Origin of the sequence: Acidovorax sp., from assembly GCF_046294525.1 — a bacterium.
Taxonomy (GTDB): Bacteria; Pseudomonadota; Gammaproteobacteria; order Burkholderiales; family Burkholderiaceae_C; genus Acidovorax.
Genome location: NZ_JBKBKQ010000012.1, coordinates 1 through 54,804, shown reverse-complemented (window position 1 = coordinate 54,804; position 54,804 = coordinate 1). Strand labels below are relative to the sequence as shown.

General features: G+C 63.3%; 58 protein-coding genes and 2 tRNA genes. 48 read left to right on the top strand and 12 right to left on the bottom strand.

What is annotated here, in order from left to right:
• The first annotated feature begins 16 nt into the window (after positions 1 to 16).
• The 15 genes from ACK4HJ_RS12780 (at position 17) to hisD (ending at position 17,106) form a co-directional block, all read left to right on the top strand.
• Positions 17 to 727: a transposase gene (locus ACK4HJ_RS12780; RefSeq protein ID WP_409831975.1), complete on the top strand. Its 711-nt coding sequence runs from the start codon at positions 17 to 19 to the stop codon at positions 725 to 727.
• 167 nt (positions 728 to 894) lie between these two features.
• Positions 895 to 5,628 carry a glutamate synthase-related protein gene (locus tag ACK4HJ_RS12775; RefSeq protein ID WP_409831972.1) on the top strand — a complete coding sequence of 1,578 codons (4,734 nt, stop codon included), beginning with the start codon at positions 895 to 897 and terminating at the stop codon, positions 5,626 to 5,628.
• A gap of 55 nt (positions 5,629 to 5,683) precedes the next feature.
• Positions 5,684 to 7,162, top strand: a complete 1,479-nt coding sequence (locus ACK4HJ_RS12770; RefSeq protein WP_409831970.1) for a glutamate synthase subunit beta — start codon at positions 5,684 to 5,686, stop codon at positions 7,160 to 7,162.
• Between the two features lie 343 nt (positions 7,163 to 7,505).
• Positions 7,506 to 8,324 (top strand): ABC transporter ATP-binding protein, encoded by an 819-nt coding sequence (locus ACK4HJ_RS12765; protein ID WP_409831967.1) that lies wholly within the window; start codon positions 7,506 to 7,508, stop codon positions 8,322 to 8,324.
• Positions 8,321 to 9,103, top strand: coding sequence for a lipid asymmetry maintenance ABC transporter permease subunit MlaE (gene mlaE / locus ACK4HJ_RS12760; protein WP_409831964.1), 783 nt, complete (start codon positions 8,321 to 8,323; stop codon positions 9,101 to 9,103). The genes ACK4HJ_RS12765 and mlaE overlap by 4 nt, the downstream gene beginning before the upstream one ends.
• Before the next feature lie 42 nt (positions 9,104 to 9,145).
• On the top strand, positions 9,146 to 9,634 hold the full coding sequence (mlaD, locus tag ACK4HJ_RS12755) for an outer membrane lipid asymmetry maintenance protein MlaD (protein ID WP_409831961.1): 489 nt from the start codon (positions 9,146 to 9,148) through the stop codon (positions 9,632 to 9,634).
• Between the two features lie 74 nt (positions 9,635 to 9,708).
• On the top strand, positions 9,709 to 10,449 hold the full coding sequence (locus ACK4HJ_RS12750; RefSeq protein ID WP_409832179.1) for a VacJ family lipoprotein: 741 nt from the start codon (positions 9,709 to 9,711) through the stop codon (positions 10,447 to 10,449).
• A 161-nt stretch (positions 10,450 to 10,610) separates the two neighbouring features.
• Complete coding sequence (locus ACK4HJ_RS12745; RefSeq protein WP_409831958.1) at positions 10,611 to 11,252, top strand: phospholipid-binding protein MlaC; 642 nt, start codon at positions 10,611 to 10,613, stop codon at positions 11,250 to 11,252.
• Positions 11,253 to 11,299: 47 nt separating this feature from the next.
• Complete coding sequence (locus ACK4HJ_RS12740) at positions 11,300 to 11,575, top strand: STAS domain-containing protein (RefSeq protein ID WP_409832176.1); 276 nt, start codon at positions 11,300 to 11,302, stop codon at positions 11,573 to 11,575.
• A gap of 66 nt (positions 11,576 to 11,641) precedes the next feature.
• Positions 11,642 to 12,667, top strand: coding sequence for an ABC transporter ATP-binding protein (locus ACK4HJ_RS12735; RefSeq protein ID WP_409831955.1), 1,026 nt, complete (start codon positions 11,642 to 11,644; stop codon positions 12,665 to 12,667).
• Positions 12,664 to 13,419, top strand: a complete 756-nt coding sequence (locus tag ACK4HJ_RS12730; protein ID WP_409831953.1) for an ABC transporter permease — start codon at positions 12,664 to 12,666, stop codon at positions 13,417 to 13,419. The genes ACK4HJ_RS12735 and ACK4HJ_RS12730 overlap by 4 nt, the downstream gene beginning before the upstream one ends.
• 16 nt (positions 13,420 to 13,435) lie before the next feature.
• Positions 13,436 to 13,684 carry a BolA family protein gene (locus ACK4HJ_RS12725; protein ID WP_409831950.1) on the top strand — a complete coding sequence of 83 codons (249 nt, stop codon included), beginning with the start codon at positions 13,436 to 13,438 and terminating at the stop codon, positions 13,682 to 13,684.
• Between the two features lie 83 nt (positions 13,685 to 13,767).
• Positions 13,768 to 15,042 carry a UDP-N-acetylglucosamine 1-carboxyvinyltransferase gene (murA, locus tag ACK4HJ_RS12720; RefSeq protein WP_409831947.1) on the top strand — a complete coding sequence of 425 codons (1,275 nt, stop codon included), beginning with the start codon at positions 13,768 to 13,770 and terminating at the stop codon, positions 15,040 to 15,042.
• An 11-nt stretch (positions 15,043 to 15,053) separates the two neighbouring features.
• Positions 15,054 to 15,701, top strand: coding sequence for an ATP phosphoribosyltransferase (hisG, locus tag ACK4HJ_RS12715; RefSeq protein WP_409832173.1), 648 nt, complete (start codon positions 15,054 to 15,056; stop codon positions 15,699 to 15,701).
• 22 nt (positions 15,702 to 15,723) lie between these two features.
• Entirely contained in the window at positions 15,724 to 17,106 is a 1,383-nt protein-coding gene (hisD, locus tag ACK4HJ_RS12710) for a histidinol dehydrogenase (RefSeq protein ID WP_409831944.1), read from the top strand.
• On the opposite strand, the gene ACK4HJ_RS12705 is transcribed toward hisD, so the two are convergent.
• Positions 17,093 to 17,515 (bottom strand): DUF2917 domain-containing protein, encoded by a 423-nt coding sequence (locus tag ACK4HJ_RS12705; protein WP_409831942.1) that lies wholly within the window; start codon positions 17,513 to 17,515, stop codon positions 17,093 to 17,095. The two genes, hisD and ACK4HJ_RS12705, sit on opposite strands and share 14 nt — an antisense overlap.
• A 151-nt stretch (positions 17,516 to 17,666) precedes the next feature.
• Here ACK4HJ_RS12705 and ACK4HJ_RS12700 point away from each other — a divergent pair, with 151 nt between their 5' ends.
• The 16 genes from ACK4HJ_RS12700 to tatC all read left to right on the top strand — a co-directional run bounded on the left by ACK4HJ_RS12700 (position 17,667) and on the right by tatC (position 28,834).
• Complete coding sequence (locus tag ACK4HJ_RS12700) at positions 17,667 to 19,115, top strand: PLP-dependent aminotransferase family protein (RefSeq protein ID WP_409831939.1); 1,449 nt, start codon at positions 17,667 to 17,669, stop codon at positions 19,113 to 19,115.
• 59 nt (positions 19,116 to 19,174) lie between these two features.
• Complete coding sequence (locus ACK4HJ_RS12695; protein WP_409831936.1) at positions 19,175 to 19,399, top strand: CopG family transcriptional regulator; 225 nt, start codon at positions 19,175 to 19,177, stop codon at positions 19,397 to 19,399.
• A 14-nt stretch (positions 19,400 to 19,413) separates the two neighbouring features.
• On the top strand, positions 19,414 to 19,869 hold the full coding sequence (locus tag ACK4HJ_RS12690; protein ID WP_060984268.1) for a PIN domain-containing protein: 456 nt from the start codon (positions 19,414 to 19,416) through the stop codon (positions 19,867 to 19,869).
• Positions 19,870 to 20,130: 261 nt separating this feature from the next.
• Positions 20,131 to 21,252 carry a histidinol-phosphate transaminase gene (hisC, locus tag ACK4HJ_RS12685; protein WP_409831933.1) on the top strand — a complete coding sequence of 374 codons (1,122 nt, stop codon included), beginning with the start codon at positions 20,131 to 20,133 and terminating at the stop codon, positions 21,250 to 21,252.
• Entirely contained in the window at positions 21,249 to 21,887 is a 639-nt protein-coding gene (hisB, locus tag ACK4HJ_RS12680) for an imidazoleglycerol-phosphate dehydratase HisB (protein WP_094286521.1), read from the top strand. Before hisC ends, hisB begins: the two co-directional genes overlap by 4 nt.
• 51 nt (positions 21,888 to 21,938) lie before the next feature.
• A complete protein-coding gene (hisH, locus tag ACK4HJ_RS12675) occupies positions 21,939 to 22,616 on the top strand; it encodes an imidazole glycerol phosphate synthase subunit HisH (protein WP_409831931.1) in 678 nt (225 codons plus the stop codon).
• 76 nt (positions 22,617 to 22,692) lie between these two features.
• Positions 22,693 to 23,433: a 1-(5-phosphoribosyl)-5-[(5-phosphoribosylamino)methylideneamino]imidazole-4-carboxamide isomerase gene (gene hisA / locus ACK4HJ_RS12670; protein WP_409831930.1), complete on the top strand. Its 741-nt coding sequence runs from the start codon at positions 22,693 to 22,695 to the stop codon at positions 23,431 to 23,433.
• Positions 23,434 to 23,559: 126 nt separating this feature from the next.
• Positions 23,560 to 24,339, top strand: coding sequence for an imidazole glycerol phosphate synthase subunit HisF (gene hisF / locus ACK4HJ_RS12665; RefSeq protein ID WP_409831927.1), 780 nt, complete (start codon positions 23,560 to 23,562; stop codon positions 24,337 to 24,339).
• A 148-nt stretch (positions 24,340 to 24,487) separates the two neighbouring features.
• Positions 24,488 to 24,886: a phosphoribosyl-AMP cyclohydrolase gene (gene hisI, locus ACK4HJ_RS12660; RefSeq protein WP_409832170.1), complete on the top strand. Its 399-nt coding sequence runs from the start codon at positions 24,488 to 24,490 to the stop codon at positions 24,884 to 24,886.
• 5 nt (positions 24,887 to 24,891) lie between these two features.
• Positions 24,892 to 25,266: a phosphoribosyl-ATP diphosphatase gene (locus ACK4HJ_RS12655; protein WP_409831925.1), complete on the top strand. Its 375-nt coding sequence runs from the start codon at positions 24,892 to 24,894 to the stop codon at positions 25,264 to 25,266.
• Entirely contained in the window at positions 25,263 to 25,649 is a 387-nt protein-coding gene (locus ACK4HJ_RS12650; RefSeq protein WP_409831922.1) for a DUF4870 family protein, read from the top strand. The genes ACK4HJ_RS12655 and ACK4HJ_RS12650 overlap by 4 nt, the downstream gene beginning before the upstream one ends.
• Entirely contained in the window at positions 25,642 to 26,703 is a 1,062-nt protein-coding gene (locus ACK4HJ_RS12645) for a patatin-like phospholipase family protein (protein ID WP_409831919.1), read from the top strand. The genes ACK4HJ_RS12650 and ACK4HJ_RS12645 overlap by 8 nt, the downstream gene beginning before the upstream one ends.
• 55 nt (positions 26,704 to 26,758) lie before the next feature.
• Complete coding sequence (locus tag ACK4HJ_RS12640; RefSeq protein WP_409831915.1) at positions 26,759 to 27,115, top strand: histidine triad nucleotide-binding protein; 357 nt, start codon at positions 26,759 to 26,761, stop codon at positions 27,113 to 27,115.
• Positions 27,116 to 27,222: 107 nt separating this feature from the next.
• Entirely contained in the window at positions 27,223 to 27,462 is a 240-nt protein-coding gene (tatA, locus tag ACK4HJ_RS12635) for a Sec-independent protein translocase subunit TatA (RefSeq protein WP_409831912.1), read from the top strand.
• Between the two features lie 44 nt (positions 27,463 to 27,506).
• Positions 27,507 to 27,974 carry a Sec-independent protein translocase protein TatB gene (gene tatB, locus ACK4HJ_RS12630; RefSeq protein ID WP_409831911.1) on the top strand — a complete coding sequence of 156 codons (468 nt, stop codon included), beginning with the start codon at positions 27,507 to 27,509 and terminating at the stop codon, positions 27,972 to 27,974.
• 65 nt (positions 27,975 to 28,039) lie between these two features.
• Positions 28,040 to 28,834, top strand: a complete 795-nt coding sequence (gene tatC / locus ACK4HJ_RS12625) for a twin-arginine translocase subunit TatC (RefSeq protein WP_409831908.1) — start codon at positions 28,040 to 28,042, stop codon at positions 28,832 to 28,834.
• Positions 28,835 to 29,000: 166 nt separating this feature from the next.
• Here tatC and ACK4HJ_RS12620 read toward each other — a convergent pair whose 3' ends face one another.
• Positions 29,001 to 30,149, bottom strand: coding sequence for a trypsin-like peptidase domain-containing protein (locus tag ACK4HJ_RS12620; protein ID WP_409831905.1), 1,149 nt, complete (start codon positions 30,147 to 30,149; stop codon positions 29,001 to 29,003).
• Positions 30,150 to 30,390: 241 nt separating this feature from the next.
• On the opposite strand from ACK4HJ_RS12620, the gene ACK4HJ_RS12615 reads away from it, so the two are divergent.
• The gene (locus ACK4HJ_RS12615) at positions 30,391 to 31,140 is read left to right on the top strand and encodes a Nif3-like dinuclear metal center hexameric protein (protein ID WP_409831902.1); all 750 of its coding nucleotides are present in this window, start codon (positions 30,391 to 30,393) and stop codon (positions 31,138 to 31,140) included.
• A 112-nt stretch (positions 31,141 to 31,252) separates the two neighbouring features.
• On the top strand, positions 31,253 to 32,299 hold the full coding sequence (gene pdxA, locus ACK4HJ_RS12610; RefSeq protein WP_409831899.1) for a 4-hydroxythreonine-4-phosphate dehydrogenase PdxA: 1,047 nt from the start codon (positions 31,253 to 31,255) through the stop codon (positions 32,297 to 32,299).
• Between the two features lie 152 nt (positions 32,300 to 32,451).
• Here the strand turns inward: pdxA and mscL are convergent, their stop codons facing one another.
• Positions 32,452 to 32,883, bottom strand: a complete 432-nt coding sequence (gene mscL / locus ACK4HJ_RS12605) for a large conductance mechanosensitive channel protein MscL (RefSeq protein WP_409831897.1) — start codon at positions 32,881 to 32,883, stop codon at positions 32,452 to 32,454.
• A gap of 146 nt (positions 32,884 to 33,029) precedes the next feature.
• Between mscL and petA the strand changes: the two genes are divergently transcribed.
• The 6 genes from petA (at position 33,030) to ACK4HJ_RS12575 (ending at position 37,294) form a co-directional block, all read left to right on the top strand.
• Positions 33,030 to 33,626 carry a ubiquinol-cytochrome c reductase iron-sulfur subunit gene (gene petA, locus ACK4HJ_RS12600; RefSeq protein WP_409831894.1) on the top strand — a complete coding sequence of 199 codons (597 nt, stop codon included), beginning with the start codon at positions 33,030 to 33,032 and terminating at the stop codon, positions 33,624 to 33,626.
• Between the two features lie 11 nt (positions 33,627 to 33,637).
• Positions 33,638 to 35,050 (top strand): cytochrome b, encoded by a 1,413-nt coding sequence (locus ACK4HJ_RS12595; RefSeq protein WP_409831892.1) that lies wholly within the window; start codon positions 33,638 to 33,640, stop codon positions 35,048 to 35,050.
• An 18-nt stretch (positions 35,051 to 35,068) separates the two neighbouring features.
• On the top strand, positions 35,069 to 35,827 hold the full coding sequence (locus tag ACK4HJ_RS12590) for a cytochrome c1 (protein WP_409831889.1): 759 nt from the start codon (positions 35,069 to 35,071) through the stop codon (positions 35,825 to 35,827).
• A 101-nt stretch (positions 35,828 to 35,928) separates the two neighbouring features.
• Positions 35,929 to 36,540 carry a glutathione S-transferase N-terminal domain-containing protein gene (locus tag ACK4HJ_RS12585; protein WP_007854512.1) on the top strand — a complete coding sequence of 204 codons (612 nt, stop codon included), beginning with the start codon at positions 35,929 to 35,931 and terminating at the stop codon, positions 36,538 to 36,540.
• 61 nt (positions 36,541 to 36,601) lie between these two features.
• A complete protein-coding gene (locus tag ACK4HJ_RS12580; RefSeq protein WP_409831885.1) occupies positions 36,602 to 37,168 on the top strand; it encodes a ClpXP protease specificity-enhancing factor in 567 nt (188 codons plus the stop codon).
• Positions 37,169 to 37,218: 50 nt separating this feature from the next.
• Positions 37,219 to 37,294 (top strand) — tRNA-Thr (locus ACK4HJ_RS12575).
• Between the two features lie 44 nt (positions 37,295 to 37,338).
• On the opposite strand, the gene ACK4HJ_RS12570 is transcribed toward ACK4HJ_RS12575, so the two are convergent.
• Positions 37,339 to 37,638, bottom strand: coding sequence for a hypothetical protein (locus tag ACK4HJ_RS12570; protein WP_409831883.1), 300 nt, complete (start codon positions 37,636 to 37,638; stop codon positions 37,339 to 37,341).
• Between the two features lie 32 nt (positions 37,639 to 37,670).
• Between ACK4HJ_RS12570 and ACK4HJ_RS12565 the strand changes: the two genes are divergently transcribed.
• The 5 genes from ACK4HJ_RS12565 to ACK4HJ_RS12545 all read left to right on the top strand — a co-directional run bounded on the left by ACK4HJ_RS12565 (position 37,671) and on the right by ACK4HJ_RS12545 (position 44,326).
• Positions 37,671 to 38,654 (top strand): M23 family metallopeptidase, encoded by a 984-nt coding sequence (locus tag ACK4HJ_RS12565; RefSeq protein ID WP_409831881.1) that lies wholly within the window; start codon positions 37,671 to 37,673, stop codon positions 38,652 to 38,654.
• A 140-nt stretch (positions 38,655 to 38,794) separates the two neighbouring features.
• Entirely contained in the window at positions 38,795 to 41,548 is a 2,754-nt protein-coding gene (secA, locus tag ACK4HJ_RS12560) for a preprotein translocase subunit SecA (protein ID WP_409831879.1), read from the top strand.
• A gap of 126 nt (positions 41,549 to 41,674) precedes the next feature.
• Positions 41,675 to 42,904 carry a bifunctional glutamate N-acetyltransferase/amino-acid acetyltransferase ArgJ gene (gene argJ / locus ACK4HJ_RS12555; RefSeq protein ID WP_409831876.1) on the top strand — a complete coding sequence of 410 codons (1,230 nt, stop codon included), beginning with the start codon at positions 41,675 to 41,677 and terminating at the stop codon, positions 42,902 to 42,904.
• A 54-nt stretch (positions 42,905 to 42,958) separates the two neighbouring features.
• Positions 42,959 to 43,825 (top strand): ATP-binding protein, encoded by an 867-nt coding sequence (locus ACK4HJ_RS12550; protein ID WP_409831874.1) that lies wholly within the window; start codon positions 42,959 to 42,961, stop codon positions 43,823 to 43,825.
• Positions 43,826 to 43,885: 60 nt separating this feature from the next.
• Positions 43,886 to 44,326, top strand: a complete 441-nt coding sequence (locus tag ACK4HJ_RS12545; RefSeq protein WP_409831871.1) for an NUDIX domain-containing protein — start codon at positions 43,886 to 43,888, stop codon at positions 44,324 to 44,326.
• Between the two features lie 114 nt (positions 44,327 to 44,440).
• On the opposite strand, the gene ACK4HJ_RS12540 is transcribed toward ACK4HJ_RS12545, so the two are convergent.
• The 8 genes from ACK4HJ_RS12540 to ACK4HJ_RS12505 all read right to left on the bottom strand — a co-directional run bounded on the left by ACK4HJ_RS12540 (position 44,441) and on the right by ACK4HJ_RS12505 (position 51,264).
• Positions 44,441 to 44,686: a DNA gyrase inhibitor YacG gene (locus ACK4HJ_RS12540; RefSeq protein ID WP_409831870.1), complete on the bottom strand. Its 246-nt coding sequence runs from the start codon at positions 44,684 to 44,686 to the stop codon at positions 44,441 to 44,443.
• A 97-nt stretch (positions 44,687 to 44,783) separates the two neighbouring features.
• A complete protein-coding gene (gene zapD / locus ACK4HJ_RS12535) occupies positions 44,784 to 45,539 on the bottom strand; it encodes a cell division protein ZapD (RefSeq protein ID WP_409831868.1) in 756 nt (251 codons plus the stop codon).
• Positions 45,540 to 45,623: 84 nt separating this feature from the next.
• Positions 45,624 to 46,217, bottom strand: coding sequence for a dephospho-CoA kinase (gene coaE, locus ACK4HJ_RS12530; RefSeq protein WP_409832167.1), 594 nt, complete (start codon positions 46,215 to 46,217; stop codon positions 45,624 to 45,626).
• A gap of 47 nt (positions 46,218 to 46,264) precedes the next feature.
• The gene (locus tag ACK4HJ_RS12525) at positions 46,265 to 47,134 is read right to left on the bottom strand and encodes a prepilin peptidase (protein ID WP_409831866.1); all 870 of its coding nucleotides are present in this window, start codon (positions 47,132 to 47,134) and stop codon (positions 46,265 to 46,267) included.
• Positions 47,134 to 48,351, bottom strand: coding sequence for a type II secretion system F family protein (locus tag ACK4HJ_RS12520; protein WP_409831863.1), 1,218 nt, complete (start codon positions 48,349 to 48,351; stop codon positions 47,134 to 47,136). Before ACK4HJ_RS12520 ends, ACK4HJ_RS12525 begins: the two co-directional genes overlap by 1 nt.
• Before the next feature lie 18 nt (positions 48,352 to 48,369).
• Positions 48,370 to 50,109: a type IV-A pilus assembly ATPase PilB gene (gene pilB, locus ACK4HJ_RS12515; protein ID WP_409831861.1), complete on the bottom strand. Its 1,740-nt coding sequence runs from the start codon at positions 50,107 to 50,109 to the stop codon at positions 48,370 to 48,372.
• Positions 50,110 to 50,241: 132 nt separating this feature from the next.
• Positions 50,242 to 50,318: transfer RNA gene (locus ACK4HJ_RS12510), tRNA-Pro, on the bottom strand.
• 16 nt (positions 50,319 to 50,334) lie between these two features.
• Positions 50,335 to 51,264: a polyprenyl synthetase family protein gene (locus ACK4HJ_RS12505; RefSeq protein ID WP_409832166.1), complete on the bottom strand. Its 930-nt coding sequence runs from the start codon at positions 51,262 to 51,264 to the stop codon at positions 50,335 to 50,337.
• A 224-nt stretch (positions 51,265 to 51,488) separates the two neighbouring features.
• Here ACK4HJ_RS12505 and rplU point away from each other — a divergent pair, with 224 nt between their 5' ends.
• From rplU to proB, 4 genes are all read left to right on the top strand, one after another.
• On the top strand, positions 51,489 to 51,800 hold the full coding sequence (rplU, locus tag ACK4HJ_RS12500) for a 50S ribosomal protein L21 (RefSeq protein WP_005794184.1): 312 nt from the start codon (positions 51,489 to 51,491) through the stop codon (positions 51,798 to 51,800).
• Between the two features lie 15 nt (positions 51,801 to 51,815).
• Positions 51,816 to 52,073, top strand: coding sequence for a 50S ribosomal protein L27 (rpmA, locus tag ACK4HJ_RS12495; RefSeq protein WP_026437555.1), 258 nt, complete (start codon positions 51,816 to 51,818; stop codon positions 52,071 to 52,073).
• Positions 52,074 to 52,279: 206 nt separating this feature from the next.
• A complete protein-coding gene (gene cgtA, locus ACK4HJ_RS12490) occupies positions 52,280 to 53,350 on the top strand; it encodes an Obg family GTPase CgtA (protein WP_409831858.1) in 1,071 nt (356 codons plus the stop codon).
• A gap of 94 nt (positions 53,351 to 53,444) precedes the next feature.
• Positions 53,445 to 54,587, top strand: coding sequence for a glutamate 5-kinase (gene proB / locus ACK4HJ_RS12485; RefSeq protein WP_409831855.1), 1,143 nt, complete (start codon positions 53,445 to 53,447; stop codon positions 54,585 to 54,587).
• Positions 54,588 to 54,804 lie beyond the last annotated feature (217 nt).

Here is a 54,804-nt window from a genome sequence, read left to right as displayed (position 1 = left end):
CAATGGAAAGAATGCCATGGCCCGCTTGCCACGCCTGACTCTTCCGGACCATCTGCACCATATCCTTCAGCGCGGCAATAACCAACAGCTGGTCTTTGCCGACCATGAAGACTATGCCTTGATGCTCACGCTATTGGCCGAAAACGCTCAAAGGTACGCAGTGGCTGTTCACGCCTATGTGCTCATGGGCAACCACTTTCATCTTCTTGCCACCCCAGCCACTGCGGACGGACTGCCGCAGATGATGCAGGCGGTGGGGCGTCGCTATGTACAGGCGTTCAACCGCCGGCACAACCGGTCGGGCACGCTGTGGGAGGGCAGGTACCGCTGCACGGTGCTGGAGGCGGAGCGCTACCTGCTACCCGGCATGGTCTACCTGGACCTGAGTCCGGTGCAGGCGCGCCTAGTGGACCGCGCAGCCGACTACCCTTGGTCCAGCCATGCTCACTGGCTGGGTTTGAGAACTGAGCGGATGTTGACGCCCCATGCGCTCTACTGGGCCTTGGGCAACACGCCCTTCGCGCGTGAGGCCGCGTACGCTGCCCTCGTAGAGGCCGGAATAGGCTCAAAAGAGCAGAGCGCCCTGACGGATGCTGTGTTGGGCGGATGGGCGCTGGGGGGTGAAAGGTTTGTGGATGAGCTGCAACGCAACACGTCCCGGCGGGTGTCCCGCGGGCAAGTTGGGCGCCCTCGTTTGCCTGAAAGGTTGAATAAAAGTGCACGCTAGCGCTTATTGCAAAATGGCTGTTAGCTATCAAATTTGACTTGACCCTAATTTATAACTTGCAATATCTAACGACGTATTTAAAGGGTTCTGACCCTAATTAATATGCTTGCAGTGCATGTTGCAATGCACTAATCTTGCACTCCCTGCGAAAACATGAGGAGTGCGCCATGACCACAACGGCCGCCGAGATCCAGCATCTGCAACAACACGGTTTGTATTCATCGGGTAACGAACACGACGCCTGCGGGCTTGGCTTCGTTGCCCACATCAAGGGTGTGAAGCGCCACGATATCGTGACGCAGGCCCTCAAGATCCTGGAAAACATCGACCATCGTGGCGCTGTGGGTGCCGACCCGCTGATGGGCGATGGCGCGGGCATCCTGATCCAGATCCCCGACGCTCTTTACCGTGAGGAGATGGCCAAGCAGGGCATCACGCTGCCCGCCGCTGGGGAATACGGCGTGGGCATGATCTTCCTGCCCAAAGAGCACGCCTCGCGCCTGGCCTGTGAGCAGGAGATGGAGCGCGCCATCAAGGCTGAAGGCCAAGTGCTGCTGGGCTGGCGCGATGTGCCGGTCAACCGTGACATGCCTATGTCGCCCACCGTGCGCAAGAAGGAGCCCATCCTGCGTCAGGTATTCATCGGCCGTGGCAACGACGTGATCGTGCAGGACGCGCTGGAGCGAAAGCTGTACGTGATCCGCAAGACGGCCAGCGCCAACATCCAGGCGCTCAAGCTCAAGCACAGCAAGGAATACTACGTTCCGTCCATGTCCAGCCGCACGGTGGTCTACAAGGGCCTGCTGCTGGCCGACCAAGTGGGCGTGTACTACAAGGACCTGTCCGACGAGCGCTGCGTCTCGGCCATCGGCCTGGTGCACCAGCGCTTCTCCACCAACACCTTCCCCGAGTGGCCATTGGCCCACCCCTACCGCTATGTGGCGCACAACGGTGAAATCAACACCGTCAAGGGTAACTACAACTGGATGAAGGCCCGCGAAGGCGTGATGGCCTCGCCCGTGCTGGCGGCCGATCTGCAAAAGCTCTACCCCATCAGCTTTGCCGACCAATCCGACACAGCTACGTTCGACAACTGCCTCGAGCTGCTGACCATGGCTGGCTACCCCATCAGCCAGGCCGTGATGATGATGATCCCCGAGCCCTGGGAGCAGCACACGACCATGGATGAGCGCCGCCGCGCCTTCTATGAATACCACGCCGCCATGCTGGAGCCTTGGGATGGCCCGGCCTCCATCGTGTTCACCGATGGCCGCCAGATCGGCGCCACGCTGGACCGCAACGGCCTGCGCCCCTCGCGCTACTGCATCACCGATGACGACCTGGTCATCATGGGCTCGGAATCCGGCGTGCTGCCCATCCCCGAGAACAAGATCGTGCGCAAGTGGCGCCTGCAGCCCGGCAAGATGTTCCTGATCGACCTGGAACAGGGCCGCATGATCGACGACGACGAGCTCAAGGCCAACATCGTCAACACCAAGCCCTACAAGCAGTGGATCGAGAACCTGCGCATCAAACTAGACAGCGTGGGCACCCACACCGCCTCCACGCCCGAAGCCGCGCCCCTGCCGCTGCTGGACCGCCAGCAGGCCTTCGGCTACACCCAGGAAGACATCAAGTTCCTGATGGCGCCCATGGCCAAGAACGGTGAAGAGGGCATCGGCTCCATGGGGAACGACAGCCCGCTGGCCGTGCTGTCGGGCAAGAACAAGCCGCTGTACAACTACTTCAAGCAGTTGTTCGCGCAGGTGACGAACCCGCCCATCGACCCGATCCGCGAAGCCATCGTGATGTCGCTGGTGTCCTTCATCGGCCCCAAGCCCAACCTGCTGGACATCAACCAGGTCAACCCGCCGATGCGCCTGGAAGTGAGCCAGCCCGTGCTGGACTTCGCCGACATGGCCAAGCTGCGCCACATCGAGAAGTACACGCAGGGCAAGTTCAAGAGCGCGACCATCGACATCACCTACCCGCTGAGCTGGGGCCGCGAAGGCGTCGAAGCCAAGCTGGCGTCGCTGTGCGCGCAGGCCGTGGACGCCATCAAGGGCGGCGCCAACATCCTGATCATCAGCGACCGCGCGGTGAGCGCCACGCAGGTGGCCATCCCTGCGTTGCTGGCCTTGTCGGCCATCCACCAGCACCTGGTGCGTGAAGGTCTGCGCACCACCGCCGGCTTGGTGGTGGAGACGGGTACCGCACGCGAAGTGCACCACTTCGCCGTGCTGGGCGGCTACGGCGCCGAGGCCGTGCACCCCTATCTGGCCATGGAAACCCTGGCCGACATGCACAAGGACCTGGGCGGCGACCTGTCGGTGGACAAGGCCATCTACAACTACGTGAAGGCCATCGGCAAAGGCCTGTCCAAGATCATGTCCAAGATGGGCGTGAGCACGTACATGAGCTACTGTGGCGCCCAGTTGTTCGAGGCCATCGGCTTGAACACCGAGACCGTGAGCAAGTACTTCACCGGCACCGCCAGCCGGGTGGAAGGCATCGGCGTGTTCGAGATCGCCGAAGAAGCCATCCGCATGCACAAGGCCGCCTTCAGTGACGACCCCGTGCTCGAAACAATGCTTGACGCCGGCGGCGAATACGCCTGGCGCACCCGCGGCGAAGACCACATGTGGACGCCCGACGCCATCGCCAAGCTGCAGCACAGCACGCGCGCCAACAACTGGAACACGTACAAGGAATACGCCCAGATCATCAACGATCAGAGCAAGCGTCACCTCACGCTGCGCGGTCTGTTTGAATTCAAGATCGACCCGGCCAAGGCGATTTCCATCGACGAGGTGGAACCTGCCAAGGAAATCGTCAAGCGCTTTGCCACCGGCGCCATGTCGCTCGGTTCCATCTCCACCGAAGCGCATGCGACGCTCGCCGTGGCCATGAACCGCATCGGCGGCAAGAGCAACACCGGCGAAGGTGGTGAAGACCAGCGCCGCTACCGCCAGGAACTCAAGGGCATCCCGATCAAGCAGGGCGACACGCTCAAGAGCGTGATCGGCGCCGAGAACGTCGAGGTGGATCTGCCCTTGCAGGATGGCGACTCGCTGCGCAGCCGCATCAAGCAGGTGGCGTCGGGCCGGTTTGGTGTGACGGCCGAATACCTTTCGTCGGCCGACCAGATCCAGATCAAGATGGCCCAGGGCGCCAAGCCCGGCGAAGGCGGCCAGCTGCCCGGTGGCAAGGTCTCCAACTACATCGGCAAGCTGCGCCACAGCGTGCCCGGCGTGGGGCTGATCTCGCCCCCGCCGCACCACGACATCTACTCCATCGAAGACCTGGCCCAACTGATCCACGACCTGAAGAACGTGGCTCCGCACGCCAGCATCAGCACCAAGCTGGTGTCGGAAGTGGGCGTCGGCACCATCGCCGCGGGCGTCACCAAGTGCAAGAGCGACCACCTCGTGATCGCCGGTCACGACGGCGGCACGGGCGCGTCGCCCTGGTCGTCCATCAAGCATGCGGGCGGTCCGTGGGAAATCGGCCTGGCCGAAACGCAGCAGACCCTGGTGCTCAACCGCCTGCGCGGCCGCGTGCGTGTGCAGGCCGACGGCCAGATGAAGACCGGCCGCGACGTCGCCATCGGCGCGCTGCTCGGTGCGGACGAGTTCGGCTTTGCCACGGCACCGCTGGTGGTCGAGGGCTGCATCATGATGCGCAAGTGCCACCTGAACACCTGTCCGGTGGGCGTGGCCACGCAAGACCCCGAGCTGCGCAAGAAGTTCTCGGGCAAGCCCGAGCATGTGGTGAACTACTTCTTCTTCATCGCCGAAGAAGTGCGCCAGATCATGGCGCAGCTGGGCATCCGCAAGTTTGACGACATGATTGGCCGCTCCGACCTGCTGGACGTGCGTGCCGGCGTCGAGCACTGGAAGGCCAAGGGCCTGGACTTCAGTCGCCTGTTTGCCCAGCCCAATGTGCCGGCCGATGTGCCCCGCTACCACGTGGATGTGCAGGACCACAACATCACGAACACGCTGGACCGCAAACTCATCGAGCGCAGCAAGCCCGCCATTGAAAAGGGCGAGCGCGTGCAGTTCATTGAGGTTGCGCGCAACGTGAACCGCTCTGTGGGCGCCATGCTCTCGGGCGCCGTGACGCGCGTGCACCCCGAAGGCCTGCCTGACGACACCATCCGCATCCAGCTGGAAGGCACGGGCGGGCAGTCGTTTGGCGCGTTCCTGACGCGCGGCATCACGCTGTACCTGATCGGCGATGCCAACGACTACACCGGCAAGGGTCTGTCGGGCGGCCGCGTGGTCGTGCGCCCCAGCATCGACTTCCGCGGCGATGCGGTGCGCAACACCATCGTTGGCAACACCGTGATGTACGGCGCCACCACGGGCGAAGCCTTCTTCAGCGGCGTCGCGGGTGAGCGTTTCGCCGTGCGTCTGTCGGGCGCCACCGCAGTGGTGGAGGGCACGGGCGACCACGGTTGCGAGTACATGACCGGTGGCACGGTTGTGGTGCTGGGCAAGACGGGCCGCAACTTCGCGGCGGGCATGAGCGGTGGCGTGGCCTATGTGTACGACGAAGACGGCCAGTTCGACACGCGCTGCAACATGTCCATGGTCACGCTGGAGCGCATCCTGCCCGCGACCGAGCAGGAGGCCACGGTGCCGCGCTCGATCTGGCACGGCGGCCTGACCGACGAGGCCCAGCTCAAGAAGCTGCTGGAGGACCACAACCGCTGGACCGGCAGCAAGCGCGCCCGCGAGCTGTTGGACAACTGGGCCGCATCGCGCGGCAAGTTCGTCAAGGTCTTCCCGACCGAGTACAAACGCGCCCTCGCAGAAATTTATGAACGGAAAGTGCTTGAAGAGCCCGCTACACCAGCGGTAGCAGCTCCTGAAAAGATAGCGGTTCCTGCCAAGTAAGGCTTGCCGCAGCAACGCACAACACGTTCATAGATAAAGATTCAAGGACACCGTCATGGGAAAGACCACCGGCTTCATGGAATACGAGCGCATCGAAGAGGGCTACAAGCCCGTCGGCGAGCGCCTGAAGCACTATAAGGAATTCGTCATCGGCCTCGATGACGCGCAGGCCAAGATCCAGGGCGCGCGCTGCATGGACTGCGGTACGCCGTTTTGCAACAACGGCTGCCCCGTCAACAACATCATTCCGGACTTCAACGACCTGGTGTACCACCAGGACTGGAAGAGCGCGATCGAGGTGCTGCACAGCACCAACAACTTCCCCGAGTTCACCGGCCGCATCTGCCCCGCGCCTTGCGAGGCCGCCTGCGTGCTCAATGTGAACGACGACGCCGTGGGCATCAAGTCCATCGAGCATGCGATCATCGACCGCGCTTGGGAAGAAGGCTGGGTCAAGCCGCGTCCGGCCAAGCACCAGACCGGCAAGAAGGTCGCCGTAGTGGGCTCCGGCCCCGCCGGCATGGCGGCCGCGCAGCAACTGGCCCGCGCCGGCCACAGTGTCACGCTGTTTGAGAAGAACGACCGTGTCGGCGGCCTCCTGCGCTACGGCATTCCCGACTTCAAGTTGGAGAAGTCGCTCATCGATCGCCGCGTGAAGCAAATGGAAGCCGAAGGCGTCGTCATTCGCACCGGCGTGTTGGTAGGGGCCGCAAAGGACGGCCTGGGCAAGGGCTCCAAGGTGACCAACTGGGCCAAGGAAACCATCACGCCCGAACAACTGAACAAGGAATTCGATGCCGTGCTGCTCACCGGCGGCGCCGAGCAATCGCGCGACCTGCCCGTGCCCGGCCGCGACCTTGACGGCATCCACTTCGCCATGGAGTTCCTGCCTCAGCAGAACAAGGTCAATGCCGGCGACAAGCTCAAGGGCCAGCCGCGCGCGGACGGCAAGCACGTCATCGTGATCGGCGGCGGTGATACCGGCAGCGACTGCGTGGGCACCAGCAACCGCCACGGCGCCGCGAGCGTCACCCAGTTCGAGCTGATGCCCCAGCCGCCTGAGCAGGAGAACCGCCCGCTGACCTGGCCCTACTGGCCGATCAAGCTGCGCACCAGTTCCAGCCACGAAGAGGGCTGCGAACGCGAGTTCGCCATCTCCACCAAAGAATTCATCGGCGAAAAAGGCAAGGTCACCGGCCTCAAGACCGTGCGCGTCGAATGGAAGGACGGCAAGATGGTCGAGGTCGCAGGGTCCGAGCAGGTGCTCAAGGCCGATCTCGTGCTGCTGGCCATGGGCTTTGTCAGCCCCGTGGCGGCCGTGCTCGAAGCATTCGGCGTGGACAAGGATGCCCGTGGCAACGCTCGCGCCACCACGGACTTTGATGGCGGCTACGCCACCAATGTGCCCAAGGTGTTTGCCGCCGGCGACATCCGCCGGGGCCAATCGCTGGTGGTGTGGGCCATCCGCGAGGGGCGCCAGGCGGCGCGGGCGGTGGACGAGTTCCTCATGGGCTATTCGGACCTGCCACGCTAGGGCGCGATTTTTGCAGATGAGTGCAACGGCGCCTGCGGGCGCCGTTTTGTCTTCAGTTGGAAATCGCATGGTTCGGCGCGAGATTCGACCAAGGCTCGGTGGTATGTGTGCTTTGTTGGCACAATCCATGCACCCTCCCGTGGTAGTTGGTGCCGCGGCTGCGACCGGATGCACATCTTGGGCTTCCCGTCCCATCGCCGGCTCCTATTTGCATCAAACTGCAAACATACATGCATGTATGTTTGTGGGTTCGGCTACTATCGCTGTTGTTTGCGGGAGGCGCCAAGCGGGCAGTGGCGTGCCCGTCCACCCCCTTGGCCGCCCCTCCCACCTTTCCGTCTGAATGACCGACTCTCCATATCTTGCAGAACTGCGCAATGTCACCTTCTCCTACGGAGACCGGGTGATCCTGCGCGATGTGACGCTGGCGGTGCCACGCGGCAAGGTGACGGCGCTGATGGGGGCCTCTGGCGGGGGCAAGACCACCGTGCTCCGGCTGATCGGTGGCCAGCAGCGTGCCCAGAAGGGCGAGGTGCTGTTTGATGGACGCGATGTAGGGCAGCTCGACACTGCGGGGCTTTATGCCGCCAGACGGCGCATGGGCATGCTGTTCCAGTTTGGTGCGCTGTTCACCGATTTGAGCGTGTTCGAGAACGTGGCCTTCCCCCTGCGCGAGCACACCGACCTGTCGGAAGCGCTGATCCGCGACGTGGTCCTGATGAAGCTGCACGCCGTGGGTTTGCGCGGCGCGCGCGACCTGATGCCCAGCCAGATTTCCGGCGGCATGGCGCGGCGCGTGGCGCTGGCGCGGGCGATCGCGCTGGATCCCGAGCTCGTGATGTACGACGAGCCCTTCGCGGGACTGGACCCGATCTCGCTGGGCACGGCGGCGCAGCTCATCCGCCAGCTCAATGACGCCATGGGGCTGACCAGCATCATCGTGTCGCACGACCTGGAAGACACCTTCCGCCTGGCCGACCACGTGATCATCCTGGGCGAAGGGGTGGTTGCGGCCCAGGGCACCCCGGACGAGGTTCGCGCCTGCGCCGACCCGCTGGTGCACCAGTTCGTGCACGCGCTGCCCACCGGGCCGGTGCCTTTTCACCACCCCGGGCCGGGCGTGGCCGAGGACTTTGGCCCCATCGAGGGGCGTACACGATGAGCTGGTACAACCCGTCGGATGTGGGCTGGGCTGTGCGCAGCAAATTGGCTGACATCGGTATGAGCGCGCGCCTGTTTGCCCAACTGGTGCGGCTTGCAGGAGTCACCTTCTTGCGACCTGGGCTGGTGCGTGACCAAGTGCATTTTCTGGGCAACTATTCCCTGGCCATCATCGCCGTGTCCGGCCTGTTTGTGGGTTTTGTGCTGGGGCTGCAGGGCTACTACACCTTGCAGCGCTACGGCTCGTCCGAGGCGCTGGGGCTGCTGGTGGCGCTGTCGCTCGTGCGCGAACTGGGCCCCGTCGTCACCGCGCTGCTCTTTGCCGGCCGTGCCGGTACGTCGCTCACGGCCGAAATCGGCCTCATGCGTGCGGGCGAGCAGCTCAGTGCGATGGAGATGATGGCCATCGACCCGGTGCGGCGCATCCTGGCGCCGCGTTTCTGGGGCGGTGTGATTGCCATGCCCCTGCTGGCCGCAGTGTTCAGTGCTGTGGGCATCATCGGAGGCTGGGTGGTGGGCGTGCTGATGATCGGCATCGACGCGGGCGCTTTCTGGAGCCAGATGCAGGGCGGCGTGGATGTGTGGAAGGATGTGGGCAATGGCGTGCTCAAGAGCGTGGTCTTCGGCTTCACTGTGACCTTTGTCGCGTTGCTGCAGGGCTATGTGGCCAAGCCCACGCCCGAGGGCGTTTCGCGCGCCACCACCCGCACGGTGGTGATGGCGTCGCTGGCGGTGCTGGCGCTGGACTTTGTCCTCACCGCGCTGATGTTCAGTATCTGACGCCGGCACCGCTGCCGGCAGCTGAAGAGGAATCAAAACACAATGCAACGCTCCAAAAACGATCTCTGGGTAGGCCTGTTTGTGATGCTGGGCGGGGCAGCGCTGGTGTTTCTGGCGCTTCAGTCTGCGAACCTGCTGAGTCTGAACTTCAAATCCGGCTACAGCATCACCGCACGCTTTGACAACATCGGCGGGCTCAAGCCCCAGGCGGCCGTGCGCAGCGCGGGTGTGCTGGTGGGCCGGGTGGAATCCATCGCGTTTGACGACAAGGTCTACCAGGCCCGGGTCACCCTGTCGATGGACGAGCGCTACGTGTTTCCCAAGGACAGCTCGCTCAAGATACTGACCAGCGGGTTGCTGGGCGAGCAGTACATCGGCATCGAAGCCGGTGCCGACGAGAAGAACCTGGCCGCAGGTGACACCGTCACCGCCACCCAGTCGGCCGTGGTTCTGGAAAACCTCATTGGACAGTTTCTTTACAGACAGGCCGAAGACGGCAGCAAGCCCGCAGGGGCCGGTGACAAAAAATGATGACCATACAAACCACGCGCCTGGCAACCTTGCCGGGCAAGATCCCGCACGGTGGTGCACACGCCATCCGCCGCATGGCGGGCTGGCTCGGCCTGTGGCTGGGCTTGGCACTGCTCGCCGGCTGCGCCACCGTCGCCAATCCTGACCCCCGCGACCCGCTGGAGTCGTACAACCGCAGCATGACCAAGTTCAACGAACAGGTCGATGCGCTGGTGCTCAAGCCGGTGGCCATTGCCTACAAGGATGTGACCCCAGCACCGGTGCGAACCGGCGTGAGCAACTTCTTCGCGAACCTGAGCGACGCGTGGTCCTTTGTGAACAACGTGCTGCAGTTGCGCGGCGAGGCGGCTGCGTCCAGCTTCATGCGGTTCAACGTGAACACCTTCATGGGCCTGGGCGGGGTGCTGGACATCGCGAGCGAGCTGGGTATTGAACGTTACCGCCAGGACTTCGGTCTGACGCTCGGACGCTGGGGGGTGGGTACCGGTGCCTACGTGGTGCTGCCCATCCTGGGGCCTTCCACCGTTCGCGACACACTGGCCCTGCCGCTGGACGCGAAAGGCAACCTAGTGAGCTATGTGGACCCTGTGTCCGCCCGCAATTCACTGTATGCGCTGCGTGCGGTGGACGTGCGTGCCAACCTGCTGCGTGCAGGCAATGTGCTGGACAGCGCCGCGCTCGACAAGTACAGCTTTACGCGGGACGTTTTCCTGCAGGTGCGCAGCCAGGCTGGGCAGGTCCCTAACGCTGGCGGTAGCGAAGGGGACGATTCCAAGGACGGCGTGCTGCCTCCCGAGCCACCGCCGGCACGCTGACTGAGCCGTTGCCAGGTTCAGCAGCCGGACGCCTGTGCAGGTTGGTGTTGCACTTGCTTGCATCCCGCAACCCCAGCGACGCACGGCGCGGAACCGCGGCCACCACAATGAATCGATGTTGAAGGACCGAGCCTTCAACCTGAACGAAAGTAGAGGACCTGATGAATCGACGTACCCTGGGGCACATGGCCCTGTGTGCCGCTGCTGCGGTGTCGCTGGGCATGCCCCTGGCTGCGATGGCGGCCGATGAAGCGCCCGACGCGCTCATCAAGCGCCTTTCCGCCGAAATCCTGACCACCGTGAAAGGCGACAAGGCCATTCAAGGGGGCGATATTGCCAAAATCATTGCGCTGGTGGACAGCAAGGTGATGCCCAATGTGAACTTCCGCCGCATGACGGCCGCTGCCGTGGGCCCGGGCTGGCGCCAAGCCACGCCTGAGCAGCAAAAGCGCCTGCAGGAGGAGTTCAAGGTTTTGCTGGTCCGCACCTATGCCGGCGCTCTGGCGCAGGTCAACGATCAGACCATCCAGGTTAAACCGCTGCGGGCCGCAGCCGACGACAAGGACGTGCTGGTGCGCACCGAAATCGTGGGCCGTGGCGAACCCATCCAACTGGACTACCGTCTGGAAAAGACCCCGGGCGAAGGCGCAGGCTGGAAGATCTACAACCTGAACGTCCTGGGCGTGTGGCTGGTGGAAACCTATCGCGGCCAGTTTGCGCAGGAGATCAATGCCAAGGGCATCGATGGCCTCATCGACACGCTTGTGGCACGCAACAAGTCCAACGCGGGCGCCAAGGGCTGACTCTTCAGCCCGCCCGCCAACTTGCCGCTAACTCCATGTCCGCTGCCTTGCTCGTTCTGCCGGCAGAACTCACTCACCGTCAGGCCACGGCCTGCTTGGCAATGCTCATGCAGGGGCTCAAGGTGCACCGCGAAAGCGCGCTGGTGGTGGATGCCCATGCCCTGGCCGTGTTCGACACTTCGGCCCTCGCCGTGCTGCTGGAATGCCGGCGAGAGGCCTTGTCAGAGGACAAGACCTTTGCCGTGCAAGGCCTGCCCGCCGCGATAGCCGGCATGGCGAGACTGTACGGCGTGGACGGCTTGCTGACACCGGCCGCTGCCTGACGCGCCGTTTGCTGCCTGCCCGCCAAACGGCACGGTTTGGGGCCAGGCCTTAAAATCGAGGGCTTCATGCCCGCAGTCTCCTTCCAAGCCGTCTCCAAGACCTTCGCCACACCCAAGGGCCCTTTCCAGGCGCTGAACAACATCAGCCTGGACATCGAGGAGGGCGAGTTCTTCGGCCTCCTGGGGCCCAATGGCGCGGGCAAGACCACCCTCATCAGCATCCTCGCGGGTCTGGCCCGCGCCAGCAGCGGCCGAGTGCTGGTGCAGGGCAGCGACGTGCAGAGCGATTACGCCGTCGCCCGCCGCAAGCTCGGCATCGTGCCGCAGGAACTGGTGTTCGACCCCTTCTTCAACGTGCGCGAATCGCTGCGCATCCAGTCGGGCTACTTCGGCGTCAAGAACAACGACGCCTGGATCGATGAGCTGCTGGAAAACCTGGGCCTGGCCGACAAGGCGGGCGCCAACATGCGCCAGCTCTCGGGCGGCATGAAGCGCCGCGTGCTGGTGGCGCAGGCGCTGGTGCACAAGCCGCCCATCATCGTGCTTGACGAGCCCACCGCAGGCGTGGATGTGGAGCTGCGCCAGACTCTGTGGCACTTTGTGGCGCGCCTGAACAAGGAAGGCCATACCGTACTGCTGACCACCCACTACCTGGAAGAGGCCGAGGCGCTGTGCAACCGCATCGCCATGCTCAAGGCCGGGCAGATCGTGGCGCTCAACCGGACCAGCGAACTGTTGCAGGCCGCGTCGGGCAGCATCCTGCAGTTCAAGACCGACGCCGCGCTGCCACCAGCCCTCGCCACCGTAGCGCGCGTCACGGGCCGCATCGTGCAGCTGCCCGCGCACGACGCGGCCGAGATCGAAAGCCACCTGGCCGCGCTGCGCGTGGCGGGCGTGGATGTGCACGACATGGAGATCCGCCGGCCCGACCTGGAGGATGTGTTTTTGCAGGTGATGTCGGGCGGGGCTTCTGCCGGCACGCCCGGCGACAGGGGCGCGCCCGCCGCCGCGCCGGGCCGCCCCAAGCAAGGCGCGGCCCCCTCGGGGGGCAGCGAGGACGCGCCAGTGCCAAGCGTGGGGGCCCAGGTATGACAGGATGGCAGACACTTTTCTATAAAGAGGTGCTGCGCTTCTGGAAGGTCAGCTTCCAGACCGTGGCGGCGCCCGTGCTCACGGCCGTGCTGTACCTGCTGATCTTCGGCCACGTGCTTGAAGACCATGTCAAGGTCTACGACCGCATCAGCTACACCGCCTTCCTGGTGCCAGGACTCGTGATGATGAGCGTGCTGCAGAACGCGTTTGCCAACAGCTCGTCGAGCATCATCCAGAGCAAGATCATGGGCAGCCTGGTGTTTGTGCTGCTCACCCCGCTGTCGCACTGGGCCTGGTTCGTGGCTTATGTGGGGTCTTCCATCGTGCGCGGGCTGGTGGTGGGCCTGGGCGTTTTCTTCGTCACGCTGGCGTTTGCGGTGCCCGGGTTTGCAGCTCCGCTGTGGGTGCTGGCGTTTGCCTTTCTGGGTGCGGCGCTGCTGGCCACGCTAGGATTGATCGCGGGACTGTGGGCCGACAAGTTCGACCAGCTCGCCGCGTTCCAGAACTTCGTGGTCGTGCCCATGACGTTTCTCTCGGGCGTGTTCTATTCCATCCAGTCGCTGCCGCCCTTTTGGCAAACCGTGAGCCACCTCAATCCGTTTTTCTACATGATCGACGGCTTCCGCTACGGCTTCTTCGGGCAGAGCGACACGTCCCCCTGGCTCAGCCTCACCATCGTGAGCGTGGCTTGGCTGGCCGTGAGCGCACTGGCGGTGAACTTGCTGCGCACCGGCTACAAAATCCGCAACTGATTCCAAGCGCCCCACCATGACCGCTGACCAACTCAAAGACATCATCACCGCCGGCCTGGCCTGCGAGCACATCACGCTCGAAGGCGACGGCCGCCATTGGTACGCCACCATCGTCTCGGCCGAGTTCGAGGGCAAGCGCGCCATCCAGCGCCACCAACGCGTGTACGCCACGCTGGGCTCCAAGATGCATACCGACGAGGTGCACGCCCTGTCGATGAAAACCTTTACCCCCACCGAATGGGCGGCGCAGCCCCACGGCGGTTGATGGAGTTGCTATTTATTTCATAGCTTCTAGCGCTTGCTGGATAAGCGCTGGAGCCTGTTTTTATTCATATTTGGTGATTTGAGATGGACAAACTCCTGATTCGCGGCGGCCGTACCTTGCAAGGTGAGGTACAGGTGTCTGGCGCCAAGAACGCCGCCCTGCCGGAGTTGTGCGCCGCGCTGCTCACGGCCGACCCGGTCACGCTGCTCAACGTGCCCCAATTGCAGGACGTGAGCACCATGCTCAAGCTCATCCGCAACATGGGCGTGGCGGCCGAGCGGGCCGACGACGGCACGGTGCGCATCGGCGCCAGCACACTGAGCACGCCTGAAGCGCCGTACGAACTGGTCAAGACCATGCGCGCCTCGGTGCTGGCTCTGGGCCCGCTGCTGGCGCGCTTTGGCGAAGCCACGGTGTCGCTGCCCGGCGGCTGCGCCATTGGCTCGCGGCCGGTGGACCAGCACATCAAGGGCATGGCGGCCATGGGCGCCGACATCGTGGTCGAGCACGGCTACATGATCGCCAAGCTGCCCGCGGGCTGGAAGCGCCTGAAGGGCGCGCGCATCACCACCGACATGGTCACGGTGACCGGCACCGAGAACTTCCTCATGGCCGCCGCGCTGGCCGAGGGCGAAACGGTGCTGGAAAACGCCGCGCAAGAGCCCGAGATTTCAGACCTGGCCGAGATGCTGATCGCCATGGGCGCACAGATCGAAGGCCACGGCACCAGCCGCATCCGCATCCAGGGCGTGGACAAACTGCACGGCTGCACCCACCGCGTGGTGGCCGACCGCATTGAAGCAGGCACCTTCTTGTGCGCCGTGGCCGCCACGGGCGGTGATGTGGTGCTGCGCCATGGCCGCGCCGACCATCTCGACGCCGTCATCGAAAAGCTGCGCGAGGCCGGTGCCACCGTGCAGGCCGTGGACGGCGGCATCCGCGCGCAAAGTGCGGGCGGCGCCACGCTCAAGGCCCAGGGCTTTCGCACCACCGAGTACCCCGGCTTTCCCACCGACATGCAGGCCCAGTTCATGGCGCTCAACTGCATCGCCCAGGGTACGGCCACGGTGACCGAGACGATTTTTGAAAACCGCTTCATGCACGTCAACGAGCTGCTGCGCCTGGGCGCCAAGATCCAGACCGATGGCAAGGTGGCGGTCATCGAAGGCGTGCCCCGCCTGTCCGGCGCTACCGTGATGGCCACCGACTTGCGCGCATCGGCCAGTCTCGTCATCGCGGGCCTGGTGGCCGACGGCGAAACCGTGGTGGACCGCATCTACCACCTGGACCGCGGCTACGACTGCATGGAAGCCAAACTGCGCGGCATTGGCGCTGACATCGAACGAGTAAAAGCATGAGCAGCAGCAACATGATCACCCTGGCGCTCTCCAAGGGCCGCATCTTTGACGAAACCCTGCCGCTGCTGGCCGCTGCAGGCATCGAGGTGCTCGAAGACCCCGAAAAATCGCGCAAGCTCATCCTGCCCACGAACCAGCCCAACGTGCGCGTGGTGCTGGTGCGCGCCACCGACGTTCCCACCTATGTGGAATACGGCGGCGCCGACATCGGCGTGACCGGCAAGGACACCCTGATCGAACACGGTGGCCAGGGGCTGTACCAGCCGCTGGACCTGCAGATTGCCAAGTGCCGCGTGAGCGTTGCCGTGCGCAACGACTTCGACTACGAGCGTGCTGTCAAGCAGGGCTCGCGCCTCAAGGTCGCCACCAAGTACACGGGCATTGCGCGCGACTTCTTTGCCAGCAAGGGCGTGCACGTGGACATGGTCAAGCTCTACGGCAGCATGGAACTGGCGCCGCTCACGGGACTGGCCGATGCGATCGTGGACCTGGTCTCCACCGGCAACACCCTCAAGGCCAACAACCTCATCGAAGTGGAGCGCATCATGGACATCAGCTCCTACCTGGTCGTGAACCAGGCCGCGCTCAAGCTCAAGCAGGCGCCACTGCGCCGCATCATCGATGCGTTTGCCTCGGCCATACCGGCCGAAAAGAACTGACCTCCACCCAACGACTGACACTATGACTTTGGTAGCTGCTCCCGCCCGTCTGTCCACCGCTGCGGCCACTTTTGAGGCTGATTTTGCAGCCCGCCTGCATTGGTCTGCTGACACCGACGCGGCCATTGAGCAGCGCGTGGCCGACATCCTGGCCGACGTGCAAAAGCGCGGCGACGCGGCGGTGCTGGAGTACACCGCCCGCTTCGACGGCCTCAGCGCCCCCAACATGGCGGCGCTGGAGCTGACCCAGGCCGACTTCAAGGCCGCGTTTGACGCCATTCCCCAGGCCCAGCGCGACGCGCTGCAGGCCGCCGCCAAGCGCGTGCGCAGCTACCACGAGGCGCAGAAAAAGGCTTCGGGCGAGAGCTGGAGCTACCGCGACGAAGATGGCACGCTGCTGGGCCAGAAGGTCACGCCGCTGGACCGTGTGGGCATATACGTGCCGGGCGGCAAGGCCGCCTACCCGTCGAGCCTGCTGATGAACGCCATCCCGGCCCATGTGGCGGGCGTGCAGGAAATCATCATGGTTGTGCCCACGCCCGTGCGCGGCAGCGTGGCGACCGGTGGAACGGGCGAGGGCACCTCGACGAAGGGCGAGCGCAACGAGCTGGTGCTGGCCGCCGCCTACGTGGCCGGTGTGACCCGCGCCTTCACCATTGGCGGCGCCCAGGCCGTGGCCGCGCTGGCCTACGGCACGGCCACCGTGCCCAAGGTGGACAAGATCACCGGCCCCGGCAACGCCTACGTGGCCAGCGCTAAGAAGCGCGTGTTCGGCACCGTGGGCATCGACATGATTGCGGGCCCGAGCGAAATTTTGGTGCTGGCCGACGGCAGCACACCGCCCGACTGGGTGGCGATGGATCTTTTCAGCCAGGCCGAGCATGACGAGCTGGCGCAGAGCATCCTGCTGTGTCCCGACGCCGCCTACCTCGACGCCGTGCAGCGCGAGATTGACCGCCTGCTGCCCACCATGCCGCGCGCCGAGATCATCGCCAAGAGCCTCACTGGGCGCGGCGCGCTGATCCTGACGAAAGACATGGAAGAAGCCTGTGCGATCAGCAACCGCATCGCACCCGAACACCTGGAAGTCAGCAGCACCGACCCGCACCGCTGGGAGCCGCTGCTGCGCCACGCAGGGGCGATCTTCCTCGGGGCCTACACCTCCGAAAGCCTGGGCGACTACTGCGCCGGTCCCAACCACGTGCTGCCCACCAGCGGCACCGCACGTTTCTCGTCGCCACTCGGCGTGTACGACTTCCAGAAGCGCAGCAGCATCATCGAAGTGAGCGAAGCCGGTGCCCAGGTGCTGGGAACGATTGCGGCCGAGCTGGCCTATGGCGAGGGCCTGCAGGCCCACGCGCAGGCGGCAGAGATGCGGCTGACTCCGCCCGTCAAGCCGCGCTGATCGCGCCCCGGTGCAGGGTGCCCTGTGCGGTAGCCGTTGCCTTGGGCTGAGGGGCTGCGACGGGTGCAGAGGGTGCTGGCGGATAAGCAGCACCTGCCACTGCCCGGTGTTTCGCCCAGCTCAGCCGCGCAGGCCGGTGTCCATCGGCGCTGACGCGCAGCCGCACCGGGCCGGTGAACGACAGGCGCTGGCCCGCCTCCGGAAAATAGTCTTCCAGCAGACCATCACAGGTCACCCAGACGCGGCCTTGTTCGACTTCGAGCAGGGCGATATCACCCGCCCGGAAGTCCAGCACCTGGACGGCCTGCAGCGGCGGCAGCGGCTGGCGCTTCCATTGCAGGGTGAGGGGCACTGCAGGCTGGGTGGGCAGCGTGGGCGACGGCGGGGTGGGGGTGTGCAGCGTGTTCATGCCTTCACTGTGCGGCCAGCTGCCGTGGGCCACCAGCCACAGGCGCGTGCGATCTGGCCCAGTACAGACCAGCGAACCAGCCCATCTGTACTGTACGCACTGGGTCGTTTCTGTACTGTCTGCTTGCCAAGGTGCCAGTACAGAATGCCGCATGGCCACCGATGACGCACCCCCGCTGTACCTTCAAATCGCCGAGCAGCTGGCGCAGCTGATCCGCAACGGCACCTTGGTGCGCGGCGAAAAGCTGCCGTCGGTGCGCGAGCTGGCGCGCCAGCACGGCGTGGCGCAGACCACGGTGGTGCAGGCCTACCACTGGCTGGAGGATGCCCGCCTGATCACGGCCCGCCCGCGCTCCGGCTTTTTTGTGGCAGCGCGGCCGGTGAGCCTGCCCGAGCCCAGCACACCGCGCCCGATGCGCCGCCCGCGCGAGGTGTCGGTGGACTGGCTGGGCCAGCGCATCCTGGGCCGCAACCAGCCGGAGGACATGCTTTCGTTCAGCAGCGGCACACCGGGCCCCGAGCTGTTCAACCCCGACCGCGTGCGCCGCGCCGTGGTGCGTGCCGCGCAGCGCCACCGCAACCTGCTGTGCACCTACCCAGGTTCGTCGGGTCATGAGGATGCGCGCCGCGCCCTAGCGCGCTACGCCGTCAGCCTGGGCTGCAGCCTGGACCCCGAGAACATCGTGATCACCGGCGGCTGCATGGACAGCATTGCGCTATGCCTGCGCGCGGTGACGCAGCCGGGCGATGTGGTGGCGCTGGAGTCTCCTACACATTTTTCGTTTCTGGAGGTGCTGCAGGGCCTGCACCTCAAGGCACTGGAGATTCCCACCCACCCGCGCAACGGACTGTCTCTTGATGCGCTGCAACTCGCGCTGGACACCCAGCCCGTCAAGGCCGTGATGGTGGTGCCCACGCTCAGCAACCCGCTGGGCAGCTGCATGCCCCAGGCCGAGCGCAAGCGCCTGGCGCAGATGGCGGCGCGGCACGGCATGGCGGTGATCGAGGATGCGATCTACAACGACCTGGCGGAGGTGGACGAGATGCGGCGCACCGTCAAGTCCTACGACACCACGGGCCATGTGATGCTGTGTGATTCGTTCTCCAAGACGCTGGCCCCGGGCCTGCGCCTGGGCTGGCTGGAGGCGGGCCGCTGGACCGACAAGGTGCGTGCCATCAAGGACCTGCAGGCGGGCGGGCAGTCGGCCGTGCTGGAACTGGCCCTGGCTGACCTCATCACCCAGGCAGGCCATGCGGCCGCCATGCGCCAGCTGCATGCGGGTGTGGCGGCCCGCATGGACGAGGCGCGCCGGGTGATTGCCGCGCATTTCCCGCAGGGCACGCGCGTGAGCGACCCGCCCGGCGGCCTGCTGCTGTGGCTGGAGCTGCCGCGTGCGCTCGATTCGGTGCAACTGCACGAGGCCTGCCTGGCCCGGCAGATCCTGATCGCACCCGGCACGGTGTTCAGCACCAGCGGGCGCTTTCGCAACTGTCTGCGCATTGGCGTGGGCGGCGATTGGTCGCCCGCGCACCTGGAGGCGCTGCGCACCGTGGGCGACATGGCCACGCGCATGCTGCAGGGGCAGCGGCAGGCTGCCTGACCTGTCTCAAAAAAAGACACGAAGTTCGTGTTCCACGAACTTCGTGTAATATCACTCCCATGAAAAACGTCACCGTGACCATGGACGACGCCGTAGCCGAATGGGTGCGCGTGGAAGCCGCCAAGCGCGGCAGCAGCGTGTCGCGCCTGCTCGGTGAATGGCTGGCCGAAAAGATGCGCCAGGAAGACGCCTACGCCCAGGCCATGCGCGAGGCGCTGAGTTTTGAAAGCTGGGGTGCTTCGAGCGGGCCCTATGTGCCGCGCGAAACCCTGTTTCTGCGCTGAACGGGGCAGAACGCATGGCCACCGTCCCCATCTTTGTCGATACCGAAATCCTGCTCGCCAGCGTGGACGACCGCGATGCCGAGCGCCAGGCGCGGGCGCGCGAATGGATCAGCTTTTGCTGGCAGACGCGCAGCGGCCGCATCAGCTCGCAGGTGCTCAACGAGCTGTACAACCAGGCCATCCAGCGTTTTGATGGCCCCCACGTGCTGCAGCAGGTACGCGCCCAGGTGCGCCGCCTGCGCGTGTGGCTGCCGCCGCACCTGGACTCGTACACCGTGGACGGCGCCTGGGACCTGCAGGACCGCTACCGCCTGGGCTACTGGGATGCACTCATCCTCTCGTCCGCCCACCAGCAGGGCTGCCGCTACCTGCTGACCGAGGCGCTGCCACACGACCAGCCCATGGACGCCGTGCGCCCCATCAACCCTTTTCTTGTCACCCCTGAGAGCCTATTCAATGCCTTTTTGTAGCCGCGCAAGCGCCTTTTCGGGATGGAATGCAAGGCGCGGTGCGCAGCCAATAGCTCGGCTATTGGCAAGCGCCGCAACGCCGCAGACCACCCGAAAAAGCACTTGCCCGAAGGGTTTTCGTGAAATCGGGCGATTGAATGCCTCGGCTGCTTGCATGGGCATGAGCCCAAGCTGCGCATCCGAAGCATCCACTCATCCCGATTGCACGAAAACGCGGCTGCAAAAAGGCATTGAATAGGCTCTATAACTGGACACCACCGAATGACTACTCCCGCGTCGTCCCCCCTCCAGGCCCTGGCCCGCATCCGCCCCGACGTGCGCGCCATGCACTCTTACGTCGTGCAGCCCTCCACCGGCATGCTCAAGATGGACGCGATGGAGAACCCCTTCCGCCTGCCCGCGCATTTGCAGGCTGCGCTGGGCCAGCGTCTGGGTGGGGTGGCACTCAACCGCTACCCTGGCGACCGCTTGCTGGACCTGAAGGCGGCGCTCGCAAAGTACGCCGGCATGCCAGAGGGCTATGGCATCGTGCTGGGCAATGGCTCCGATGAACTCATCACCCTGCTGGCCCTGGCTTGCGCCCAGCCTGGCACCGGCCAACGCGCCACCATGCTCGCGCCCATGCCCGGCTTTGTGATGTACCCGCTGTCGGCGCAGCTGCAGGGCCTGGACTTCGTGGGTGTGCCGCTCACGCCCGATTTCGAGCTGGACGAGCCCGCCATGCTCGCCGCCATCGCCCAGCACCGCCCGGCCATCACCTACATCGCCTACCCCAACAATCCCACGGCCACGCTGTGGGACGAGGGCGCGGTGCAGCGCATCATCGACGCTGCGGGCGTGCAGGGCGGCATCGTGGTCATGGACGAGGCCTACCAGCCCTTTGCCAGCCGCACCTGGATCGACCGCATGCGCGCCGAGCCCGCACGCAATGCGCACGTGCTGCTCATGCGCACGCTCAGCAAGTTTGGCCTCGCGGGCGTGCGCCTAGGCTACCTCATCGGGCCGTCGGCGTTCGTGAGCGAGATCGACAAGGTGCGCCCGCCCTACAACGTGAGCGTGCTCAACTGCGAAGCGGCCCTGTTTGCGCTGGAACATGCCGAGGTTTTCGCCGCACAGGCTGCCGAGATCCGTGCCGAACGCACCACGCTCATTGCCGCGCTGCGCCAAATGCCCGGGGTCGAAAAGTGCTGGGACAGCGAGGCCAACATGGTTTTGATCCGCGTGGCGGATTCCGCCAAGGCCTACGAGGGCATGAAAAACCGCAAGGTCCTCGTCAAGAACGTTTCTACAATGCACCCATTGCTGGCCAACTGCCTGCGCCTCACGGTAGGCGCCGCCTCCGACAACGCGCAGATGCTGGCCGCCCTGCAAGCCTCCCTATGACTTCCTCTGCACTCGTCCCCTCCGCTCCATCGGCCGACCCGATGGCCGACCGCATCGCCGAGGTCAGCCGCAACACCGCCGAGACGCGCATCAGTGTGCGCATCAACCTCGACGGCACGGGCCAGGCCAAGCTGCACACCGGCATCGGCTTCTTCGACCACATGCTCGACCAGATCGCCCGCCACGGGTTGATCGACCTCGACATCGACTGCGAGGGCGACCTGCACATCGACGGCCACCACACGGTGGAAGACGTGGGCATCACCCTGGGCCAAGCGTTTGCACGTGCCGTGGGCGACAAGAAGGGCATCCGCCGCTACGGCCATGCCTACGTGCCGCTGGACGAAGCACTGTCGCGCGTGGTGGTCGACTTCTCGGGCCGCCCGGGCCTGCACATGGACGTGAAATTCACAGCGGGCAGCATCGGCCAGCTCGACACGCAACTGGTCTACGAGTTCTTCCAGGGTTTTGTGAACCACGCGGGCGTGACGTTGCACATCGACAATCTCAAGGGCGTCAACGCCCACCACCAGTGCGAAACCATCTTCAAGGCGTTCGGGCGCACGCTGCGTGCGGCGCTGGAGCGCGACCCGCGCTCGGCCGGTGTCATCCCGTCCACCAAGGGTTCTTTGTGAAATTTAGGGTCAAATCGGGCGCTAGCGCTTGATGGATAAGCGCTAACAGCTATGAATATGGAAGCAAAAACCGTTGCCGTGGTGGACTATGGCATGGGCAATCTGCGCTCGGTATCGCAGGCCGTGCAGGCCGCCGCAGCGGGCACGGGCTGGACCGTCGTCGTCACCCAGCGGCCTGAGGAAGTGCGGGCCGCCCAGCGCATCGTGCTGCCAGGGCAGGGCGCCATGCCTGACTGCATGCGCGAGCTGCGCGAGTCCGGCCTGCAGGAATCCGTTCTGGAAGCCGCCGCCACCAAGCCGATGTTTGGCGTGTGCGTGGGCATGCAGATGTTGCTGGACCACAGTGCCGAAGGAAATACACCGGGGCTGGGCCTGATGCCTGGCGACGTGCGCAAATTCGATCTGGCCGGTCGCACCCAGGCCGATGGCAGTCGCTTCAAGGTGCCGCAGATGGGCTGGAACCAGGTGCGCCAGGTGCCCCATGCGCATCACGGCGGCGGCGTGCACCCGGTGTGGGCGGGCGTGCCCGACAACAGCTATTTCTACTTCGTGCACAGTTTTTATGCAGTGCCGCAAGATCCCGCGCACTGCGCGGGGCAAACGGACTACGGCGGTTTGTTTGCTGCGGCCATTGCACGCGATAATATTTTTGCGACGCAATTCCACCCGGAGAAAAGCGCGGAACACGGCCTGGCCCTGTACCGCAACTTTCTGCACTGGAATCCCTGATTCTTTTTCAACCACCACTCCCTTCAACCACCCCGTTCGGGCCGAGCCGAGACTTGGCCTTTCGAACCCCACCACCATGCTGCTCATCCCCGCCATCGACCTCAAAGACGGCCACTGCGTACGCCTCAAGCAAGGCGATATGGACCAATCCACCACCTTTGGTGAAGACCCGGCGGCCATGGCGCGCAAGTGGGTGGATGCGGGCGCACGCCGCCTGCACCTGGTGGACCTGAACGGCGCGTTTGCGGGCACGCCCAAAAATTACAGCGCCATCAAGTCCATCCTGAAAGAGGTGGGCGACGACATTCCCGTGCAGCTGGGCGGCGGCATTCGCGACCTGGACACCATCGAGAAATACATCGACGGCGGCCTGCGCTACGTGATCATCGGCACGGCGGCTGTGAAGAACCCCGGCTTCCTCAAAGACGCCTGCAGCGCCTTCGGCGGCCACATCATCGTGGGGCTCGATGCCAAGGACGGCAAGGTCGCCACCGACGGATGGAGCAAGCTCACCGGCCACGAAGTGGTGGACCTGGCCAAGAAGTTCGAGGACTGGGGCGTTGAATCCATCATCTACACCGACATCGGCCGCGACGGCATGCTGTCGGGCATCAACATTGACGCCACCGTCAAACTGGCCCAAGCGCTGACCATTCCCGTGATCGCCTCGGGCGGCCTGGGGAGCATGGCCGACATCGAGCAACTGTGCGCGGTGGAGGAGGAGGGTGTGGAGGGCGTGATCTGCGGCCGCGCCATCTACAGCGGTGACCTGGACTTTGCCGCTGCGCAGGCCCGCGCTGACGAACTCAACGGGTGACTTTCCCCTCCCCCTGAGCGGCTTGGCCGCATCCCTTCGAGGGGGACGACGCCAGTGGCCTGGCGAAGCCAGTTCCACGGCGCCTGCTGGCCTCGGTAGCGCCTTATCAATGAATCGCTGACTGACATGCTCGCAAAACGCATCATCCCCTGCCTCGACGTCACCGGAGGCCGCGTGGTCAAAGGCGTCAACTTTGTCGAACTGCGCGATGCGGGCGACCCGGTCGAGATCGCTGCGCGCTACAACGCGCAGGGGGCCGACGAACTCACCTTCCTCGACATCACCGCCACCAGCGACGGGCGCGACCTGATCCTGCACATCATCGAGGCCGTGGCCAGCCAGGTGTTCATTCCGCTGACCGTGGGCGGGGGCGTGCGCACGGTCGAAGATGTACGCCGCCTGCTCAACGCGGGCGCTGACAAGACCAGCTTCAACTCGGCGGCCATCGCCAATCCGGATGTGATCGACGCGGTGTCCGCCAAGTACGGCGCCCAGTGCATCGTGGTGGCCATCGACGCCAAGCGCCGCCAGGGCGACGACCTGGCCGCGCGCGGTGAAGGCTGGGACGTGTACAGCCACGGCGGCCGCAAGAACACGGGCCTGGATGCCGTGGCCTGGGCCACCGAGATGGCCCGCCGCGGCGCTGGCGAAATCCTGCTGACCAGCATGGACCGCGACGGCACCAAGGCCGGCTTTGATCTGGCGCTCACGCGCGCCGTGAGCGATGCCGTGAGCGTGCCCGTGATCGCCTCTGGCGGCGTGGGCAACCTGGACCACCTGGCTGACGGCGTACAGCAGGGCGGGGCGGACGCGGTGCTGGCCGCCAGCATCTTCCACTACGGCGAATACACCGTGGGGCAGGCCAAGGCCCGCATGGCCGAGCGCGGCATTCCGGTGCGAATGTAGAAGGGCTGCAGGGCTGCGCCGCCCGCGCGCCGCTGCCAGCGTTTGCTATCGTTTTGAGAGCTGTTTGCGCTTGCCAGATAAGCGCTAGGAGCCAAAACCATCGCAAATCCCTGACGCATGGCGGGCTGCGCAACCTGAATCGCCGACAATCCCTTTCATGAACTGGCTCAACGAAGTGAAATGGGACGCGCAGGGCCTGGTGCCCGTGATTGCGCAAGAGCAGGGCACGGGCGACGTGCTGATGTTTGCCTGGATGAACCGCGAGGCACTCGAAAAAACGGCCGAACTCGGCCGCGCCGTGTACTTCAGCCGCTCGCGCGGCAAGCTGTGGTTCAAGGGCGAAGAATCGGGCCACGTGCAGACCGTGCACGAAATCCGCCTCGATTGCGACAACGACGTGGTGCTGCTCAAGGTCACCCAACTGGGCCACGAGCCCGGCATCGCCTGCCACACGGGTCGCCACAGCTGCTTTTTCAGCGTGCTCAAGAACGGCGCCTGGACGCCGGTCGATCCGGTCTTGAAAGACCCCGAATCCATCTACAAGTAAGGCCCATGAGTTCCAACGATTCCCTCGCCCGCCTCGCTGGCGTCATCGAAAGCCGCAAGCCGGCCAACGGGGGCGACCCTGAGAAGAGCTATGTCTCGCGCCTGCTGCACAAGGGCCCCGACGCCTTCCTAAAGAAAATTGGCGAAGAGGCCACTGAAGTGGTGATGGCGGCGAAGGACCTGGACCATGGCGCGGACAAGTCCAAGCTGGTGTACGAGGTGGCGGACCTGTGGTTCCATTCCATTGTGGCCCTGGCCCACTACGGCCTTACGCCCGCCGACGTACTGGCCGAGCTGGAGCGCCGCGAAGGCACAAGCGGCATCGAGGAAAAAGCCTTGCGCAAGGCCGATGCGCGCGCTGCAGAGGAGGGTTCTTCATGAACGACATCATCGACGTGCCCGACCGCGAGCGGAAGGCGCAGAACCTCAAGGCCATCGGCTGGGTCAGCTACATCCTGCACCTGATCGTGGCCGTGGCGGCGGTCGTGCCCGCCGCACAACCCAGCCTCGTGCTGCTGCTCATCGCGCTGGTGATCGACCTTGTCAAAAAGAGCGATGCCGAGGGCACTTGGCAGGCCAACCATTTCTCCTGGCGCATCCGGTCCGTCCTCTGGGCGGGCGTGCTGTACCTCGTCACCTTTCCGCTTTGGCTGCTGGGGCTGTTGTTGTTCAACCCCGCGTGGATCGTGATTTCCCTGTGGTTCCTGTACCGCATCGTGCGTGGCATGGTGGCCATGAACAAGAACCAGGCAGTGGATGCCTGACGCGCCTGCACCGCCCCCATCGCCGCTGCCGCGCCTGAACCTGGCCCTGCAGGGTGGCGGCTCACACGGCGCGCTCACGTGGGGCGTGCTGGATGCACTGCTCGAAGACGGGCAGTGGCACTTCGACGGTGTGAGCGGAACCAGCGCGGGCGCCATGAACGCCGTGGCATTGGCGCATGGTTTTGGCAAGGCCGCGCAGGAATACAAGAACGACCCTCACGAAGCCCACCTGGCCGGCTGCCAGCAGGCGCGCGAGACGCTGACCCGGCTGTGGGAGGGCGTAGGCACGCTGGGCAGTCTGCTGCGGAGCACGCCGCTGTCGGCCGCCAACCCTTTGATGGGCGTGATGCGCCAGTGGCTCTCGCCCTACCACACCAATCCGCTCGACATCAACCCGCTGCGCCGCCTGCTGGAGCGCGAGGTGGACTTTGACCTGCTGTGCACCGAGCGGCGCACCATCAGCGCCGCCGGTGGCCCCAAGGTGTTCGTCTGCGCTACCAACGTGCGCACCGGTCGGGGCGAAATCTTCTCGGGCCCCCGCCTCAGCGCCGATGCCGTGATGGCGTCCGCCTGCCTGCCGCTGCTGTTCAAGGCGGTGGAGATTGACGGCCAGCACTACTGGGACGGCGGCTATTCGGGCAACCCTGCCCTGCACCCGCTGATCTACCAGACCGAGACCTCCGACATCCTGCTGGTGCAGATCAACCCCATCGAACATCGGGAGCTGCCCCATTCCGGACAGGAAATCATGGAGCGCATGAATGAGGTCACATTCAACGCCAGCCTGCTGGCCGAGATGCGGGCGATCGAGTTTGTGCGCCGCCTGCTGGCCGAAGGCAAGCTCGACCCGCGCCGCTACAAAAGCGTGCGAATGCACCGCATCGACGGCGGCTCGGTGCTGGCGCCTTTCGGGGCCGACAGCAAGACACGCGCGGACCTGGCCTTTGTGCGCAAGCTGTTTGAATTGGGCCGAACGGCTGGCCAGGAATGGCTGCAGGCGCACCGCAAGGACGTGGGCGTGCGCCCCACCATCAACATCGCTGACAATGCCTGAGCGCGGGCGTCGCTGAGCTGTCGCCCATGGCCTTTTGTTTCTCCGTCTCCTCACCATGCACGATCCGAACTGCCTCTTTTGCAAAATCATCGCGGGCCAGATTCCCTCCAAGAAGGTCTATGAGGACGAAGAAATCTTCGCCTTCCACGACATCCACCCCTGGGCGCCGGTGCACTTCCTGATGGTGCCCAAGCTGCATATCCCTTCGATGGCCCAGGTCACTGCCGAGCATGCGGGCGTACTGGGGCGCATGATGGCGCTGGCCCCCCGACTGGCCCTGGAGCAAGGCTGCAACCCGTACCCCGAGGGTGGCTTTCGCGTCGTGGTAAATACGGGTGTTGAAGGTGGGCAGGAGATTCACCACCTGCACATCCACGTGATGGGCGGCCCCCGCCCGTGGCTCAAAGGCTGAACCAGGCTGACGGAGCGTGCAGGGGGATTCCCGCACCCGGGCCCCGTGCACAGAACTCCTGTCACGGCCCACGTCTAAAATGATTGCAATTCGTTAGGAGATATTCCATGGGCTCTTTTTCCATCTGGCACTGGCTGATCGTGCTGCTGATCGTCGTCATGGTGTTCGGCACCAAGAAGCTCAAGAACATGGGCTCCGACCTGGGAGGCGCCGTCAAGGGCTTCAAGGACGGCATGAAGGACGGTGCAGCCACCGACACCCCCGCCACACCTCCCGCCGGCCAGGTTGCCAACAGCCAGGCTGCCGACAAGACCACCATCGATGTCGAAGCCAAGCAAAAGAGCTGAGCACGCGGTTTCCTGTGGGCTCTCACCAGTTTTGCGCTTGACCCATGATTGATATTGGCCTGTCCAAGATGGCGCTGATCGGCGCCGTGGCGCTTATCGTCATCGGGCCCGAGAAGCTCCCGCGCGTTGCGCGCACCGTGGGCACCTTGCTGGGCAAGGCGCAGCGGTACGTGTCCGACGTGAAGGCCGAGGTCAACCGGTCCATGGAGCTTGATGAGCTCAAGAAGATGAAGGACACGGTGGAGAATGCCGCGCGCGATGTGCACAACTCCATCCAGACCAGCGCCAGCGAGTTCGAAAAGGACTGGGCCGACGCCACCAGCACGGCCAGCGAGGCGCTGGCAGAGCAGGCGCAGACCGCCGTGGTGCCCGCCTACAAACACCCCGGCAAGAACTGGCGCCTCAAGCGCGGCGCCGTGCCCCAGTGGTACAAGTCCAGGACCGGCGTGCGCACCAAGGCCCAGTCCGGCGCGGCCCGCGTGGCGCGCTTCCGTCCCCAGAAATTCCACTGATGCAGCAGCCAGTGGCGCTCCGCGCGCTGCATGGGCGACCCTGTTGACGCCCACGAAGACCCACCATGTCTGACACCCCTTCCAAAGACGACGAACTGGCTGGCACCGAGCAGCCGTTTGTGCAGCACCTGATGGAGCTGCGCGACCGGCTGGTCAAGGCCATCATCGCCATAGCGGTCGCCGCGGCACTGCTGTTCTTTTTTCCGGGCCCCGGCGCCTTGTACGACTTTCTGGCGGCGCCGCTGGTGGCGCACCTGCCCAAGGGTGCCACGCTGATTGCCACGTCGGTGATCTCGCCCTTCATGGTACCGCTCAAGATCCTGCTGATGGCCGCCTTCATGCTGGCGCTGCCTTTCGTACTGTGGCAGGTGTGGGCCTTTGTGGCGCCGGGCCTTTATTCGCACGAGAAAAAGTTGGTGCTTCCGCTGGTGGTCTCCAGCACGCTGCTGTTCTTTGTGGGCGTGGCTTTCTGTTACTACCTCGTGTTCGGGCAGGTGTTCGCGTTCATCCAGAGCTTCGCGCCCAAGAGCATCACCGCCGCGCCTGACATCGAGGCCTACCTGAGCTTCGTGCTCTCGATGTTCCTGGCCTTCGGCTTGGCGTTCGAGGTGCCGATTGCCGTGGTGGTGCTGGCACGCATGGGCGTGGTCAGTGTGGAGAAGCTGCGCGAGTTCCGCGGTTACTTCATTGTGCTGGCCTTCGTGATCGCCGCCATCGTGACACCGCCGGATGTGGTCTCGCAGCTGTCGCTGGCCATTCCGATGTGCCTGCTGTATGAAGTAGGGATCTGGGCGGCCCAGTTGTTCATCAAGCACACCAAGGCGCCGGAAGACAGCCAAGAGCCGGCATCGAACGCCTGAACACGCAGGAATTTTGCTAAAAAAGGCTGCTAGCGCTTATTAATAAAGCGCTAGCAGCTATTATTTTTATAGCTTAAAGGGCTTCTGACCCATACCTCTGAGGCAACGCCATGTCCGCGCTCCCGCTGTCCGCGGAGTTTTTTTGCCTCGCTCGGTCGTACTCAGCTTAGCGCCTCACATTGCGCTGCGGCCGAGGCCGCACGCCAGGGCTGATGTTCAGCTCCACCATCCGGTCGCCGCGCTGCACCTGAAATTCTGACGCCGTACCCGGCTTGAGCGCCGCGACGGCCGTGAGCAGCTCCGACACGTTCCCCACGTTCTTGCCATCCACGCGCACGATCACGTCGCCGGGGCGCATGCCGGCCTGCGCTGCGGGTCCGTCCTGCAGCACGCCGGTGATGATCACGCCCTCGGTGGCCTTCTTCACCCCAAAGGTTTCTGCCAGTTCGGGTGACAGTTCGTTGGGCTCCACGCCGATCCACCCGCGGGTGACCTGGCCGTCCTTCACGATGCCGTCCAGCACCAGCCGCGCCGTAGAAACGGGGATGGCAAACCCGATGCCCATGCTGCCGCCCGAACGCGAATAGATGGCCGTGTTGATGCCCATGAGGTTGCCGTTCACATCCACCAGCGCGCCGCCCGAGTTGCCAGGGTTGATGGCCGCGTCGGTCTGGATGAAGTTCTCGAAGGTGTTGATGCCCAGTTGCGTGCGGCCCAGTGCGCTCACGATGCCGCTGGTCACCGTCTGCCCCACGCCGAAGGGGTTGCCGATGGCCAGCACCTGGTCGCCCACGGCGAGCTGGTCGGAGTTGCCCAGCACGATCACAGGCAGCTTGTCCAGGTCGATCTTGAGGATGGCCAGGTCGGTGTCCGGGTCGGTGCCGATCACGCTGGCGCGGGCGCGGCGGCTGTCGGTCAGCGTCACCTCGATCTCGTCGGCGCCTTCCACCACGTGGTTGTTGGTCAGGATGTAGCCGTCCGGGCTCACGATCACGCCGCTGCCCAGCCCCGCCTGATTTTGCGAACCTTGGTCACCAAAGAAGAACTGGAACCACGGGTCATTGCTGCGCGGGTGCCGCACGGCTTTGCTGGTGTTGATGCTGACCACGGCCGGCGACGCCTTGCGCGCTGCGCCGCTGAAACTGCCCGCAGCCGGCTGGGACTGCGGCGTCGCAGGTGCCTCGATCAGCGCAATGCCCGCGCCGGAGCGCGTGGCTCCGCGGCCCAGCCAGCTGGGTTGCAGAGTGGCGACAACGAAGTAGGCGGCAACGAACACCGTTACGGCCTGGGAGAAGAGGAGCCAAATACGCTTCATGGTGTGTGGTGCGGGCGGTGAATCACTCAAGGGCAGCGCGCTGTGTCCGCCGACAGGGCGTGGCAGGGCGCGGCGCGCCGTTCATTGTCGCCGAACGGCCTGGAGGCCCTGCCGGCGTGCTTGGGGAAGTTGTGTGGACGCCGGCGGGTTTTTCCAGAGGGGGGATCGCTTTTCTTTTGCTGGATCGTTGCGGTGCAGGGCCTTCCCTGCCCCCCCGGGACGGGCGGCGCACAATACCGCCATGAGCATTTCACGCACCGAACTTGTGCAGGCGTTTGACGGCCTGCTGCAACCCGATCGCTTCAAAGACTACGGCCCCAACGGCCTGCAGGTGGAGGGCAAGGCGCACATTGCGCGCATCGTGAGCGGCGTGACGGCCAGCCGTGCGCTTATCGAAGCCGCGATTGCCGCGCGGGCGGACGCCATCTTTGTGCACCACGGCCTGTTCTGGCGCGGGCAGGATGGGCGCGTGGCGGGCTGGATGAAGCAGCGCCTGCAGTTGCTGCTGGCGCACGACATCAACCTGCTGGCGTACCACCTGCCATTGGACGCGCACCCCGAATACGGCAACAACGCCCAGCTGGGCCGTGTGCTCGGCTTGGCGGCCGATGCGCGGTTTGGCGAGCAGGATCTGGGTTGGGCGGCTCCCGCCGCGTTCGACAGCGGACAGGCGCTGGCGGACCATGTGGCCCAGGCGCTGGGCCGCCGCGTGACGCTGGTGGAGGGGGGCGCGCAGCCCATACGGCGTGTGGCCTGGTGCACAGGCGGTGCCCAGGGCTATTTCGAACCCGCCGTGGCCACTGGGGCCGATGCGTTCATCACCGGCGAAATCTCGGAACCCCAGGCCCACCTCGCGCGGGAGATGGGGGTGAGCTTCATCGCGGCCGGGCACCACGCCACCGAGCGCTATGGTGCCCCCGCCACCGCCGGCCATGTGGCGGCGGCCCTGGGTCTGGAGCATGAGTTCATCGAGATCGACAACCCGGGCTAGCGGCAGCGCGCGGCCGGCACCGCAGCTGGGCGGCTTCTTTATTGATAGCTGCCAGCGCTTGATTGATAAGCGCTAGAGGGCGATTTGTTCAAAAATTTCATTCTCCAACACGATGCGCAATTCTTCTTCAGCCCTTCCCATTGCGATCACCCAGGGCGACCCGGCGGGTATCGGCCCTGAGACGGTGGTGCAGGCGTTTCGCGATGCACCGGCTGAACTGGCGGGTTGCTTTGTAGTGGGCGACGTGGCGACGCTGCGGCGCGCGTCGCAGGCCGTGGTGCGCCCAGGTATCCCGGCCGTGCCCGTGGCGGAGATCGGCTCGCCCGCAGAGGCTTGGCGGGTGCCGCCGCGGTGCGTGCCGGTGCTGCCATTGCCCGGCATTCCTGGCCCGCAGCGCTGGGGGCAGGTCAGTGCTGCGGCAGGCCGTGCGGCGGCCGCTTGTGTCGTGTGGGCGGCGCGCGCAGCACTCCGGGGCGAGATTGCTGCGCTGGTGACTGCGCCGCTGCACAAGGAAGCTCTGGCTGCGGCGGGCGTTGCGTTTCCCGGTCATACCGAACTTCTGCAGGCCGAGGCCGCTGCACACCAGGGCCTGGCGGTGGACGCCGTACCGGTGCGCATGATGCTGGCGAGTGATGAGTTGCGCACGGTGCTGGTCAGCATCCACGTGTCGCTGCGCGACGCCATTGCCGCCGTCACGAAGAGCAACGTGCTGCAGACCGTGCAGATCGCCCACGCCGCGCTGCTGCGCAGCCTGGGCCGCCCACCGCGCATCGCCGTCGCGGGGCTGAATCCCCACGCTGGCGAAGGTGGGCTCTTCGGTCATGAGGAAGAGGCCATCATCGCGCCTGCCATCGCCGACGCGCGCGCCCAAGGGCTGGACGTGCATGGCCCCATCGCGCCCGACACGGTGTTCATGCGCGCACGGAACACGCCCGAGCACCCCGGCGAGTTCGACGTGGTGATCGCGATGTACCACGACCAGGGACTCATCCCCGTGAAGTACCTGGGTGTGGACAAAGGCGTGAACGTGACCCTGGGCCTGCCGTTGGTACGCACCAGCCCCGACCACGGCACGGCGTTCGACATTGCGGGCCAGGGCGTAGCCGATGCGTCCAGCCTGATCGAAGCCGTGCGCATGGCGCGTCAACTGTCCGCTTAGCGGTAAGTGTTTGTGCCGCACAGCCCCAGTTGCGGAATGCGCGCAGTCTGTGACACTGGCGCGCGCCAAACCAGCGCCCTGCGCAAGGGCCGCCCCGCCGCGCCGGGGACGTCCCCCCTCTGCGGGGAAGGCGCGAAGCGACTCAGGGGGGGCTACTTCTTCAGGCTGTCGCGGATCTCGCGCAGCAGCACGATGTCTTCCGGTGGAGCTGCCGGGGCCGCGGGCGGTGCGGCAGGGGCCTCGCGCTTGAGCCGGTTGATCTGCTTGATCATCATGAAAATGATGAAAGCGAGGATCGTGAAGTTCACGGCCACTGTCAAAAAGTTGCCGTATGCAAACACCGGCACGCCCGCCTTCTTCAGGGCATCCAGCGTCATGGCCGTGCCCGGGGGCACGGAGCCCAGCACCACAAACAGGTTGGAGAAATCCAGCTTGCCGAACACCAGGCCCACCACGGGCATGATCAGGTCGGAGACCACCGAGTCCACGATCTTGCCGAACGCGCCGCCGATGATCACCCCCACCGCCAGGTCAATCACATTGCCCTTGACCGCGAACTCCCTGAACTCTTGCAACACTCCCATGATGGCCCTCTTTGTGTGAACAACGATGGCGGAGTATTGCCGAGACCAATGCCCTGTCAAGGCGGTCAGCGCATTGAAATAACCATTTTCACTCCGCTACAATTCGCGGTTGACCCAAACAATAGCGATGTTTACCGAGGATCCCCATGAGTGACACACCAGTCGACACCAGTAAAAGGACGTGGCTGATTGCGTCCGGATGTGCCGGTGCCGTTGGCGGAGTGGCCGTTGCAGTGCCTTTCGTCAGTAGTTTCCAGCCTTCGGAAAAAGCCAGAGCAGCTGGCGCCGCTGTGGAAGTAGACATCTCCACGCTGCAGCCCGGTGAAAAGCTGACCGTCGAGTGGCGCGGTAAACCCGTTTGGATCCTCAAGCGCACCCCCCAGCAGCTGGAGTCCCTGGCGCAGACCGAGCCTCAACTGGCCGATCCCAAGTCAGACCGCAACACGTACCCCACGCCCGAGTACGCCAAGAACCAGCACCGCTCCATCAAACCTGAAGTGTTTGTGGGGGTTGGCATCTGCACGCACTTGGGGTGCTCCCCGGGCGACAAGTTCCAGACCGGTCCCCAGCCTTCGCTGCCGGACGACTGGCACGGTGGTTTCCTCTGCGCATGCCACGGCTCCACTTTTGATGTGGCTGGCCGGGTCTTCAAGAACAAGCCTGCGCCCGACAACCTGGAAGTGCCTCCGCACATGTACCTGTCCGACACAGTGCTGCTGATCGGCGAAGACAAGAAGGCCTGAGGTAAATCGACATGGCTGAATTCAAGGAAATCTCCCCCAACGCGTCGGCTGGTGCCAAGGTCACGAACTGGTTCGAAAACCGCTTCCCGACCGCCTTTGACGCCTACAAGGTTCACATGTCGGAGTACTACGCTCCGAAGAACTTCAACTTCTGGTACATCTTCGGCTCGCTGGCCCTGGTCGTGCTGGTGATTCAGATCGTGACCGGCATCTTCCTGGTCATGCACTACAAGCCCGACGCCAACCTGGCGTTCGCCTCGGTCGAATACATCATGCGCGATGTGCCGTGGGGCTGGCTCATCCGCTACATGCACTCCACAGGCGCTTCAGCGTTTTTTGTGGTGGTGTACCTGCACATGTTCCGCGGCCTCATCTACGGCAGTTACCGCAAGCCGCGCGAGCTGGTCTGGATCTTTGGTTGCGCCATCTTCTTGTGCCTGATGGCCGAGGCGTTCATGGGCTACCTGCTGCCCTGGGGCCAGATGTCGTACTGGGGCGCGCAGGTGATCGTGAACTTGTTCGCCGCCATTCCCTTCATCGGTCCCGACCTCGCGCTGCTGATCCGTGGCGACTTCGTGGTGGGCGATGCAACCTTGAACCGCTTCTTCAGCTTCCACGTGATCGCCGTGCCGCTGGTGCTGCTGGGCCTGGTGGTGGCGCACTTGCTGGCATTGCACGACGTGGGCTCCAACAACCCCGACGGCGTAGAAATCAAGGGCCCCCAGGCGCCCAAGGATGCCAATGGCAAGCCGCTCGATGGCGTGCCTTTCCACCCCTACTACACGGTGCACGACATCTTCGCGCTGAGCATGTTCCTCATGGCATTCACGGCCGTGGTGTTCTTTGCGCCGGAGTTCGGCGGCTACTTCCTGGAGTACAACAACTTCATCCCGGCTGACCCGCTGGTCACGCCGCTGCACATTGCGCCCGTCTGGTATTTCACGCCGTTCTATTCCATGCTGCGCGCTATCACCAGTGAGATGATGTACGCGCTGATCTTGTGCGTGGTGGCAGGCGCTGCGTTTGGTGTCTTCAAGGCCAAGCTGCCCAGCTTCGTGAAAGTGGGCATCGTGGGCGCCGCTGTGGTGGCCATCGCGCTGATGCTGGCCATTGACGCGAAGTTCTGGGGTGTGGTTGTCATGGGTGGTGCCGTGATCATCCTGTTCTTCCTGCCCTGGCTCGACTTCAGCCCGGTCAAGTCCATCCGTTACCGCCCCGACTGGCACAAGTACCTCTACGGCGTGTTCGTGATCAACTTCCTGATCCTGGGTTATCTGGGTGTGCAGCCGCCCTCGCCGATTGGCGAGCGTGTGTCGCAGGTGGGTACGCTGTTCTACTTCGGCTTCTTCCTGCTGATGCCGTGGTGGAGCCGCATTGGCGAGGCCAAGCCTGTGCCTGACCGCGTCACCTATGTTGCGCACTGAGCCCCGGAGATAACAACAATGAAGAAAATCATCCTCACGTTGGTGGCCGCGCTGGGTCTGGCTGCAGGTTCGGCCATGGCTGCTGGCGGTGGTATCCCGCTGGACAAGGCCCCAGGCAAGACCAATGACCTTGCCTCCTTGCAAAACGGTGCCAAGGTCTTCGTCAACTACTGCCTGAATTGCCACTCGGCAGCGTTCATGCGGTTTAACCGCCTGAAGGACATTGGTCTCACGGACCAGCAGATCAAGGACAACTTGCTGTTCACCACTGACAAGGTGGGCGAGACCATGAAGGCCGCGATCGACCCCAAGCAGGCGAAGGCCTGGTTTGGCGCCAATCCGCCTGACCTGACCGTGATCGCGCGTTCGCGCGCCGGTGCGGGCGGCTCGGGTGCCGACTACCTCTACACCTACCTGCGCACCTACTACCGCGACGACACAAAGCCCACGGGCTGGAACAACCTGGTGTTCCCCAACGTGGGCATGCCCCATGCGTTGTGGGAACTTCAGGGCGAACGCCGCCCAGTGTTCGAGGAGCATGAAAGCCACGGCCACAAGACCCAGGTCTTCAAGGGCTGGGAGCAGGTCAAACCCGGCCTCATGACCCCGCTGCAATACGACCAGACCGTGGGCGACCTCGTCAACTATATGCAGTGGATGGCCGAGCCCGCGCAGAACACCCGCAAGCGCGTGGGCGTGTGGGTGCTGATCTTCCTGGGCCTGTTCACGGTCATTGCCTGGAGGCTGAACGCGGCCTTCTGGAAAGATGTGAAGTAGTCGGAGCCACATCCAGCAAGGCACCCTCCGGGGTGCCATTGGTTTTTGCAGAGTGGGCGCTGTCGGCGTCCCACTCTTTTGATTTTTAGGAGCCTCCCACCATGATGGTGCTTTATTCGGGTACGACCTGTCCCTTCTCCCACCGCTGCCGTTTTGTCCTGTTTGAAAAGGGCATGGACTTTGAAATCCGCGATGTGGACCTGTACAACAAGCCCGAAGACATCAGCGTGATGAACCCCTACGGCCAGGTCCCGATCTTGGTCGAGCGCGACCTGATTCTGTACGAGTCGAACATCATCAACGAGTACATCGATGAGCGCTTTCCCCATCCGCAGCTGATGCCCGGCGACCCAGTCGACCGCGCCCGCGTGCGCCTGTTCCTGCTCAACTTCGAGAAGGAGTTGTTTGTGCACGTGAACATCCTGGAGTCCCGCGCCACCAAGGGCAACGAAAAGGCCCTCGAAAAAGCGCGTGCCCATATCCGCGACCGTCTCACGCAGCTGGCCCCTGTGTTCCTGAAGAACAAGTACATGCTGGGCGACAACTTCTCGATGCTGGACGTGGCCATTGCGCCGCTGCTGTGGCGCCTGGACTACTACGGCATCGACCTGTCGAAGAACGCTGCGCCGCTGCTGAAGTATGCCGAGCGCATCTTCTCGCGCCCCGCCTACATCGAGGCGCTGACGCCGTCCGAAAAGGTCATGCGCAAGTAAGCGCATCGTCCCGCTCCCGGCCTTCAACCCACCTGCAGCTGCTGCCCGAACACAACTGTCCATGAACGTCCCGGAATCCACATCCACTCGCCCTTACCTCATCCGTGCGCTCTATGAGTGGTGTACCGACAACGGACTGACGCCTTACGTGGCAGTGCGGGTGGACGATTCCGTGCAAGTTCCCCGCGAATATGTCAAGGACGGTGAGATCGTGCTGAACATCAGCTTCGACGCGACCAGCGCCTTGCAACTGGGCAACGACTACATCGAGTTCAAGGCACGCTTTGGCGGCAAGCCGCGCGAAATCCTGGTGCCCGTGGGGCGCGTGATTGCCATCTATGCGCGTGAAAACGGCCAGGGCATGGCGTTCCCGCCGCCCGTGGACATGCTTGCCGGTGGCGATGCCTCTGCCGCCAGCGCGGCATTGGCGGGCGCGTTGGCGCCTGTAGAGCCTGCCACGGCAGAGAGCGAGGGCAGTGGCAGCGGTGGGCCCGCCGCGTCCGCCGCAGAAGACCGTGTGGTGCAACTGGTCAGTGCGGACGACAGTAAAAAGGACGATGGCGGCGATGCCCCCCGGCCGCCGCCCACAGGGGGCGGCGCGCGCCCTTCGCTCAAGCGCGTGAAATAGCCCAGCCTTTCAATTTTGACGCCGGATTTTTCACATAGAATCCAGCGTTCGCCGGTTTAGCTCAGTTGGTAGAGCACCCGCCTTGTAAGCGGTAGGTCGTCAGTTCGATTCCGACAACCGGCACCATCTTCTCGTTTCTCGTACGCATTCCCGGGTTCTGGCGCAGGCCGTCAGGTTTGAACTTTCAGGCGAATCGCGTTAACCTCCCACCCCCGGCTGCGCAAATGCGCCTGTAACGCAGGCAGCAGCTGGCGGATTTTTGCCGCTGCGGCATTGCTTCGCACCAGCAGGCACCAGCTGTCCCCGTCGATAGGGCCAGCCAGGACCGCAGGGCGCAGGGCCGCTGGAATCAGCAATTCAATGGCCTTGAGCCGATCACTGGACTCGCGTGTCAGCGCTGTGAGCCTGGCCAGCGTAGGAGATTCCTGGCTGGCTTGCTGCAGGGTGACGGCGTAGTGGCGGCGATTCATGGCGTGGCGTCTTCGGGCGTGGAGAACAACTAGTGCATTTGATTATCACGGACGCCCGACTGGCGCGCAGCCGCGCCATCCATTTGTCGGGTACGCGTTTGATCCTGGCTGGCTTGGCGGTATCGCTGTGTCTCATGCTGGTGGCCGCCAGCCTCTATCACTGGGTGTTTCTCAAAGGCGCTCGCGAAGGGTGGCCCATTGTGGGTTCCCTGGTCCGGCTGGTGGTGAAGGACGAGTTTGCTGAGCGCGACCGCTTTATGCGCGCCAACCTCGATGCCATGGCGCGCCGTGTGGGCGAAATGCAGGCCCGCATGGTGCAGCTGGAATCGTTGGGTGAGCGCGTGCTGGGCCTGGCGGGCATGGCGCCATCCGATATCCAGAAAGTCGATGCGCGGGGCGGCGCGCTGGTCGGTGCGCGCGACATGTCGATGGAGCAATTGCAGGCCACGCTGGATGACCTTGAGAAGCTGACCAACCAGCGGGTGGACCTGATGACGGTGCTGGAATCGCGGCTGTTTGATCAGCACATTCGCAAGAAGATGATCCCCACCCATGCACCCGTGACGGGACGCACAGCCGGGTCAGCGTTTGGCTGGCGGGTGGACCCGATCACCGGTCAGTCTGCGCTGCACACAGGCCTGGATTTTCAGGCGGACACAGGGACGCCGATCCTCGCAGCGGCCGGGGGCGTGGTTGTCACGCAGGAATTTCATCCGGCCTACGGCAACATGATCGAGGTGGACCACGGCAACCAATTGGTCACGCGGTATGCCCACGCCTCCCGCACTCTGGTAAAACGGGGCGACATCGTGCGGCGGGGGCAGAAGATTGCGGAGGTGGGCACCACAGGACGGTCCACAGGGCCCCATCTGCACTTTGAAGTGCTCGTCCAAGGGGTGTTCCAAGATCCGCAGAAATTTCTCAGTGCCGGCGGTACACCCGCAGGCGCGCAGGTTGCGGCGGCAGAGTCTGCCGTGTTACCGGGTCTGCCGGCTGCCACTGCACCGGGCAGGTAAAATCGCGGGTCCGGCGTTCATGGCCCGGGTTGCAGGCGGTGCTTGCAATCTGCGGTGTAGAACCCACCTGAACTCAATTCATCTTAGGGATTTCGGTCGTCTGGCGCGCTGCACGCAGCGGGGCAGGCGGTCCTGCTCGCATGGCCACCAACTTCCTCACCAAACTATTCGGCAGCCGCAACGACCGGCTCCTCAAGCAGTACCGCAAGACGGTGAACCGCATCAATGCGATGGAACCGGACTTCGAGAAGCTGTCGGACGAGCAGCTCAAGGCCAAGACACAGGAGTTCAAGGATCGCGTGGCCAAGGGCGAGTCGCTGGACGGTATCCTCCCCGAGGCCTTTGCGGTGGTGCGGGAAGGCTCCAAACGCATCATGAAGATGCGGCACTTTGATGTGCAGCTGCTGGGCGGCATGGCGCTGCACTTTGGCAAGATTGCCGAAATGCGCACGGGCGAGGGCAAGACACTGACGGCCACGTTGCCCGTGTACCTGAATGCCCTGTCCGGCAAGGGCGTGCATGTGGTGACGGTGAACGATTACCTTGCCAATCGCGACGCCCAGTGGATGGGTCGTCTCTATAACTTCCTGGGGCTGACAGTGGGCATCAACCTGCCCAACATGCCGCGCGAGGAAAAGCAGGCCGCCTACCGCGCCGACATCACCTACGGCACCAACAACGAATACGGCTTCGACTACCTGCGCGACAACATGGTCTATGAAGCCGCAGACCGCGTGCAGCACGGCCTGAACTACGCCATCGTGGACGAGGTGGACTCCATCCTGATCGACGAGGCGCGCACTCCGCTCATCATCAGCGGCCAGGCCGAAGACCACACGGCCATGTACATCGCCATGAACAAGGTGGTGCCGCTGCTGGTGCGCCAGGAGGGCGAGGCCGACCCGCGCACCGGCGAGGGTGTCATCAAGCCGGGCGACTTCACGGTGGACGAAAAAAGCCACCAGATCATCCTGACTGAACAGGGCCACGAAACGGCCGAGCGCGTGCTGGCCAGCCATGGCTTGATTGCCGAAGGCGCCTCGGTGTACGACCCGGCCAACATCACGCTGATGCACCATCTGTATGCAGCGCTGCGGGCCAACCACCTGTATCACCGCGACCAGCACTACGTGGTGCAGAACGGCGAGATCGTGATCGTGGACGAGTTCACCGGTCGCCTCATGTCGGGCCGCCGCTGGAGCGAAGGCTTGCACCAGGCCGTCGAAGCCAAGGAAGGCGTGAACATCCAGGCCGAGAACCAGACGCTGGCGTCCATCACCTTCCAGAACTATTTCCGCCTGTACGGCAAGCTCGCCGGCATGACGGGCACGGCCGACACCGAGGCTTATGAGTTCCAGGAGATCTACGGCCTTGAGACCGTGGTGATCCCGCCCAACCGCGCAAGCCGCCGCGACGACCAGCTTGACCGCGTGTACAAGACCACGCGCGAAAAGTATGAAGCGGCCATCAAGGACATCCGTGAGTGCCACGAGCGCGGCCAGCCCGTGCTGGTGGGCACCACGTCCATTGAGAACTCCGAGATCATCGATCAGCTGCTCATCAAGGAAGGCCTGCCGCACCAGGTGCTCAACGCCAAGCAGCACGCGCGCGAAGCCGACATCGTGGCCCAGGCGGGGCGCGAGGGCATGATCACCATCGCCACCAACATGGCCGGCCGCGGCACCGATATCGTGCTGGGCGGCAACATCGAAAAGGATGTTGCGGCCATTGAAGCGGACGAGTCTTTGTCAGAGGCCGAACGCACCGCCAAGGTCGCGGCCCTGCGCGAGCAATGGAAGATTGATCACGAGAAGGTCAAGGCGCTGGGCGGTCTGCGCATCATCGCCACTGAGCGCCATGAATCTCGCCGTATCGACAACCAGCTGCGCGGCCGCTCGGGCCGCCAGGGCGACCCCGGCTCCTCGCGTTTCTACCTGGGGCTTGACGATTCGCTGATGCGCATCTTCGCGGGGGACCGCGTCAAGGCCATCATGGACCGCCTCAAGATGCCTGATGGCGAAGCCATCGAAGCTGGCATCGTGACCCGCAGCATCGAGTCTGCTCAGCGCAAGGTGGAAGCGCGCAACTTCGACGTCCGCAAGCAATTGCTGGAGTACGACGATGTAGCCAACGACCAGCGCAAGGTGATCTACCAGCAGCGCAACGACATCCTGGATGCGTCGGACCTGTCGGATGTGATCACCGCCATGCGCGAGGACTGCATGACCGACCTCGTGCGCCAGTACGTGCCCGTGGAATCGGTGGAAGAGCAGTGGGACCTTCCGGGTCTGGAAAAGGTGCTTGCCGACGAGTGGCATGTGTCGATTGCGCTGCAGCAAGAGGTGCAGGGCGCCAGCGCCATCACCGATGACGAGATCCTGGAGAAGGTGCTGCAGGCGGCCAATGCAGCGTTCGACGCCAAGGTGGAGCAGGTGGGCCGCGAGAACTTCACGCAGTTCGAACGTGTGGTGCTGCTGCAGAACTTTGACTCCAACTGGCGCGACCACCTTTCTGCGCTCGACTACCTTCGCCAAGGCATTCACCTGCGCGGCTACGCGCAAAAGCAGCCCAAGCAGGAATACAAGCGCGAGGCTTTCGAGCTGTTCCGCCAGCTGATCGATCAGGTCAAGAACGAAGTCACCAAGATCCTCATGACGGTGCAGGTGCAGTCGCAGGCGCAGCTGGACCAAGCCGCACAGGACATGGAAAGCCGCGCCGAAAGTATTTCGAACGTGACCTATACCGCCCCCACCGAGACCGGCGAGGTGGAGACCACGGTGGATGCACAGACCGTGGGCCAGGCGCTGCCGGAGGGTGTGCGCGTGGGGCGCAACGACCCGTGCCCCTGCGGCAGCGGCAAGAAGTACAAGCAGTGCCACGGCAAGCTGGCATGACGCAGACCTGAAGCGGGTGTGATCGCCAGTTGACCTGCAAAGCAACACGGGCTGCGGCCCGTGTTTTCATTGGTGCGCCACGGTTTTCCGGATAATCGGCCGCAGTTTTTTTGAGAAAGACCTCCCATGCCCGTGAACTTACTTGCCCCCGTTGCAGGCGACCTGCATCCCATCTCCGGCGTGCGCATCGGCGTTGCCGAAGCCGGTGTCCGCAAGGCCAACCGCAAGGACCTGACCGTGTTCCTGCTCGACGAAGGGGCCAGCGTGGCGGGCGTGTTCACGCAGAACCGCTTTTGCGCCGCGCCGGTGCAGATCAGCCGCGATCACCTTGCCAGCGGCCAGCCTATCCGGGCCATGGTCATTAACACGGGCAATGCCAACGCCGGTACAGGCGCTGACGGTCTGGCGCGCGCACGCTCCACCTGTATTGCGCTGGCCCGCCAGCTCAGCGTGGCACCCGAGCAGATCCTGCCGTTCTCGACCGGCGTGATCATGGAGCCGCTGCCCAACGACCGCATCGAAGCGGGCCTGCCCGCTGCCATTGCCGATGCCCAGCCCGGCCACTGGGCGCGCGCCGCCGAAGGCATCATGACCACCGACACGCTGCCCAAGGCGTTCTCTGCGCAAGCGCAGGTGGGCGGCGCCACAGTGTCCATCACCGGCATCAGCAAGGGCGCGGGCATGATCCGCCCCAACATGGCCACCATGCTGGGTTTTCTGGCCACCGATGCCAGCGTGGCGCCCGGCGTGATGCAGCAGCTGGCGCGCGAACTGGCTGATGGATCCTTCAACCGCGTGACCATCGACGGCGACACCTCGACCAACGACTCCTTTGTCGTCATTGCCACCAACAAGGCAGCGCACCCGCCCATCACTTCGCTGGACAGTGCCGAGGGCCAGGCGCTGAAGGCGGCCATGCTCGCGGTGTCGCAAAAGCTGGCGCAGGCAATCGTGCGGGATGGCGAAGGCGCCACCAAGTTCATCACCGTGCGCGTGGAAGGCGGCAAGACGGGCGAAGAGTGCCGCAAGGTCGCCTATGCCATCGCCCATTCGCCCCTGGTGAAGACCGCCTTCTTTGCCAGCGACCCGAACCTGGGCCGCATCCTCGCCGCCGTGGGTTACGCGGGCATCGACGACCTGGACCAGACCGGCATCGACCTGTACCTGGACGACGTGCATGTCGCCAGGCAAGGCGGGCGCAACCCCGCTTACCGCGAGGAAGATGGCCAGCGCGTGATGAAACAAAGCGAGATCACCGTGCGCGTGCTGCTGGGCCGCGGCACTGCGGCTGACACCGTATGGACCTGCGATTTCAGCCACGAATACGTGACCATCAACGCGGACTACCGCTCCTGATCGCTTTGTTTTTGATAGCTGTTAGCGCTTTCTGGATAAGCGCTAGAGGCCAAAATGACTGAAAAATTCGAACGTTTGATGGCGAAGGCGGAGCAGCTCATGGCCCGCATCGAATCCGTCCTGCCGCAACCGCTCGGCGCGCCCGATTGGTCGGCCGCCATTGCCTGGCGCTACCGCAAGCGCAGCAGCGGCCACGGCACGCTGGAGCCCGTGCGCCATGTGGGCGCCATGCAATTGGCTGACCTCAAGGAAATCGAGCCGCAAAAAGAAAAGATCGAGCGCAACACCCAGCAATTTGTGGCGGGCAAGCCTGCCAACAACGTCTTGCTGACGGGCGCGCGGGGCACGGGTAAGTCGTCCCTCATCAAGGCCTGCCTGAACGTGTATGCCCCCCAGGGCCTGCGCCTGATCGAGGTGGACAAGGCCGACCTCACGGACCTGCCCGACATCGTCGATGTGGTGGCCGGTCGGCCGGAGAAATTCATCGTCTTTTGCGACGACCTGAGCTTTGAAGACGGCGAGCCCGGCTACAAGGCGCTCAAGTCCATCCTGGATGGTTCGGTGGCCGCAGCCACACCCAATGTGCTCATCTACGCAACCAGCAACCGTCGCCACCTGCTGCCCGAGTACATGGCAGAGAACCTGACCTACACCCACACGCCCGACGGCGAGGTGCACCCGGGCGAGGTGGTCGAAGAAAAAATCTCGCTGTCGGAGCGCTTCGGCCTGTGGGTGAGCTTCTACCCGTTCAGCCAGGAGGAGTACCTGACCATAGTCGCGCAATGGCTGTCGTCGCTGGGCGTCTCCGCCGCTGACATCGAAGCCGCGCGGCCCGAGGCCTTGGTGTGGGCGCTGGAGCGGGGCTCGCGCAGTGGCCGCGTGGCCTACCAGTTTGCGCGCGACTATGCGGGGCGCGCATGAGGATGATCGTGCCCCTGTACCGCGTTGTGGCGCTTGCACGGAACGTCAGGGAGGGGCAGCGTGACTGATGCCCGCAAACACACTGAAGTGGCCGTGGGGATCCTGCTGCGCGAGGACGGTGCCATGCTGCTGTCCACGCGGCCCCCGGGCAAACCGTACGCGGGCTATTGGGAGTTTCCTGGCGGCAAGCTGGAAGCGGGCGAGACCGTGGAAGAGGCCCTTCGCCGCGAGCTCATCGAAGAACTGGGCGTGACCATCGGGCCGGCCAGCGTCTGGAAAGTCACAGAACATGACTACCCCCACGCATTGGTCCGCCTGCACTGGTGCAAGGTCTGGGCGTGGACGGGGCAATTTGAAATGCGCGAGGGCCAGTCCATGGCTTGGCAGCACCTGCCCTTGACCGTATCGCCGGTGTTGCCCGGTGCCTACCCCGTATTGCAATGGCTGGCCGAGGAGCGGGGCGTGCCGCTGGAGGTAGCGGCGGCTCCATCGGCACCATAAAATTAATAGCTGTCAGCGCTTGATGGATAAGCGCTGGAGCCTGATTTGGCTATTTTTTCGCGGGCGAGCGAGCGTGCCTAACAGGGCAAGGGCAGGCCCCTGATTCCCGCCGCGTCAGTGTTCCAAGCGCGGGTCGCCGTACTGTGCATCGGCGGGCGGAGACTCGGCCGGCATCCGGAAATCCTCATTGGCCCACGCACCGAGGTCCACCTGTTTGCAGCGTTCGCTGCAGAAAGGACGGTAGGCATTGCTGGAGGCGTAGATGCTGTCGCCGCCACAAGCGGGGCAGGGGACGATACGGGACGCTGGCGCAGTGCTGGCGCCAGCGTTGTCGCGGTGGGGAGATTGGGGTCGGGCCATGGTCGGCGTCCTCCTGTGCTGCGCCGCGCATGCGCGGGGCTGGAAGTGTGGTGGTGGTCGTGGGGGCGGCTGCTGCAGTCTCAGCGGTCTGGCCTTGTCAGGCGCACAAGGTGAGCTCAAAAGCGGCGTCTTCGGCGCATGCGTGCAGACGGGTGTCATCGCCCAGGCGCATGAGCCGAACTGAAACAATCAAACGGTTGCCGCTGATCTCCGGAATCAGGTCGAGGGCAGGGTCGATGCGAAGTCGCAGCAGCTGGAACGTGCGGCCTTGCGGCAGATTCTGCTGAAACTGCCCGCGCTCGGCGGCTACTTTCTGGGGCACGCCGGAGTCTCGAAGCAGCTTGAGCAGCACGTAAATCGACTCGGCCAAGGGGGCCAGTGTGGAGGCCCAGTCCTCCAGCGCACGCTGTCGGGTTTCAGGCTCCTTGTGCTGCCAAGCGTAATAGGCTGGCAGATCAAACCCGCAGGTGCCGCCCGGAATGCCTACGCGGCTGCGTATGCTCATCAGCCAGTCGTTCTCGGTCAGCGCATGGCCCGATTTACCTGCCTGGGCGTTGAGAGCCGCGAAGCAGCGGTCCAGTTGCCCGATAACGGCGTTGAGCGCAGCCTCTGAAATGGAGGGGTTGCCGCGGTAGGCATCAAGTTGGTGCTTGTGCTTTTCAATGTCCTTGAGAACATCCGCCTTCAGGTCTGCACGCGCGGCCACGTCCATGATCTCGAAGATGGTGACCAGCGCGAAATGATGGTCCAGCGGATGAGCACGGGGAATCAGCTCGCCAAGCCGGCGGAAAAGCTGCTCAAGCCGCAGATAGGTTCTGAGACGCTCGTTGAAGGGATATTCGTAAAGGATCACGCTGGCGGGTTCCTGGGGCTCAGGTGCGGTTCTGACGCCGGTGGCGCACGGCATGGGACGAAAGCCCAAACGGTTTCGCCTGCATCATAGCCCGAACAGCGCGCCCGTCTGCCTCGTGCAGGCGTGCAACTCTTCCAGCGTGCAATCGGCGTCGTTCATGATGACCACGTCGGCCACTGCACGGCGGGAAGCGCGGCTGGCTTGTGAGGCGATGATGCCCCGTACGGTTTCGGGGGGCAGGCCATTGCGGCGCACGACCCGGTCCACCTGCGTGACCTCCGAGCAATCCACCACGACAATCGCATCCAGCCGGCGGGGCCACCTGCCCGATTCGGCCAACAGCGGGATGTCGAACACCACCACCGTGGCCCCTGCCTCCGCAGCGCGCTGCGCAGCCTCGTCACTGTGCAGCGTCACCAGCGGGTGCACGATGGCCTCCAACTTTGCCCGTGCGTCTGGCTCGCTGAATGCCAGCGCTCGCATGCGGACCCTGTCCAAGGCGCCCGTGGCATCGACGAACGCATCGCCAAATATGGAACGAATGGCGGGCATGGCGGCTCCATGCGGCCCGGTCACACTGCGGGCGATCTGGTCAGCGTCTACCAGCACCGCGCCTTGTGCAGCGAGCATGCCCCCCACTGTGCTCTTGCCGCTGCCAATGCCGCCGGTCAATCCCATGCGCAATGGCACGCGCAGCGTGGGCTGGACTGTCGTTGTCACGCCAGTCAGAGGCCGAATAGCCTCAGAACGGTATCCAGAATGGCCTGCGGTCCAAAGATCATGGCCGTGAATCCGGCTCCCACCAGGAAGGGCCCGAACGGCACGTAGCCCCCCTCGCGCAGGCTGCTGAAAATCTTCATGGCGATGCCTACGACCGCACCAATGACAGACGACATCAGGATGATCGGAACCAGTGCCTGCCAGCCAAACCATGCGCCCAGGGCCGCAAACAGCTTGAAATCGCCGTAGCCCATGCCTTCCTTGCCGGTGACCAACTTGAACGCCCAGTACACCGTCCACAGTGACAGATACCCCGCAGCCGCACCCATCACCGATGCATGTAGAGGGACGGACGTCCACTGGAGCCCCGAAGCGAGCAACCCTGCCCATAAAAGCGGAAGCGTGATGTCGTCGGGAAGCAGCGTGGTGTCCCAGTCAATGAACGCGAGCGCGATCATGGCTGCGGAAAAAAAGCACCACACTGCTCCAGTGGGCGTGAGCCCCCACCGCTGGATGCACAGAAAGAACAGCGCACCGGTGGCAAGCTCCACCAGCGGGTAGCGTGGGCTGATACGTGTCTTGCAGGCCGAACACCGCCCGCGCAGGAACAGGTAGCTCAACACAGGAATATTCTCGTACCACTGCACCATGTGCCCGCAGGCTTGGCAGCGCGACCGCGGGACCATCAGGTTGAATGGCTCGGGCGTCGGAGCTGGCTCCCGGCCCGCCTGCGCCGCCTGAAAGGCCTCGGCCTCCATCGCCCACTGCCGCTCCATGATCTTGGGCAGGCGGTAGATAACCACGTTCAGAAAACTGCCGATCAAGAGCCCGAAAACACCTCCGAGGGCCGTATTAACCCAAACATCCACTTCCATTACACGACTTGGCCGAGCTTGAAGATGGGCAGGTACATCGACACCACGATGCCGCCAATGAGTGTGCCGAGGAACACGATGATGATGGGCTCCATCAGGCTGGACAGGCCCGCGACCATTTCATCCACTTCGGCTTCGTAAAAATCTGCTGCCTTGCCGAGCATGTGGTCGATGGAACCGGATTCTTCCCCAATGGCGCACATCTGCAGAACCATGGACGGGAAAATGTTGGCGTTGCCCATGGCAGCCGTCAGGCTGGTCCCGGTAGACACCTCTTGCTGAATTTTTTCGGTGGCCATGGAATACACGGAGTTTCCAGACGCGCCGCCCACGGAATCCAATGCCTCAACCAGTGGTACGCCTGCGGCAAACATGGTGGACAGCGTTCGGGTCCAACGCGCGACGCAGGATTTTTCCACCAAGGCGCCAAAGATTGGTACCTTGAGCAGGATGCGGTCCATGAACATCTGCATCTTTTCATTGCGCTTCCACGCCTGCATGAAAAAATAAACACTCCCGCCAATCCCTCCAAAAATCAGCCACCACCATTTCACAAAAATTTCACTGATGGCCATCACGAACAGGGTGGGAGCGGGGAGGTCGGCTCCGAAAGAGCTGAAAACCTCCTTAAACGCAGGAATAACGAAAATCATGATCACCGCAACGACCACGAAAGCCACAATGATCACCGAGATGGGGTACATCAAGGCAGATCGGATTTTCGATTTGATCGCCTCGGTTTTTTCCATATACGTTGCCAGACGATCCAGCAACGCTTCAAGAATACCGGCAGCCTCACCTGCTTCCACTAGATTGCAGTAAAGGCTATCGAAATACATCGGATGCTTGCGGAAAGCCGCATTGAGCGAAGTGCCCGTTTCTACATCCGTACGGATGTCATTGAGCAACTTGGTTACGCTGGCATTGGTATTTCCCCGTCCCACAATGTCAAACGACTGCAACAGCGGGACACCGGCCTTCATCATCGTGGCCAACTGGCGAGTAAAAAGTGCAATATCCTTGGGTTTGATTTTTTTGCCAGAGCGCATCCGGCGTTTTTTAATTTTTGTCGGGAACACGCCCTGACGGCGAAGTGTTGCCTGTACTTGATTTTCACCTGAGGCTCGCACTTCTCCGCGAACAATTTTTCCGTGCCGGTCCTTGCCTTCCCATTCAAAAACGAAGTCTTTGATGTCTCTTGATGTTGCGGTCGCCATACTAATCCCTCATGAGCATTATTCGTTGGTGACTGCCAACACTTCCTCTAACGAAGTCAGTCCCATTTTGGCCTTGTACAAGCCGGATTCGCGCAAGGATCGCACGCCCTCCGCCTTGGCTTGCTCGGCGATTTCCAGTGCACTGCCATCGCGCAAAATAATACGTTGGATGTCTTCGGATATTGGCATCACCTGGTAAATACCGACCCGGCCCTTGTATCCATTGTTGCAGGCTGAGCAACCCACTGGGCGGTAAGTAACCCAGGATCCGTCGAGCTCTTCTTCTGAATAGCCGGCTTCCAACAAAGCTTCGTGCGGGATGTCGGCTGGCGCCTTGCAAACTGGGCACAGTCGCCGCGCCAAGCGCTGGGCGGTGATCAAGATCACGCTGGAGGCGATATTGAAGGGCGCTATGCCCATGTTGCGCATCCGTGTGAGTGTCGTCGGCGCGTCGTTTGTGTGAAGGGTCGACAACACCAAGTGACCTGTTTGCGCCGCTTTGATCGAAATGTCTGCCGTCTCCAGATCCCGGATTTCACCGACCATGATAATGTCGGGATCCTGTCGAAGAAATGATTTCAGGGCCACTGCAAACGTCAACCCCGCCTTCTCATTCACATTGACCTGATTGACACCTGGAAGATTGATTTCGGAAGGGTCTTCGGCCGTGGCAATATTCACGCCTGGCTTGTTGAGAAGATTCAAGCAGGTGTACAACGACACGGTCTTGCCGGAGCCAGTGGGCCCCGTGACCAGAATCATTCCGTAGGGCCTGCCAATCGCTTGCAACAAGCGTTCTTTTTCTATCGGCTCGTAACCTAGCGCATCAATCCCAAGTTTTGCACTGCTGGGATCGAGGATACGAATAACAATTTTTTCACCGAACAGTGTGGGGAGGGTGCTCACCCGAAAGTCGATGACCCTATCCGGGCCAACTTTCAGCTTCATGCGTCCGTCTTGCGGAACTCGTTTTTCTGAGATGTCCAGCCGCGAAATCACCTTGATGCGGGAGGCTAGCTTGTCCTTGATTGCGATGGGGGGAGAAGCGATCTCGCGTAACTCGCCGTCAATCCGGAAACGAACGCGGTATTGGTGCTCGTAGGGCTCAAAGTGCAAATCCGATGCGCGCATATTGAACGCATCCAGGAGCATCTTGTGCAGAAACTTAACGATTGGGGCGTCTTCAACGTCAGTCGTACCGGGGTCATTTGCCTCCGGCGCATCCTCTACCGGGACATCGTCGAACTCAAAATCCCCACCTCCACCAGAAAGTGTGTCCAGCGTTTCCCCAGCGGATTTTGTGGTGGCTTCGACGAGTTTACTGAGTTTGTCATACTCGGCAATAATCCAATCAACACCCATTTGGGTGGTGAACTTTATTTTCTCAGCAGCTTCTTGGTCTGTCGGGTCTGCTGTGGCAACTATCAGCCGATTATTCCGCTTGCTGAGAACAACGACTCGGTAGGCTTGGCAGATCTTGGCGTCGAGCAATTCCTTCGGAAGCCGTAAGGGATCTATTGCATCCAAATCAAGAAGCGGCGCCCCAAAAACGGCCGATACCGTGTGGGCCAAATCTGCAGCTGAGACTGCCCCCGAACCTGTCAATTCGGCTATAAAACTCGTGCGACTAATTTGTGATTTTTTGTAAATATCCTCGGCCGACTTCTGCGTCAGCTTGCCAGCGGACATCAGCGCGCGGCCAAGACCTGGCAACGCGACCGCAGAAGCTTCTTTGGGGAGGGTATCAACAGCGGCCATGTAACCGGTAATGTGTTAGGTGTGGAAAAGAAACCATCCTATCATCACCCATCATCCACGGGCTGTACAGCGCACGATATTGGCAACTGCGCCACAAAAGAGGCGCAATTGCGTAAATTTTGGCGTTAATTCTGGTCGGGGTGAGAGGATTCGAACCTCCGGCCTCTACGTCCCGAACGTAGCGCTCTACCAGGCTAAGCTACACCCCGACAATCTCAACGCCTGTCAATGGCGCCGAGTAAGTAGTTGATTGGCCAATTCTAGCAAGGCGTTTGTGTATGGATTCGAGGGTAGCTGTTCTGTGGCTGCCATGGCGCGCGACGCTTCTGCATGCGCGGCTGCACGGGTTATCTCCAGGGCTCCCGTACTGCGCACGATCTCTACGATTTCCACGAGTTGTTCCGTCGAACCCTGTTCGATGGCTTGCCTTACTGTCCGCGCCTGCGCAGGGGTGCCACGCTGCATGGCAGCAATAAGGGGAAGGGTGGACTTGCCTTCGCGCAGGTCATCGCCCAGGTTTTTACCCATCTCGGCGGAGTCTCCATCGTAGTCCAGCACGTCATCAATGATCTGGAAGGCGGTACCCAGGGCTTGACCATAGATGGCACATGCCTCCTCAATTTTAGGCGGGCTTTCGGCCAGAACTGCTCCCAAGCGGGCGCTTGCCTCAAAGAGCTTGGCGGTTTTGGAGCGGATTACGCGAAGGTAGCCTGCTTCATCCAGCGATGCATCGTGCATGTTCATCAACTGTAGGACCTCCCCTTCGGCGATCACATTGGTGGCCTCTGAGAGAATTTCCATGATGCGCATGCTTCCAGCCTCCACCATCATCTGGAACGAGCGGGTATGCAAGAAGTCGCCCACGAGAACGCTTGCAGGGTTGCCAAAGGTTTCGTTGGCTGTTGGGCGTCCGCGGCGTAGTGTGGATGCATCGACCACATCGTCATGGAGCAGGGTGGCGGTGTGAATGAGCTCGACCACGGCAGCTAGGCTGTGGTGATGCCGCCCTTGGTACCCGAGTGCGCCGCATACCAGCAGGAGCAGGGCAGGGCGCAGGCGCTTGCCTCCTGCCGCAATGATGTACTGCGATATCTGCGCCACGAGGGGCACGCTGGACGTGAGGCGCTGACCGATGACCTTGTCAACCTCGTGCATGTCTTGGGCAACGAGCGCGAGGGGCGATGCGGGGGGGGCTGTGAGATCGGTCAAGATGGTGGTCGCAGAAAGTGCCGGGATTATAGGAAGACCCTGAGTGCTGGTGCGGGGGGCACAAGCGGTGGACGGACGTCTGTGTGAGGGGCTGGTGCAGACTTGCTCGCTGCGCTACAATCGCAGGCTCTGCGGAAATCCGTCTGCAGAACTCATATCAAGAGGTCAACATGTACGCGGTCATAAAAACCGGCGGCAAGCAGTATCGCGTTGCTTCCGGCGAAAAAATTAAAGTAGAACAGATTGCTGCGGACGTAGGCCAGGAGATCGTGATCGACCAAGTTCTGGCTGTCGGCAACGGCGCTGAACTGAAGGTTGGTACACCCCTGGTGTCCGGCGCAACCGTGAAAGCCACCGTCGTGGCCCACGGCAAGCACGACAAAGTGCACATCTTCAAGATGCGCCGTCGCAAGCACTATCAAAAACGCCAAGGCCATCGCCAGCAGTTCACTGAGCTGCAAATCGGTGCGATTGCTGCTTAATCGAAGGAGCTAGTCATGGCACAGAAAAAAGGCGGCGGCTCTACGCGAAACGGGCGCGACTCCAAGCCAAAGATGCTAGGTGTGAAGGCGTTCGGTGGTGAATTGATCAGCGCAGGTTCGATCATCGTGCGCCAGCGCGGCACGCGTTTCCACCCCGGCAGCAATGTGGGTGTGGGCAAGGACCACACCCTGTTCGCCCTGGTGGACGGCCATGTGTCGTTCGGTACCAAGGGCGCATTGTCCAAGCACACGGTCAATGTGACGCCAGCCTGAGGCTCGCCCTCGGCAAACCAACGAAGCCCCGCTCTGCCGGGGCTTTGTTGTTTGGTCGATACGCTGGTGTGCAGCTGCCGTATCACAAAGTCTTCGGTGTCTTTCTAGATGCCAATTTGCTCTTGCCGGTCAGCCAAGATGAGGCGGCTTAATGTTGAAGAGCTAAGGCGCGCCAATACAGCGCCATTTTGTAAACTGGATACCCCATGAAGTTCGTCGATGAAGCCTTTATTGACATTGCTGCCGGTGACGGCGGCAATGGCTGCGTGTCGTTTCGGCACGAAAAGTACAAGGAGTTCGGCGGGCCCAATGGGGGGGATGGCGGGCGAGGCGGGCACGTTTTTGCCGTGGCCGATCCCAATTTGAACACCCTGGTCGACTACCGCTATTCGCGCCGCCACGAGGCCAAGCGGGGTGAGCACGGCATGGGTTCGGACATGTTTGGTGCGGCCGGCGCTGACATTACCCTGAAGATGCCGGTAGGGACCATCATCAGCGACGCCGAAACGGGCGAGGTGCTGTACGAACTGCTAACCCCCGGCGAGATGATCACGATCGCCAAAGGTGGCGATGGCGGCTTTGGGAATCTGCGATTCAAGAGTGCCATTAACCGCGCGCCGCGGCAGAAAACGCCGGGCTGGCCAGGCGAGAAGAAGAACCTGAAGCTGGAACTCAAGGTGCTTGCCGATGTGGGACTGCTGGGCATGCCCAATGCGGGCAAGTCCACGTTCATCACCGCTGTTTCCAATGCCCGGCCCAAGATCGCTGACTACCCCTTCACCACTTTGCACCCCAATCTGGGCGTCGTGCGCGTGGGGCCGGAGCAGAGTTTTGTGGTGGCCGACATTCCGGGGCTGATTGAAGGGGCGTCCGAAGGCGCGGGCCTGGGCCATCAGTTCTTGCGCCATCTGCAACGCACGCGGCTGCTGCTGCATATCGTGGACCTGGCGCCGTTTGATGACAGCATCGACCCTGTGGCGCAGGCCAAAGCCATCGTCAACGAGCTGAAAAAATACGACCAAGAGCTCTATAACAAGCCTCGGTGGCTCGTGCTTAACAAGCTGGACATGATTCCCGCAGACGAGCGCGAAGCGCGCTCGAAGGATTTTGTGAAACGCTTCAAGTGGAAGGGGCCGGTTTTTGAAATTTCGGCCCTCACGCGCGAGGGATGCGAACCCCTGATCCACGCGATCTTCCGGCACGTACAGGCAGAGCAGCGCGTGGAGAATCAACCGGTGGAGGTGGATCCCCGCTTTGCAGGCGACACGCCAGCCTGATTGAGATCGGGTACCACTGCCGTTTCTGATTGCTATATTATCAATAGCTGCTGGCGCTTTGTACATAAGCGCTAGAGGCTAAAAAGACTGAAAAATGGTTTCCAGCGTATTGCGAGATGCCCGCCGTATCGTCGTCAAAGTCGGCTCCAGCCTTGTCACCAACGAGGGGCGTGGGCTGGATGAAACAGCCATCGGGGAATGGAGCCGCCAGCTGGCTGCCCTGGTGCGCGGCGAAAGCGGCGCACCGCGCGAAGTGATCATGGTGTCCAGCGGCGCCATCGCTGAGGGCATGAAGCGCCTGGGTTGGTCCAGCCGTCCCCATGAGGTCCACGAATTGCAGGCTGCCGCAGCCGTAGGGCAAATGGGGTTGGCGCAGATGTACGAGACCAAATTGCGCGAGCAGGGTATGGGTAGTGCGCAGGTATTGCTCACCCACGCCGATCTGGCCGACCGCGAGCGTTATCTGAATGCGCGGTCCACCCTGCTCACGCTGCTGCGACTGGGTGTGGTGCCCGTCATCAACGAGAACGACACCGTCGTCAACGACGAGATCAAGTTTGGCGACAACGACACGCTGGGGGCGTTGGTGGCCAACCTGGTAGAAGCCGATGCGCTGATCATCCTCACAGACCAGAAGGGGCTTTACACCGCCGATCCCCGCCGCGACCCCGCCGCGCAATTTGTCCATGAGGCGAAAGCGGGCGACCCGGCCCTGGAAGCCATGGCAGGTGGTGCAGGCTCCAGCATTGGCAAGGGCGGGATGATCACCAAGATTCTGGCGGCCAAGCGTGCGGCCGGTTCGGGCGCCTCCACCGTCATCGCCTGGGGGCGTGAGCCGGACGTGCTGCTCAGCTTGGTGCGCGGCGAGTCCATCGGCACGCTGCTGGTGGCACCCACGCAGAAGAAGCAGGCTCGCAAGCAATGGATGGCCGACCACCTGCAGATGCGTGGCGCCGTAGTGGTGGACGCAGGGGCTGCCGCCAAAGTGCGCGACGAAGGCAAGAGCCTGCTGCCTATCGGCATGACGGCCGTGGAGGGCGACTTCTCGCGCGGCGATGTGATTGCCATCCGCGACGCAGCGGGGGCTGAAATCGCCCGCGGCCTGGCCAACTATGCCGCAGCGGAGGCCCGCCGCCTGTGCCGCAAGCCGTCTGCGGAGTTCGAAGTCTTGCTCGGCTACATGGCCGAGCCGGAGATGGTGCACCGGGACAATCTGGTGCTGACAGCGTCCCAGTGACGGCCGGGCTGTGGTTTGGCTGTTTAGAGCGGTTTTCGTAGCCCACTGGAACAGCCAAAAAATAAGCCTGCGTCACTGCAGGCTTATTTTGGTAGCTGACCCGTCCTGAATAGCGTTGACACGAGGACCTTTCAAAAAGGGCATGTGTCATGGAATCGAGTGTCAAACGCACGCAGCGCGACTACACGCTGGCCTTTAAATTGGCGGTGGTGGAGCA

Bases quoted from the DNA above. Each gene is read 5' to 3' on its own strand.
- ACK4HJ_RS12780 (WP_409831975.1), top strand. From the start codon at position 17: ATGGCCCGCTTGCCACGCCTGACTCTTCCGGACCATCTGCACCATATC.
- ACK4HJ_RS12775 (WP_409831972.1), top strand. From the start codon at position 895: ATGACCACAACGGCCGCCGAGATCCAGCATCTGCAACAACACGGTTTG.
- ACK4HJ_RS12770 (WP_409831970.1), top strand. From the start codon at position 5,684: ATGGGAAAGACCACCGGCTTCATGGAATACGAGCGCATCGAAGAGGGC.
- ACK4HJ_RS12765 (WP_409831967.1), top strand. From the start codon at position 7,506: ATGACCGACTCTCCATATCTTGCAGAACTGCGCAATGTCACCTTCTCC.
- mlaE (WP_409831964.1), top strand. From the start codon at position 8,321: ATGAGCTGGTACAACCCGTCGGATGTGGGCTGGGCTGTGCGCAGCAAA.
- mlaD (WP_409831961.1), top strand. From the start codon at position 9,146: ATGCAACGCTCCAAAAACGATCTCTGGGTAGGCCTGTTTGTGATGCTG.
- ACK4HJ_RS12750 (WP_409832179.1), top strand. From the start codon at position 9,709: ATGGCGGGCTGGCTCGGCCTGTGGCTGGGCTTGGCACTGCTCGCCGGC.
- ACK4HJ_RS12745 (WP_409831958.1), top strand. From the start codon at position 10,611: ATGAATCGACGTACCCTGGGGCACATGGCCCTGTGTGCCGCTGCTGCG.
- ACK4HJ_RS12735 (WP_409831955.1), top strand. From the start codon at position 11,642: ATGCCCGCAGTCTCCTTCCAAGCCGTCTCCAAGACCTTCGCCACACCC.
- ACK4HJ_RS12730 (WP_409831953.1), top strand. From the start codon at position 12,664: ATGACAGGATGGCAGACACTTTTCTATAAAGAGGTGCTGCGCTTCTGG.
- ACK4HJ_RS12725 (WP_409831950.1), top strand. From the start codon at position 13,436: ATGACCGCTGACCAACTCAAAGACATCATCACCGCCGGCCTGGCCTGC.
- murA (WP_409831947.1), top strand. From the start codon at position 13,768: ATGGACAAACTCCTGATTCGCGGCGGCCGTACCTTGCAAGGTGAGGTA.
- hisG (WP_409832173.1), top strand. From the start codon at position 15,054: ATGATCACCCTGGCGCTCTCCAAGGGCCGCATCTTTGACGAAACCCTG.
- hisD (WP_409831944.1), top strand. From the start codon at position 15,724: ATGACTTTGGTAGCTGCTCCCGCCCGTCTGTCCACCGCTGCGGCCACT.
- ACK4HJ_RS12705 (WP_409831942.1), bottom strand. From the start codon at position 17,515: ATGAACACGCTGCACACCCCCACCCCGCCGTCGCCCACGCTGCCCACC.
- ACK4HJ_RS12700 (WP_409831939.1), top strand. From the start codon at position 17,667: ATGGCCACCGATGACGCACCCCCGCTGTACCTTCAAATCGCCGAGCAG.
- ACK4HJ_RS12695 (WP_409831936.1), top strand. From the start codon at position 19,175: ATGAAAAACGTCACCGTGACCATGGACGACGCCGTAGCCGAATGGGTG.
- ACK4HJ_RS12690 (WP_060984268.1), top strand. From the start codon at position 19,414: ATGGCCACCGTCCCCATCTTTGTCGATACCGAAATCCTGCTCGCCAGC.
- hisC (WP_409831933.1), top strand. From the start codon at position 20,131: ATGACTACTCCCGCGTCGTCCCCCCTCCAGGCCCTGGCCCGCATCCGC.
- hisB (WP_094286521.1), top strand. From the start codon at position 21,249: ATGACTTCCTCTGCACTCGTCCCCTCCGCTCCATCGGCCGACCCGATG.
- hisH (WP_409831931.1), top strand. From the start codon at position 21,939: ATGAATATGGAAGCAAAAACCGTTGCCGTGGTGGACTATGGCATGGGC.
- hisA (WP_409831930.1), top strand. From the start codon at position 22,693: ATGCTGCTCATCCCCGCCATCGACCTCAAAGACGGCCACTGCGTACGC.
- hisF (WP_409831927.1), top strand. From the start codon at position 23,560: ATGCTCGCAAAACGCATCATCCCCTGCCTCGACGTCACCGGAGGCCGC.
- ACK4HJ_RS12655 (WP_409831925.1), top strand. From the start codon at position 24,892: ATGAGTTCCAACGATTCCCTCGCCCGCCTCGCTGGCGTCATCGAAAGC.
- ACK4HJ_RS12650 (WP_409831922.1), top strand. From the start codon at position 25,263: ATGAACGACATCATCGACGTGCCCGACCGCGAGCGGAAGGCGCAGAAC.
- ACK4HJ_RS12645 (WP_409831919.1), top strand. From the start codon at position 25,642: ATGCCTGACGCGCCTGCACCGCCCCCATCGCCGCTGCCGCGCCTGAAC.
- ACK4HJ_RS12640 (WP_409831915.1), top strand. From the start codon at position 26,759: ATGCACGATCCGAACTGCCTCTTTTGCAAAATCATCGCGGGCCAGATT.
- tatA (WP_409831912.1), top strand. From the start codon at position 27,223: ATGGGCTCTTTTTCCATCTGGCACTGGCTGATCGTGCTGCTGATCGTC.
- tatB (WP_409831911.1), top strand. From the start codon at position 27,507: ATGATTGATATTGGCCTGTCCAAGATGGCGCTGATCGGCGCCGTGGCG.
- tatC (WP_409831908.1), top strand. From the start codon at position 28,040: ATGTCTGACACCCCTTCCAAAGACGACGAACTGGCTGGCACCGAGCAG.
- ACK4HJ_RS12620 (WP_409831905.1), bottom strand. From the start codon at position 30,149: ATGAAGCGTATTTGGCTCCTCTTCTCCCAGGCCGTAACGGTGTTCGTT.
- ACK4HJ_RS12615 (WP_409831902.1), top strand. From the start codon at position 30,391: ATGAGCATTTCACGCACCGAACTTGTGCAGGCGTTTGACGGCCTGCTG.
- pdxA (WP_409831899.1), top strand. From the start codon at position 31,253: ATGCGCAATTCTTCTTCAGCCCTTCCCATTGCGATCACCCAGGGCGAC.
- mscL (WP_409831897.1), bottom strand. From the start codon at position 32,883: ATGGGAGTGTTGCAAGAGTTCAGGGAGTTCGCGGTCAAGGGCAATGTG.
- petA (WP_409831894.1), top strand. From the start codon at position 33,030: ATGAGTGACACACCAGTCGACACCAGTAAAAGGACGTGGCTGATTGCG.
- ACK4HJ_RS12595 (WP_409831892.1), top strand. From the start codon at position 33,638: ATGGCTGAATTCAAGGAAATCTCCCCCAACGCGTCGGCTGGTGCCAAG.
- ACK4HJ_RS12590 (WP_409831889.1), top strand. From the start codon at position 35,069: ATGAAGAAAATCATCCTCACGTTGGTGGCCGCGCTGGGTCTGGCTGCA.
- ACK4HJ_RS12585 (WP_007854512.1), top strand. From the start codon at position 35,929: ATGATGGTGCTTTATTCGGGTACGACCTGTCCCTTCTCCCACCGCTGC.
- ACK4HJ_RS12580 (WP_409831885.1), top strand. From the start codon at position 36,602: ATGAACGTCCCGGAATCCACATCCACTCGCCCTTACCTCATCCGTGCG.
- ACK4HJ_RS12570 (WP_409831883.1), bottom strand. From the start codon at position 37,638: ATGAATCGCCGCCACTACGCCGTCACCCTGCAGCAAGCCAGCCAGGAA.
- secA (WP_409831879.1), top strand. From the start codon at position 38,795: ATGGCCACCAACTTCCTCACCAAACTATTCGGCAGCCGCAACGACCGG.
- argJ (WP_409831876.1), top strand. From the start codon at position 41,675: ATGCCCGTGAACTTACTTGCCCCCGTTGCAGGCGACCTGCATCCCATC.
- ACK4HJ_RS12550 (WP_409831874.1), top strand. From the start codon at position 42,959: ATGACTGAAAAATTCGAACGTTTGATGGCGAAGGCGGAGCAGCTCATG.
- ACK4HJ_RS12540 (WP_409831870.1), bottom strand. From the start codon at position 44,686: ATGGCCCGACCCCAATCTCCCCACCGCGACAACGCTGGCGCCAGCACT.
- coaE (WP_409832167.1), bottom strand. From the start codon at position 46,217: ATGGGATTGACCGGCGGCATTGGCAGCGGCAAGAGCACAGTGGGGGGC.
- ACK4HJ_RS12525 (WP_409831866.1), bottom strand. From the start codon at position 47,134: ATGGAAGTGGATGTTTGGGTTAATACGGCCCTCGGAGGTGTTTTCGGG.
- ACK4HJ_RS12520 (WP_409831863.1), bottom strand. From the start codon at position 48,351: ATGGCGACCGCAACATCAAGAGACATCAAAGACTTCGTTTTTGAATGG.
- pilB (WP_409831861.1), bottom strand. From the start codon at position 50,109: ATGGCCGCTGTTGATACCCTCCCCAAAGAAGCTTCTGCGGTCGCGTTG.
- ACK4HJ_RS12505 (WP_409832166.1), bottom strand. From the start codon at position 51,264: ATGCACGAGGTTGACAAGGTCATCGGTCAGCGCCTCACGTCCAGCGTG.
- rplU (WP_005794184.1), top strand. From the start codon at position 51,489: ATGTACGCGGTCATAAAAACCGGCGGCAAGCAGTATCGCGTTGCTTCC.
- rpmA (WP_026437555.1), top strand. From the start codon at position 51,816: ATGGCACAGAAAAAAGGCGGCGGCTCTACGCGAAACGGGCGCGACTCC.
- cgtA (WP_409831858.1), top strand. From the start codon at position 52,280: ATGAAGTTCGTCGATGAAGCCTTTATTGACATTGCTGCCGGTGACGGC.
- proB (WP_409831855.1), top strand. From the start codon at position 53,445: ATGGTTTCCAGCGTATTGCGAGATGCCCGCCGTATCGTCGTCAAAGTC.